53 protein-coding genes and 1 pseudogene (2 of these 54 running past the window's edge) are annotated in these 57671 nt (G+C 45.1%); 31 read left to right on the top strand and 23 right to left on the bottom strand.

Going from position 1 to position 57671, the window contains the following annotated elements; genetic code table 11:
• The 3 genes from HDC91_RS04450 to HDC91_RS04440 form a co-directional block, all read right to left on the bottom strand.
• Window positions 1-496 carry the 5' portion of a copper homeostasis protein CutC gene (locus tag HDC91_RS04450; RefSeq protein ID WP_183548789.1) on the bottom strand. Its footprint begins 269 nt before the window's first position, so 496 of the gene's 765 nt are visible here — the first part of the coding sequence; its start codon is at window positions 494-496; its stop codon lies off the left edge, out of view.
• Between the two features lie 85 nt (window positions 497-581).
• Complete coding sequence (locus HDC91_RS04445; RefSeq protein WP_183548787.1) at window positions 582-1601, bottom strand: N(4)-(beta-N-acetylglucosaminyl)-L-asparaginase; 1020 nt, start codon at window positions 1599-1601, stop codon at window positions 582-584.
• A 177-nt stretch (window positions 1602-1778) separates the two neighbouring features.
• The gene (locus tag HDC91_RS04440) at window positions 1779-2219 is read right to left on the bottom strand and encodes a DUF2007 domain-containing protein (RefSeq protein WP_183548785.1); all 441 of its coding nucleotides are present in this window, start codon (window positions 2217-2219) and stop codon (window positions 1779-1781) included.
• Between the two features lie 52 nt (window positions 2220-2271).
• On the opposite strand from HDC91_RS04440, the gene HDC91_RS04435 reads away from it, so the two are divergent.
• The 3 genes from HDC91_RS04435 to HDC91_RS04425 all read left to right on the top strand — a co-directional run bounded on the left by HDC91_RS04435 (window position 2272) and on the right by HDC91_RS04425 (window position 4360).
• Complete coding sequence (locus HDC91_RS04435) at window positions 2272-3228, top strand: YafY family protein (RefSeq protein ID WP_183548783.1); 957 nt, start codon at window positions 2272-2274, stop codon at window positions 3226-3228.
• A 207-nt stretch (window positions 3229-3435) separates the two neighbouring features.
• Window positions 3436-3861, top strand: a complete 426-nt coding sequence (locus HDC91_RS04430; RefSeq protein ID WP_183548781.1) for an SRPBCC family protein — start codon at window positions 3436-3438, stop codon at window positions 3859-3861.
• Between the two features lie 37 nt (window positions 3862-3898).
• Entirely contained in the window at window positions 3899-4360 is a 462-nt protein-coding gene (locus HDC91_RS04425) for a GyrI-like domain-containing protein (RefSeq protein WP_183548773.1), read from the top strand.
• Between the two features lie 154 nt (window positions 4361-4514).
• Here the strand turns inward: HDC91_RS04425 and HDC91_RS04420 are convergent, their stop codons facing one another.
• Both HDC91_RS04420 and HDC91_RS04415 read right to left on the bottom strand, forming a co-directional pair.
• Window positions 4515-5849 carry a dihydroorotase gene (locus tag HDC91_RS04420; RefSeq protein WP_183548771.1) on the bottom strand — a complete coding sequence of 445 codons (1335 nt, stop codon included), beginning with the start codon at window positions 5847-5849 and terminating at the stop codon, window positions 4515-4517.
• A gap of 141 nt (window positions 5850-5990) precedes the next feature.
• Entirely contained in the window at window positions 5991-6626 is a 636-nt protein-coding gene (locus HDC91_RS04415; protein ID WP_183548769.1) for a hypothetical protein, read from the bottom strand.
• 224 nt (window positions 6627-6850) lie between these two features.
• Here HDC91_RS04415 and HDC91_RS04410 point away from each other — a divergent pair, with 224 nt between their 5' ends.
• The 8 genes from HDC91_RS04410 to HDC91_RS04375 all read left to right on the top strand — a co-directional run bounded on the left by HDC91_RS04410 (window position 6851) and on the right by HDC91_RS04375 (window position 16236).
• On the top strand, window positions 6851-8215 hold the full coding sequence (locus HDC91_RS04410) for a DEAD/DEAH box helicase (protein WP_183548767.1): 1365 nt from the start codon (window positions 6851-6853) through the stop codon (window positions 8213-8215).
• Complete coding sequence (locus HDC91_RS04405) at window positions 8175-8486, top strand: hypothetical protein (protein ID WP_183548765.1); 312 nt, start codon at window positions 8175-8177, stop codon at window positions 8484-8486. Before HDC91_RS04410 ends, HDC91_RS04405 begins: the two co-directional genes overlap by 41 nt.
• 83 nt (window positions 8487-8569) lie before the next feature.
• Complete coding sequence (gene gldC / locus HDC91_RS04400; protein WP_162432014.1) at window positions 8570-8899, top strand: gliding motility protein GldC; 330 nt, start codon at window positions 8570-8572, stop codon at window positions 8897-8899.
• A 96-nt stretch (window positions 8900-8995) separates the two neighbouring features.
• Window positions 8996-9319 carry a hypothetical protein gene (locus HDC91_RS04395; protein ID WP_183548763.1) on the top strand — a complete coding sequence of 108 codons (324 nt, stop codon included), beginning with the start codon at window positions 8996-8998 and terminating at the stop codon, window positions 9317-9319.
• A gap of 92 nt (window positions 9320-9411) precedes the next feature.
• On the top strand, window positions 9412-12843 hold the full coding sequence (locus tag HDC91_RS04390) for a response regulator (RefSeq protein WP_183548761.1): 3432 nt from the start codon (window positions 9412-9414) through the stop codon (window positions 12841-12843).
• 3 nt (window positions 12844-12846) lie between these two features.
• The gene (locus tag HDC91_RS04385; protein ID WP_183548759.1) at window positions 12847-13683 is read left to right on the top strand and encodes a protein-glutamate O-methyltransferase CheR; all 837 of its coding nucleotides are present in this window, start codon (window positions 12847-12849) and stop codon (window positions 13681-13683) included.
• Window positions 13673-14260: a chemotaxis protein CheB gene (locus tag HDC91_RS04380; protein WP_183548757.1), complete on the top strand. Its 588-nt coding sequence runs from the start codon at window positions 13673-13675 to the stop codon at window positions 14258-14260. The genes HDC91_RS04385 and HDC91_RS04380 overlap by 11 nt, the downstream gene beginning before the upstream one ends.
• Window positions 14261-14289: 29 nt before the next feature.
• The gene (locus tag HDC91_RS04375) at window positions 14290-16236 is read left to right on the top strand and encodes a response regulator (RefSeq protein ID WP_183548755.1); all 1947 of its coding nucleotides are present in this window, start codon (window positions 14290-14292) and stop codon (window positions 16234-16236) included.
• On the opposite strand, the gene HDC91_RS04370 is transcribed toward HDC91_RS04375, so the two are convergent.
• Window positions 16220-16708 carry a methylated-DNA--[protein]-cysteine S-methyltransferase gene (locus tag HDC91_RS04370; protein WP_183548753.1) on the bottom strand — a complete coding sequence of 163 codons (489 nt, stop codon included), beginning with the start codon at window positions 16706-16708 and terminating at the stop codon, window positions 16220-16222. The two genes, HDC91_RS04375 and HDC91_RS04370, sit on opposite strands and share 17 nt — an antisense overlap.
• A 1-nt stretch (window position 16709) precedes the next feature.
• Window positions 16710-17516 carry an SDR family oxidoreductase gene (locus HDC91_RS04365; protein WP_183548751.1) on the bottom strand — a complete coding sequence of 269 codons (807 nt, stop codon included), beginning with the start codon at window positions 17514-17516 and terminating at the stop codon, window positions 16710-16712.
• A 143-nt stretch (window positions 17517-17659) separates the two neighbouring features.
• On the opposite strand from HDC91_RS04365, the gene HDC91_RS04360 reads away from it, so the two are divergent.
• From HDC91_RS04360 to HDC91_RS04325, 8 genes are all read left to right on the top strand, one after another.
• Entirely contained in the window at window positions 17660-18343 is a 684-nt protein-coding gene (locus HDC91_RS04360; RefSeq protein WP_183548749.1) for a heme exporter protein CcmB, read from the top strand.
• Window positions 18331-19563, top strand: a complete 1233-nt coding sequence (locus tag HDC91_RS04355) for a carboxypeptidase-like regulatory domain-containing protein (RefSeq protein ID WP_221262104.1) — start codon at window positions 18331-18333, stop codon at window positions 19561-19563. The genes HDC91_RS04360 and HDC91_RS04355 overlap by 13 nt, the downstream gene beginning before the upstream one ends.
• A 258-nt stretch (window positions 19564-19821) precedes the next feature.
• Window positions 19822-20517 carry a cytochrome c biogenesis protein gene (locus tag HDC91_RS04350; RefSeq protein ID WP_370576805.1) on the top strand — a complete coding sequence of 232 codons (696 nt, stop codon included), beginning with the start codon at window positions 19822-19824 and terminating at the stop codon, window positions 20515-20517.
• Between the two features lie 76 nt (window positions 20518-20593).
• Window positions 20594-20803, top strand: a complete 210-nt coding sequence (locus HDC91_RS04345) for a CcmD family protein (protein ID WP_183548745.1) — start codon at window positions 20594-20596, stop codon at window positions 20801-20803.
• Window positions 20804-20961: 158 nt separating this feature from the next.
• Window positions 20962-22398, top strand: a complete 1437-nt coding sequence (locus HDC91_RS04340; protein WP_183548743.1) for a Glu/Leu/Phe/Val dehydrogenase — start codon at window positions 20962-20964, stop codon at window positions 22396-22398.
• A gap of 126 nt (window positions 22399-22524) precedes the next feature.
• Window positions 22525-23247, top strand: a complete 723-nt coding sequence (locus HDC91_RS04335) for a hypothetical protein (protein ID WP_183548741.1) — start codon at window positions 22525-22527, stop codon at window positions 23245-23247.
• 99 nt (window positions 23248-23346) lie between these two features.
• On the top strand, window positions 23347-24987 hold the full coding sequence (locus HDC91_RS04330; protein WP_183548739.1) for a sensor histidine kinase KdpD: 1641 nt from the start codon (window positions 23347-23349) through the stop codon (window positions 24985-24987).
• Entirely contained in the window at window positions 24980-25669 is a 690-nt protein-coding gene (locus HDC91_RS04325) for a response regulator transcription factor (RefSeq protein ID WP_183548737.1), read from the top strand. Before HDC91_RS04330 ends, HDC91_RS04325 begins: the two co-directional genes overlap by 8 nt.
• Window positions 25670-25732: 63 nt before the next feature.
• Here HDC91_RS04325 and HDC91_RS04320 read toward each other — a convergent pair whose 3' ends face one another.
• The gene (locus tag HDC91_RS04320; protein ID WP_183548735.1) at window positions 25733-26371 is read right to left on the bottom strand and encodes an NAD(P)-dependent oxidoreductase; all 639 of its coding nucleotides are present in this window, start codon (window positions 26369-26371) and stop codon (window positions 25733-25735) included.
• A 311-nt stretch (window positions 26372-26682) separates the two neighbouring features.
• Here HDC91_RS04320 and HDC91_RS04315 point away from each other — a divergent pair, with 311 nt between their 5' ends.
• From HDC91_RS04315 to HDC91_RS04295, 8 genes and pseudogenes are all read left to right on the top strand, one after another.
• On the top strand, window positions 26683-27096 hold the full coding sequence (locus tag HDC91_RS04315) for a cytochrome c maturation protein CcmE (RefSeq protein WP_183548733.1): 414 nt from the start codon (window positions 26683-26685) through the stop codon (window positions 27094-27096).
• A gap of 10 nt (window positions 27097-27106) precedes the next feature.
• Window positions 27107-29620 carry a cytochrome c biogenesis protein CcsA gene (gene ccsA, locus HDC91_RS04310; RefSeq protein ID WP_183548731.1) on the top strand — a complete coding sequence of 838 codons (2514 nt, stop codon included), beginning with the start codon at window positions 27107-27109 and terminating at the stop codon, window positions 29618-29620.
• A gap of 156 nt (window positions 29621-29776) precedes the next feature.
• Entirely contained in the window at window positions 29777-29977 is a 201-nt protein-coding gene (locus tag HDC91_RS19955) for a phytanoyl-CoA dioxygenase family protein (RefSeq protein ID WP_255476660.1), read from the top strand.
• On the top strand, window positions 29956-30258 hold the full coding sequence (locus tag HDC91_RS19950; protein WP_255476659.1) for a hypothetical protein: 303 nt from the start codon (window positions 29956-29958) through the stop codon (window positions 30256-30258). The genes HDC91_RS19955 and HDC91_RS19950 overlap by 22 nt, the downstream gene beginning before the upstream one ends.
• Window positions 30259-30263: 5 nt before the next feature.
• Window positions 30264-30365, top strand: a pseudogene (locus HDC91_RS20145) (phytanoyl-CoA dioxygenase); the annotation flags it as partial.
• Window positions 30366-30515, top strand: coding sequence for a hypothetical protein (locus HDC91_RS19940; protein WP_255476658.1), 150 nt, complete (start codon window positions 30366-30368; stop codon window positions 30513-30515).
• Between the two features lie 228 nt (window positions 30516-30743).
• Window positions 30744-33353: a DNA mismatch repair protein MutS gene (gene mutS / locus HDC91_RS04300; protein WP_183548729.1), complete on the top strand. Its 2610-nt coding sequence runs from the start codon at window positions 30744-30746 to the stop codon at window positions 33351-33353.
• 188 nt (window positions 33354-33541) lie between these two features.
• A complete protein-coding gene (locus HDC91_RS04295) occupies window positions 33542-34150 on the top strand; it encodes a C40 family peptidase (protein WP_183548727.1) in 609 nt (202 codons plus the stop codon).
• On the opposite strand, the gene HDC91_RS04290 is transcribed toward HDC91_RS04295, so the two are convergent.
• Window positions 34151-34876, bottom strand: coding sequence for a TMEM175 family protein (locus HDC91_RS04290; RefSeq protein ID WP_183548725.1), 726 nt, complete (start codon window positions 34874-34876; stop codon window positions 34151-34153).
• Window positions 34877-34905: 29 nt separating this feature from the next.
• Here HDC91_RS04290 and HDC91_RS19935 point away from each other — a divergent pair, with 29 nt between their 5' ends.
• On the top strand, window positions 34906-35028 hold the full coding sequence (locus tag HDC91_RS19935) for a hypothetical protein (protein WP_255476657.1): 123 nt from the start codon (window positions 34906-34908) through the stop codon (window positions 35026-35028).
• Window position 35029: 1 nt separating this feature from the next.
• Here the strand turns inward: HDC91_RS19935 and HDC91_RS04285 are convergent, their stop codons facing one another.
• Both HDC91_RS04285 and HDC91_RS04280 read right to left on the bottom strand, forming a co-directional pair.
• Window positions 35030-36931 carry a DUF3857 domain-containing protein gene (locus tag HDC91_RS04285; RefSeq protein ID WP_183548723.1) on the bottom strand — a complete coding sequence of 634 codons (1902 nt, stop codon included), beginning with the start codon at window positions 36929-36931 and terminating at the stop codon, window positions 35030-35032.
• Window positions 36931-38901, bottom strand: coding sequence for a DUF3857 domain-containing protein (locus HDC91_RS04280; RefSeq protein WP_183548721.1), 1971 nt, complete (start codon window positions 38899-38901; stop codon window positions 36931-36933). The genes HDC91_RS04285 and HDC91_RS04280 overlap by 1 nt, the downstream gene beginning before the upstream one ends.
• 118 nt (window positions 38902-39019) lie before the next feature.
• On the opposite strand from HDC91_RS04280, the gene HDC91_RS04275 reads away from it, so the two are divergent.
• Window positions 39020-40051 (top strand): 3'-5' exonuclease, encoded by a 1032-nt coding sequence (locus HDC91_RS04275; protein ID WP_183548719.1) that lies wholly within the window; start codon window positions 39020-39022, stop codon window positions 40049-40051.
• Window positions 40052-40162: 111 nt separating this feature from the next.
• Here HDC91_RS04275 and queG read toward each other — a convergent pair whose 3' ends face one another.
• On the bottom strand, window positions 40163-41098 hold the full coding sequence (gene queG / locus HDC91_RS04270; protein ID WP_183548717.1) for a tRNA epoxyqueuosine(34) reductase QueG: 936 nt from the start codon (window positions 41096-41098) through the stop codon (window positions 40163-40165).
• A gap of 138 nt (window positions 41099-41236) precedes the next feature.
• On the opposite strand from queG, the gene HDC91_RS04265 reads away from it, so the two are divergent.
• On the top strand, window positions 41237-41629 hold the full coding sequence (locus HDC91_RS04265) for an STAS/SEC14 domain-containing protein (protein WP_183548716.1): 393 nt from the start codon (window positions 41237-41239) through the stop codon (window positions 41627-41629).
• A gap of 7 nt (window positions 41630-41636) precedes the next feature.
• On the top strand, window positions 41637-41909 hold the full coding sequence (locus HDC91_RS04260; RefSeq protein ID WP_183548715.1) for a hypothetical protein: 273 nt from the start codon (window positions 41637-41639) through the stop codon (window positions 41907-41909).
• A 136-nt stretch (window positions 41910-42045) separates the two neighbouring features.
• On the opposite strand, the gene HDC91_RS04255 is transcribed toward HDC91_RS04260, so the two are convergent.
• From HDC91_RS04255 to HDC91_RS04205, 11 genes are all read right to left on the bottom strand, one after another.
• Window positions 42046-42516: a nuclear transport factor 2 family protein gene (locus HDC91_RS04255; RefSeq protein WP_183548714.1), complete on the bottom strand. Its 471-nt coding sequence runs from the start codon at window positions 42514-42516 to the stop codon at window positions 42046-42048.
• 85 nt (window positions 42517-42601) lie between these two features.
• The gene (locus HDC91_RS04250) at window positions 42602-43513 is read right to left on the bottom strand and encodes a polysaccharide deacetylase family protein (protein ID WP_162432044.1); all 912 of its coding nucleotides are present in this window, start codon (window positions 43511-43513) and stop codon (window positions 42602-42604) included.
• A 124-nt stretch (window positions 43514-43637) separates the two neighbouring features.
• A complete protein-coding gene (locus HDC91_RS04245) occupies window positions 43638-44795 on the bottom strand; it encodes a Gfo/Idh/MocA family protein (RefSeq protein ID WP_183548713.1) in 1158 nt (385 codons plus the stop codon).
• Window positions 44785-47067: a GH92 family glycosyl hydrolase gene (locus HDC91_RS04240; RefSeq protein ID WP_183548712.1), complete on the bottom strand. Its 2283-nt coding sequence runs from the start codon at window positions 47065-47067 to the stop codon at window positions 44785-44787. Before HDC91_RS04240 ends, HDC91_RS04245 begins: the two co-directional genes overlap by 11 nt.
• A gap of 116 nt (window positions 47068-47183) precedes the next feature.
• Window positions 47184-48695 (bottom strand): RagB/SusD family nutrient uptake outer membrane protein, encoded by a 1512-nt coding sequence (locus HDC91_RS04235; RefSeq protein ID WP_183548711.1) that lies wholly within the window; start codon window positions 48693-48695, stop codon window positions 47184-47186.
• A gap of 72 nt (window positions 48696-48767) precedes the next feature.
• On the bottom strand, window positions 48768-52184 hold the full coding sequence (locus tag HDC91_RS04230) for a TonB-dependent receptor (protein WP_221262102.1): 3417 nt from the start codon (window positions 52182-52184) through the stop codon (window positions 48768-48770).
• A gap of 247 nt (window positions 52185-52431) precedes the next feature.
• Entirely contained in the window at window positions 52432-53616 is a 1185-nt protein-coding gene (locus HDC91_RS04225; protein ID WP_183548710.1) for a FecR family protein, read from the bottom strand.
• An 87-nt stretch (window positions 53617-53703) separates the two neighbouring features.
• Window positions 53704-54300, bottom strand: a complete 597-nt coding sequence (locus HDC91_RS04220; RefSeq protein ID WP_183548708.1) for an RNA polymerase sigma factor — start codon at window positions 54298-54300, stop codon at window positions 53704-53706.
• Window positions 54301-54462: 162 nt separating this feature from the next.
• Window positions 54463-55485, bottom strand: coding sequence for a Holliday junction branch migration DNA helicase RuvB (gene ruvB, locus HDC91_RS04215; RefSeq protein WP_162432050.1), 1023 nt, complete (start codon window positions 55483-55485; stop codon window positions 54463-54465).
• Between the two features lie 252 nt (window positions 55486-55737).
• Complete coding sequence (locus tag HDC91_RS04210; RefSeq protein ID WP_183548706.1) at window positions 55738-56469, bottom strand: polyprenol monophosphomannose synthase; 732 nt, start codon at window positions 56467-56469, stop codon at window positions 55738-55740.
• Between the two features lie 117 nt (window positions 56470-56586).
• A protein-coding gene (locus tag HDC91_RS04205) for an MFS transporter (protein WP_162432052.1) crosses the window boundary here: on the bottom strand, window positions 56587-57671 show its 3' portion. 409 nt of this gene lie beyond the right edge of the window; only the last 1085 of its 1494 coding nucleotides appear in the window; the start codon falls outside the window, past its right edge; the stop codon is at window positions 56587-56589.

The following is a 57671-nucleotide window of genomic DNA, read 5'->3' as shown; positions in this document are numbered from 1 at the left end:
CGCCTTCCATGGCGGTGCTTTTACCGCCCGATGTAAGGATCCGCTCGCAGCCCATTTCAATAATATCCTCAAGTGCCTGAAACTGATCGGCGCACATATCAAACGCGCGGTGAAAAGTGACGCCAAGCCCCCACTGCCTGGCCAGGCGCACCAGTTCTGTACAGCGTTCCTTATCTACCGATCCGTCTGCCCGTAGTATACCTATCACAATGCCGTCGCAACCGGCTTCAATGCAATTGCGTATATCGGCCTGCATCACCTCATACTCCAGGTCGGTGTACAGAAAATCGCCCCGCCGCGGTCGTATCAGCACGTAAAGTTTAATGTGCAGGTGTTTGCGGGCCAATAGTATCTGGCCGTACGATGGGGTAGTACCTCCCTCGGCCAGGTTTTCGCATAATTCAACCCTTACCGCACCGCCTTGCTGCGCGGCAATGGCCGATGTTACAGAATTTGAACAAACTTCGAGTATTACAGGGAGCTTTTCGCGGTTCATAATATCATAGCAGGGGTTACGGTACTAAGCCTTATTAAGCGTAAAAAAGTTACTTGGAATGAAAGGTGCGAGCCCGGTAAAGATACTACTTTTTATCCTTGTAAAAGCTTTTGCCCGGTATCAGCAGGTCTTGCTTATTGGCGTCGCATACGGCAAAGCTAAAACCTTCCTGTATAGCATACGCGCCGTACTCACCTTTTTTATTAATGGCCAAAAAGCCTACCTGTATCTCTTTGGCAGTTTCAGGCTTCTTTTTGATGATGCGGTTAACGGCCTCTTTACAAGCATCTTCGGGCGAGTAGCCCTGGCGCATTAATTCAACTACCAAAAAGCTGCCCACGTTGCGTATCACCTCTTCGCCTACGCCGGTTGATGTTGCGCCGCCCACCTCGTTATCTACAAATAGCCCTGCGCCTATAATGGGGCTATCGCCAACACGGCCATGCAGCTTAAAGGCCATACCGCTGGTAGTACAGGCACCGCTGATGTTGCCTTTGGCATCAATAGCAAGCATGCCAATGGTATCGTGGTTGTATTTGCCACCCGGGCGGTGCTGCTGGTTTTCGATGTTCAACACGGGCGAATATTTGGCTGTTTTAAGCCATTTCTTCCATTCTTTATATGATTCGGGGGTAAGCAGCTTTTCTTTTTTAAAGCCATGTTCAACGGCAAACTGTGTAGCGCCGTCGCCAACCAGCATTACATGCGGGGTTTTTTCCATCACCAGCCGGGCTACCGATATGGGGTGCGCGATGTTTTCTATAGCGGCCACTGATCCGCAATTGCCAAACTCATCCATAATGCAGGCATCCAGTGTAACATGTCCGTCGCGGTCGGGGTAACCGGCGCGTCCAACGGTATGGTTCTTCATGTCGGCTTCGGGTATGCGCACACCGGCTTCAACAGCATCTAACGCCCGCCCGCCTTTTGACAGCGTTTTCCATGCTTCCTTATTGGCTACGATGCCAAAATCCCAGGTAGAGATCACGATAGGGAACCGGCCGGCGGCCTTGCTTGCAAAAGGTTTTGCAGGCGCATATTTTGATATAGCTGTTAAAGAAGCAGTTACAGCGGTCAGCTGTAAAAATTTACGACGGTTATACATAGAGATAAATATAATGATAGGGTGTAAATATGTATGAATGTATCAGCTTTGATACAATTGGGGGCCTCACCTAAATCCTCTCTAAAAGAGAGGACTTGAAGATATTTATTATACCCTCTCCTTTGGAGAGGGCGGGGTGAGGCTTCCTTTGGAGAGGATTTAGGTGAGGCCTAAACCTCAGTCAAAGTCCCGCTGGCAGTTAAAGCAATGCCAGGTCTTACGCGCATAAAGCGGAAATGCTGAAAGTATCAAAAATAAGAATGCTGTTAACCAATGCGCCTTTCGTTCCGTAGCTGCACCGTAACGCACGTTGCTCGACCCGCAATAGGGGCATACAACCGGCGCATGTGTTTCCTCGTCTATCTCAAAGTGATCCTGCTCGTGCAGGTCGCCGGTTTGTGCTAAAATTTCGCGGCATTTTTCAAGGTCGCGCTCAAATATTTTGAGCTTGATACCCCCAACCGCGTTGCTGTATATTGGGTTAGCTGATATGATATTATCATCGGCAATAAAACAGGGGATGCCGTTATCTTCCAGTTTGGTACGCATAATATGCGCCAGCATGGGGTCGTAATATTGCTCAAGGGTGATGATCCTGTCGTCCGGTTCTTCGGTCATTATTAAAATAACATTTGCACTAAGATACTTTGTTTTTTGTTATTTTGGGGCAATGAACCGCATCGACCGTATATCTGCCATATTGATACAGCTGCAAACCCGCAGAGTTGTAAAAGCAAGCGATATAGCTGCAAGGTTTAACATCAGCCTGCGCACGGTTTACCGCGATGTGCGCTCGCTTGAAGAAGCAGGTGTGCCCATTATTGGCGAGGCGGGAGTAGGTTACTCATTGGTAGATGGTTACCGTTTGCCACCTATTATGTTTACCCGCGAAGAAGCCACGGCTTTTTTGACTGCCGAAAAATTTGTAGAGAAAATGACCGACGCCTCTACCGCGGCGCAGCACCGCTCGGCTATGTATAAGATACGGGCTATACTAAAAACATCTGAAAAGGACCTGCTGGAAAGTATGGACAGCAGCATTGAGGTGCTAAAAAGCCAGATACAGCGCCGGGTAAACAACAATAACCACATACAAACGATATTAAATGGCATTGCTGCAAAAAAAGTGCTCTGTATCGATTACATGGCCGGTTATACCCAAACCAAAACCAACCGCCACATAGAGCCTATTGGTATTTTTTACCTGGATAGCTACTGGCACCTGATAGCCTATTGCCGCATGCGTAACGATTACCGCGACTTCAGGCTGGACCGGATATTGGGCCTTACCGAAACCGACGAGGTATTTGAAGGCAACCACCCGACACTTAAAGATTACATAGCGCAAACCGCGTCAGAGCATAAGCTGGAAACGGTTATAATAAGGGTTGATGACGGCCTAACAAATTATATAAACGAGCAGCGCTATTACCATGGCTTTGTATCTGAAAAGCAGTTTGAGGGGTACCGCGAAATGACCTTCCTGACCATCTCTATACAAGGCTTTGCGCGTTGGTTTATGATGTTCGGAGATCACGCCGAGGTGTTAAGCCCCCCGGGTTTAAAAGATAAAATAGCGGAGATAGCGGAGGGTATCATAAAACGGAATACGCCTGTTGAGGTATAAATCGGTTCGTCATGCTGAATTTATTTCAGCATCTCTCAGGACAGGTGGATAATTGCATCTTTAAAGTTGCGAGTGTGATCCCAAAATAAATTCAGAATCACGTTTAGTCCTGCTGACATACAGTTGTCAATTCGCCCCCTTTATTTGTGTTAGCAAACTATAAGTGATATAGGCTGTTAATCACACTAAAATCAAAATAAAAACATCATGGATAAGCTATCGTTAACAACGACTGTTGATTTTAAGGCACCTGCTGCCGAGGTTTGGAAGGGGTTAACAGACCCTGAGATGGTTAAGCAATATTTTTTTGGCACTACGGTAAAATCTGACTGGAAAGCAGGCAGCCCTATTACTTTTAGCGGCGAATGGGAAGGCAAAACCTACCAGGACAAAGGCACCATAAAGGAAATCATCCCCGGTAAGTATATCTTATATAGTTATTGGAGCAGCATGAGCGGCACCGAGGATAAACCCGAAAACTACGCTAATGTAAGCTACGGTTTAGCGGAAAATGATGGTGTTACTACGCTTACCCTCACCCAGGATAATATAAAGGATGAAGCCTCGAAAGAGCATTCGGAAAAGAACTGGCAAATGGTATTAGGCGGTTTAAAAAAGATCTTAGAAAAATAACCGCCGCATAGGCTGCATTTATAAACAACTATATTTAATGGATAACGAAATAACGCACCTTCCTATGTTTTACGTGGCGGGCTTAGCCGTACGAACAATAAATAAAGACGGGCGGGCAAGCCGCGACATTGGGAGCCTTTGGCAAAAGTTTACCGATGGTAATATGGCCGAAAAGCTAAACGAAAGGGAGGGCAACGAACTGTATTGCGTTTACACCGATTACGAAAGCGATCATAACGATTATTATAACGCCATATTGGGCTGCAAGGTAAGTTCGATAGAATACCTTCCCGAAGGGTTTACCGGCAAGGCTATCCCGGCGGGCAAATACATGGTATTTACGCCGGCTGGCGAGTTCCCGGCCAACATTGGCGATACCTGGCAATACATCTGGCAATCGGGTATGGAGCGTACCTACACCGCCGACTTTGATGTTTACGATGTTACCGGCAAAGCGTTTGAGGATATTGAATCGAAAGTATACGTAGCGGTAGATTGATTATTACATGGTTAACACGATTTTTTATTAAATCATTGATAATCAAATGAGTATCTCAAAAAACGGCTTAATTGTGTTAACCATGTTAACCATGATTTGGGTTGTGAAGAAGTAGCCGGTATGCTTTTACCGGCCCCCAACAGCGTGGATAATTTTATCGCTCAAACCTCATCCGTTGCCCGCTTTGTTGGCTAACAAGCTTGCCTTCTTCATAAGCCAAATTGCCTGATACAATGGTGCTCACCACCCTTGCCTTAAAGGTGTTACCCTCAAACGGCGACCAGCCGCATTTATAAAGGATATTATCTTTGTTCACTTGCCACGGGTTGTTCAGGTTTACCAGCACCAGGTCGGCCCAGTAGCCTTCGCGTATAAAGCCACGCTTTTCTACCCGGAAGATGGTTGCCACATTGTGGGCCATTTTTTCGGCCACCTGCTCCAGGGTTATTTTGCCCTGATGATAAAGTTCAAGCATGGCCGGCAGGGCGTGCTGCACTAACGGGCCGCCGCTTGGCGCCTGCAGGTAAGGTTGCGCTTTTTCTTCCAGGGTGTGCGGTGCGTGGTCAGTTGCTATCACATCTATGCGGCCGTCCAGCACCGCTTTCAATATCCCATCTCTGTCCTCCGCGGTTTTAACGGCAGGGTTCCATTTAATAAAGTTGCCCTTTGTTTCGTAGTCGGCATCGGTAAACCATAAATGGTGGATGCAGGCTTCGGCGGTTATGCGCTTGTCGGCCAGTGGTATATCGTTACTGAACAAGTGGGTTTCTTTAGCGGTAGATATATGCAGGATATGCAGCCGGGTATTGTGTTTCTTAGCCAGTTCAACCGCCATTGACGACGACAGGTAGCAAGCCTCGGCGCTGCGTATTTTGGGGTGCAGCCTTACCGGTATGTTGTCGCCAAGTAGTTGCTTGTAATGCGCCAGGTTGCTTTTGATAGTACCCTCGTCCTCGCAATGGGTAGCTATCAGCATAGGCGACTGCGCAAACAGGTTTTCAAGCGTGTGTGGGTTATCTACCAGCATATTGCCCGTTGATGAACCCATAAAAACCTTAATACCGCAAACGTTACGGGCATCGGTACGTAAAACCTCGTCCAGGTTATCGTTTGAGGCACCCATAAAAAAGGAATAGTTTGCAGGCGAATTCCGGGCGGCTATATCGTACTTATCCTGCAGCAATTGTTGTGTTAAGGCGTTTGGCACCGTGTTGGGCATCTCCATAAAAGAGGTGATGCCACCTGCAACAGCCGCGCGCGATTCAGAATAGATGTCTCCTTTATGCGTAAGGCCCGGCTCGCGAAAGTGCACCTGGTCGTCAATACCGCCCGGCAACAAATGCAGGCCTTCGGCATTAATTTCTTTATCGGCCTTTACATCAATATTGCCGGCGATCTTTTCGATAAACCCGTTTTTAACAAATAGGTCGGCCTGGGTTTGCCTTCCTTCATTTACAATAGTAGCGCTTTTAATAAGGATACTTGCCATAGCAGTAAAGGTACTGTTTTCTATTTTATCCCGGGTCAAATCTGCAACTATGCCTGTCAAAAAATGGCTTTAAACTTGGTATGGTAAACCACCTGCGTTTTATTCTTAACCGCTGATAACGTTCTTTGGGAAGCAGAACGGCTATTTACCCCAGTAATAATTAATCCCGAAAACAAAATTATCGTTAAGGCTCGCGTTTACAAAACTTCCGTGGCTCAGGTAGTTGTATTGGTAACTGATATTACCAAACCCCATATTTAAACCAACTTTTGGCGTCGGGAAAAATACTACATTAGGCCCGGCAAAGGCTGCAAAGTGGCCATCGGTAAAGTTATTGGCTATATGCGATGAGCTTATCCCTGCCTGGGGATAAATGCCAAATTTATCGGTAAGCATGCAGTAGTAGCGTATGTTAAGGGCAAGGCCAATAACATCGGTATGATACTTACTGGTATAACTATAATTTTTGGTGGGGTCGGTATCCGAATAAAAATTTGATATTTCGGTACCCGATACCCTTGAATAGCCGGGCTGTACCCCAATAGCCCATTTATCGCCTAAAAATAAACCAAACTCGGGGCTGATGTTGAACCTGATGATGTTCTTATTAAAGTATTGTGTGGTGCCGCTGTCAAAATTCACATTTTGCACGGTGCCATCTTCGTCGTAACTAAAGGTGAAACTGCCGCCAATATATTTATGACCTTTGCCCGTTTGAGCGGAAGCAGTAAAAAAAATAAAGAGCGCGGTAATTGTGGTAAGTAAAAGTTTGTTCATGTGTTAAGTTAATTGTGAGCGAAGATAAGTTTTGAAAGCTATACGCGAAATACAATGCCGATGATACAAGCAAAGTACCGGTCAATAGGTAAGCTGATCTTACTGATCGCCCAGATAGCTATTGGCATGCGCGCTTCCGCTGAATACTTATATTCAAGCCCCCTGTTTGCGCGGCAGGGGGTAAGTTTAATGCCGACTAAAAACAAAACCTTATCTTTGCCGCTATGGCTGTACCTTTCGAAGATTTTAAATTTAACCGGCAAATATTAAATGCTATTGCCGATGCCGGTTATACCGGGGCTACGCCTATACAGCAAAAAGCTATTCCGCCGATTTTAAACGGGCAGGATGTAATGGGTATTGCACAAACCGGTACGGGTAAAACCGCGGCGTATGTATTGCCTATTTTAATGAAGCTTAAATATGCGCAAGGCGAAAACCCGCGCGCACTTATTGTATCGCCCACGCGTGAACTGGCTATGCAGATAGAAGAGAATATTAAGGCCTTTGCTGTAAATACCGATTTGCGTGTAGTGGTGCTTTATGGCGGCATTGGTCCTAAAACCCAGATAGAGAACATTAAAAAAGGGGTTGATATTATTGTGGCTACACCCGGGCGTTTCCTTGACGTTTATATAGCCGGGCACATTGTTACCAAAACCATTAATACCCTGGTGTTGGATGAAGCAGATAAAATGATGGATATGGGCTTTATGCCGCAAATAAATCGAATTTTGGAGGTGGTGCCTGTAAAACGGCAGAACTTGCTTTTTTCGGCTACCATGTCTGATAAGGTACAGCAGCTTTCGTACAATTTCCTGGAGTTTCCTACGATTATCGAAGTTACCCCACAGGCAACTACCGCCGAAACGGTTGACCAGCAACTATACCACGTACCCAACGTTAAAACTAAAATAAACCTGCTTAAAGCCTTGCTTGATAAAGAGGGCGACATTAAAAAGTTAATGATATTTTGCAAGACACGCACCGCTGCCGAGGATGTTTACAAATTTTTGCTGCGCAAGTTTGGCGAAGCAGAAGTAAAGGTACTGCATGCCAATAAGGGGCAAAATACACGCATTAACTCCATTAATTCGTTTAAAAACGATGAGGTGAAAATACTGGTGGCTACCGACGTGGCATCGCGCGGTATTGATGTAAGCGACGTTAGCCACGTTATAAACTTTGACGTGCCCGTAGTGATCGAAGATTATGTACACCGTATAGGCCGCACGGGCAGGGCGTATAACTCGGGCGTGGCTATTACATTTGCCGTACCCTCTGAAGAGTATTATATCAATAAGATCCAAAAGCTGATAAGGCAAACCATACCGGTGTATAATATGCCCGATGAGGTATTTGTTGAAGAAACGCCCTATGCCGAGCGGCAAGACCAGGCCCGCGAAATAGATATGCAAAAGCGGAAGGAAGATCCTGATTTTAAAGGCGCCTTTCACGAAAAAAAATCGCTTGCGCAGATCAAGAAATTCGAGGCCGCGAAAGCCAAAAAACAACCTAACAGTGCTAACAAGAAACCAGCTAAAACCTATGGCGGAGCAAAACGATCTGACAGAAAAAAACGCTACTAAGCCATCAAAGTTCAGGATAAGCCCCCTAAACTTTGCAACCGCTGCCTTTTTTATACTGGCTGGCTATATATTTATATACGGAGCCAAAATTACCGGCAGCCCCTACGAACATTGGAGCGGCACCATTGGCCTGATATTTATTCTTTTTGGCATAGTTGTGTCATTGCTGGATATAATTTTCCGTAATTTCTTTGCCGAAACCAAAAAACTATGGATTGTAGAGCTAAGCTTTATAACTTTGGTGCTGATCATATTTTTTATGGTTAAATAATTATTAGATGTGCAGTTTCAAATGTGCAGATATGCAGATGGGAAATCGCTAAATCATTAATTCAATAAATCACTAATTAAAAAATGAAAACCGCTGAAATAAAGCTTACCATACAACTCGACGATAACAACATTCCCGAAAACATTATGTGGGAGTCAACCGATTCTAAAAACAAAGAGGCTTTGCCTGTAAACGCAATGATGTTATCGCTTTGGGATAAAAGTTATCAAAATACGCTCAAAATCGACCTTTGGACAAAGGATATGCCCGTTGATGAGATGAAACGTTTTTTTTATGAAACCCTGCAAACCATGGGCGATACCTTTTTACGGGCAACCGGCGAAAAGAATATCGTAGAAGATCTGCGCGATTACTGTGCCCACTTTGCCGATAAAATGGAGATAAAAAAATAAGCTATGCGCCCTGCATCACTTTTGTTACTGTCAGGTTTTATAATGGTAATTGTGGCAACCTATTGCCCAATGCTGCGTCCGTTTCATTTATTTAACATGAATGTTTATAAGCTTAACCAGCCTTACGGCGTTTGCATTATGCTGGTTGGCGTTATAGGCATACTTTGCACCGTGCTTAATCAGGTTAAAATTGCCCGCGTGGTGGCGTGGGTAGCCCTGGTTTTGGTAACGCTTCTTTATATTGCGGCGTTGCTAAAGGTAAAAGCCAGCTTTAGCTTTATACCGTTTAAGGGCATAAACGGGTTCCTCACCAGGCAAATTGCATTTAAGTGGGGCTGGTATGTATTATTTGCCGGGCCTACAATAGCCGTAATAGGTGCTTTAAGTTCAAAAGAACGTACGTACAACGAAGGCAGATAACTGTTTACCTCCTAATTGTTTATTACTCAATATTATTTTGGGTGCAAATATTTTTAAACATATTTGCACCACATTAAACTACCTCATATCCTATGTTCAAGCTTAATTTTCGCAATCAGGTATTAGCTGGCTTTGCCATATCTATTCTGCTTGTATTAATTGTTGGCGTACTTTCCTTTAAAAGTATAAAGCAATTAGAGGACGATACCGTTTGGGTTAACCACACACAAAAGGTTATAAGAACCACCAATAATTTAATGCAATTGCTTATCGATGGCGAAACGGGCATGCGCGGCTATGGCGCCACCGCAAACAAAAGCTTTCTTGACCCATACAACGAGGCAGTACCGCGAATTACCGAAAGCCTGAACCAGTTGACCGAACTGGTGGCTGATAACCCATCGCAAATTAAAAGGGTCGATTCGCTTAAGACGATAGTAAACCGCCAGCTGGTTATCCTGAAAACAAATATCGAAACCCGCGAAACAAAGGGGCTTGATTATATGGTGGCCAATAAAATGTTCTTTAAAGGAAAAGGGAACATGGATAGTATCCGCGATATCAACAGCCGCGTAGTAGAAACTGAAAACAGCCTGCTGGCCGAGCGCAAGGCGGCATCTGACAAGGCTTCCAGGGAGGCGATAATTGTAATTGCAATTGGCAGTGGCATATTCCTGCTTATTGTCGTGATCATGTTCTTTTACATACAGGCAACTTTTGCACGCCAGAAAAAGGTAGAGGAAGAAGTGCGTATAGCCAATATCGAACTGGAAAAAGTACTTGCCGAAAACGAGGCCAAAAACTGGCTGTTAATAGGCAGCGGTAACATTAACGAGAAAATGCAGGGCCAGCAAAGCGAAAAAGAGCTGGCAAACAATATATTATCCGAAGTTTGCAAATATTCAAACGCCCTTACGGGCACCCTATATCTTCATAACGAGAACGAAGAACAACTTGATCTGTATGCCTCGTATGCTTTTAACGATCCGGCCGCTTTAAAACAATCCATCCGCATATCCGAGGGTTGGATAGGCCAGGCTGCCAGCGACGAAAAGGCCGCCATAGTTAAGGGTAAACTGAACGATAAACTGCTGTTAAGCTCATCAATATTAGAAGACGAGCTTGTAGAAACCTTTATAATACCTTTCTTTTTTGATAAAAAACTAAAAGGTGTTATCGAACTTGGTTTCCGTAACCAGGTGCCCGACCAGGTTAAAGAATACATATCGTTGATATCAAACGATATTGGTATAGCGGTAAACACGTCGCAGGCTCGTACCATTATGCACGATCTGTTTGAAGAAACCCAGCAGCAGGCCGAAGAACTGGAAGCACAGCAGGAAGAAATGCGGGTAACCAACGAAGAACTGATGAATAAAACAGAAATGTTGCAGGCATCAGAAGAAGAGCTGCGTGTGCAGCAGGAAGAGTTGCGAACCATTAACGCCGAACTGGAAGAAAAAGCAAGCCTGCTTGAAGAAAAGAACCAGGCCATTGAAGAGGCCCGCCAATCCATCAGCATTAAAGCGAACGAGTTGGAAACCACAGGCAGGTATAAATCAGAGTTTTTGGCTAATATGAGCCACGAACTGCGCACCCCGCTAAACAGTATTCTGGTGCTGGCCCGTATTCTCAAAGACAACAAACCGCACAACCTGTCCGAAGATCAGATCAAATACGCAAGCGTTATATTTAATGCCGGCAACGACCTGCTTACGCTGATCAACGACATCCTCGACTTGTCAAAAATTGAATCGGGTAAGCTGGATATGCAAAACGAAGATATCCGTGTGAGCGATATACTGGCCGATATGCAATCGCTTTTTGCCGAAGTTGCAAGCAACAAACACATCAATTATACCACCCAGCTATCAGATGTGCCGCAAACGATATATACTGATAAGGTAAGGGTAGAGCAGGTATTGAAAAACCTGCTGGCGAACGCGTTTAAGTTTACGCCCGAAGCTGGTACCATCACCATAAACGCTGTTGCAGGCCCCCGCGAAAACACCATTAGCTTTAAAATAAAAGACTCGGGCATAGGCATCCCGGCCGAAAAGCAGAAGCTGATCTTCGAGGCGTTTCAACAGGCCGACGGTTCAACAAGCCGCAAATACGGCGGTACCGGGTTAGGCCTGTCTATCAGTCGCGAACTGGCTTTACTGCTGGGCGGCACAATTACCCTTAGCAGCGAGCCGGGCAAGGGCAGCGAGTTTGTGCTTACCCTTCCGTTTAAGGCTAAAAATACCGAACCGCACGAAAACAGCGTGCCAACAGTTGAAACTTATCAGCCGACCACCTTCCTGGAAACGATAGTTAAAAAATCTTCTGACCCAGACCACGAGCCCTTTGTGATCATTGTTGAGGACGATAAAAACTTTGCCAACATCCTGCAGGATTACGCTCAGGAGCATGGATTTAAATCTACAGTGATAAGCGAAGGCACCAACGCTGTTGAAGCCATTAAGGAGCAGCAGCCTGACGCGGTTATCCTGGATATCATGCTGCCGGGCAAGGATGGCTGGCAGATATTGAAAGAGTTAAAGCACGATGAGGCGACTTTGCATATCCCTGTGCATTTAATGTCGGCCGGCGAAGCCGCGGCAAACCGTGTACGTAAAGAAGGCGCAATTAGCTTTTTGAAAAAGCCGGTAAGCACCGAAGCCCTTGATAAGCTGTTTGGTGATATTGTGGCCAACAGCGATACCCGTGTTACGCAAATATTGTTGGTAGAAGACCATAAGGCGCAAAGTCAGGCGCTTAAAGAGTTGATGCAGAGCCGCGGCATAACCGTAGATGCCGCGTTTGACGGCGAGTCGGCATTCCGGATGCTGCACCAGAACGAATACCAGTGCGTTATACTTGACCTTAACCTGCCTGATATATCCGGGCTCGACCTGTTAGACAAGATCAAGGAGGTTGATAAATTTGCTTCCCTGCCGGTTATCATCAATACGGCTATGGAACTTGATAAAACATCGGTAAACAGGCTGATGCAGTATGCCAACGCTATGGTGGTAAAAACCAGCAAATCATCAGACAGGCTGATAGACGAAGTAAACCTGTTTTTGAACAAGATAAGCGAATCGGGCATTCAGCCCGGAGCAAACCCGGGTAAAATTAAAACCACCACCAAAGGTAAAGAAACCATTAAAGGCAAGAAGGTACTTATTGTTGATGACGATATGCGCAACATCTTCGCCCTGAGCAGCGCCCTTGAAAGTTATGACCTTAACGTGGTGATTGCAAACGACGGTGAAGAGGCTATAGCTAAGCTGGAAGAGATAACCGATATTGATATTGTGCTGATGGATATCATGATGCCGAAAATGGACGGTTACGAAGCCACAAGACATATTCGTAAACAAAACAAATGGGCTAAGCTTCCTGTTATTGCGTTAACCGCAAAGGCCATGAAGGATGACCGTGAAAAATGCATAGCAGCCGGCGCTAACGATTATATTACTAAACCGGTTGATATGGATAGGCTGATATCCTTAATGCAGTTGTGGCTGGATAGCTAACATATGAAGGTACTGCCAACTAAAGACACCATAACAAGCGCGCAACTAAACGAACTTATAGATATTGTAAAAACTATCCATGGGTTTGATTTTAGTGATTATACCGAAGCCTCCTTTAAGCGAAGGCTTGCCCGCATCATGATGTTGAAAAAGCTGGAATTTTACGATCTTAAACATATACTGGTAAATAATCCCGAATTTTTTCAGGAATTTTTAGAAGAAATTACGGTAAATGTTACCGAAATGTTTCGCGATCCGGCGTTTTATAAGGCCTTAAAAACCCAGGTAGTACCATACCTGTCAACCTATCAGAATATAAAGATATGGAGTGCGGGATGTTCGTCGGGCGAAGAGGTTTACTCAATGGCAATTTTGCTTAACGAGGAAAAGCTGCTAAAAAAAACATTTATATACGGTACGGATATAAATGCCGGTGTACTTAACGAGGCCCGAAAAGGCATATACAGCCTGCGCAAATTGAAAAGTTATGCCGAAAACTATTTGTTTACAGGCCTTCCCGGCTCGTTGACCGACCATTTTACCATTATGTACGATGCCGCGGCCATCCACAGCGAACTGAAGCAAAACACGCTTTTCTCGGTCCACAACTTAATATCTGATACCGGTTTTAACGAATTTCAGATGATAAGCTGCCGCAACGTGTTTATTTATTTTGAAACCGAATTGCAATACAAGATACTCGACCTGTTTTACAAAAGCCTTTGTCCGCTGGGCTACCTTTGTTTAGGTAACAAGGAAACCATCCGTTCAGAGGTTTTTCGTAAAAAGTTCAAGGTCATCAACCAAAAAGAAAACATATACCAAAAAATTGGCTCTTGATGATGAAATAAGGAACCGTTGGGCGCAATCGCGCATACTGCTTTTAGGCGGTTCGGCGGGGTCATTTAAACTTTTGTTCCGGCTGGTAAAGTTGTTCCCAAAAAACCTGAACAAAACGGTAATTATCGTTATCCACAGAAAAAAAAATTTTTTTAGCGAAATTGAAAAACTGTTCGCAGAGAATAGCCGTATGTTGCTTCGGGAAATCAGCGACAAGGAGCCGGTAGAACGCAACGTAATTTATATTGCACCGCCTAATTATCATACACTGATGGAGAATGAAGGTTTTTTTAGCCTTGATGTATCTGATTCGGTGTGGTATTCAAAGCCATCTATCGATGTTACTTTTGAGAGTGTTGCCGATGTTCACGGAAGCCGTGTTACTGCCGTTTTATTGTCGGGCGCTAACCAGGATGGGGCAGCGGGTTTATTAAAATTACGCCGGAAGGGGGCATTAACAATAGCGCAACACCCCGACGACGCAGATATGATAGAAATGCCCCAGGCGGCCATTGATTTGGGTGCTGCCGAATACATTTTACGAACAACCGAGATTTTTGAACTGCTTGAGAAATAACATAACCCCTACAACTTTATTTCACCTTAATGACCCCTGTAAATATTCTTATTGTTGATGATAGGAAGGAAAATATAATAGCGCTTGAGGCCCTGCTTAACCGCCCGGATATACAATTATTCGCCACTACATCGCCAAACGACGCGCTTAAAATAGCATGGGAGAACCCCATTGACATAGCGCTTATTGACGTTCAGATGCCCGAAATGGATGGCTTTGAACTGGTACAAATGCTTAAGGCTAACCCCCGTACAAAAAATATACTCATTATTTTCGTTACCGCAATTTCCAAAGAATCAAAGTACGCCGTTAAAGGCTTTGGAGCAGGCGCTGTAGATTATTTGTATAAACCGCTCGATCCGTACATTACATATGCCAAGGTTGATGCCTTTATACAACTGGCGCGGTCGCAGAATGATATCCGGCAAAAGAACAACGAGCTTGAAGATTTTGCAATAGTAGTTAAAAACAGTGCTGATATTATATGTGCCGTTGATGCCGAAAATTTTAGGATAAAGTCTGTAAACCCGGCCGTTGAAACTATTTTGGGCCACAAGCAAGCTGCCGTTTTAGGTACCAGTATCATTGATCTGGCCATTGATACCGACCAGCCCGTGTTCAGGAAAAAACTGGGCGAAATTGTTAAGGACAACAAAAGTTTTGCAGTATCCGAACTTCAGTTCAATACCTTTGATAAGCATGTTATATGGGTAGAGTGCCGTGCTTCGTACCGTAATAAGACTATCTTTATCAACATTAGCAATATCTCGCCTCAAAAAAGTTATCAGTTACAGCTTATTAAATCAAAAGAAGCGGCCGAGTACGGTAAAAAAGTAAAAGAGACCTTTTTGGCTAACATGAGCCATGAGTTACGCACGCCGGTTAACGGTATAATTGGCTTAAGCAGCTTGCTGCGCAAAACACCCCTTAACAACCAGCAGAACAACTTGCTGGATATGCTCGAAACATCATCACGTTCATTATTGGGCGTTATTAACGATGTGCTTGATATAAGCAAGATGGAGGCAGGTAAACTCAACATCGTTCGTTCGCCAAATAACATTAAAGCCATCGTTAACTCGGTTGCGGGTTTATTAAAATTTAATGCGGATGAAAAAGATTTAGAGTTTATAACCGAAATAGACAACGACATACCCGAAACTTTAATGGTCGACTCGTTGCGGTTAAACCAGATATTGATGAATTTGCTAAGCAACGCTATAAAGTTTACTGATAGGGGATACGTTAAACTTAATGTATCCGTGCTGCAAAAATCAAACAATAAAGTGAAACTCAAGTTTAGTGTAGAGGATACCGGTATTGGTATACCGCCTGCACGATTGTCGAAGATATTCGAGTCGTTTGAACAGGCCGAAGACGATACCTCTAATAAATATGGAGGTACCGGTTTAGGCCTTGCTATTGTTAAGCGGCTGATCGAACTAAAAGGAGGCGAGCTTACAGTAAGCAGCAAACCCGGCACCGGCAGCATATTTAGTTTTGTAAATTGGTTTGCTATAGCAAACCACCCTCAGGTTCCTAAAATGGTTAAAACAAGCACTAAACTGGCCCCGTTTTTAAACACAAGTGTTTTGGTTGCAGAAGACAATTTGATAAACCAATTTATGGTGACCAAATTGCTAAAGGACTGGAATGTAAAGGTTGAGATTGTTGATACAGGCGATAAAGCTCTTGAAAAGTTAAAAGAAACGCGTTACGACCTGGTGCTGATGGATACGCATATGCCGGGGCTAAGCGGCTACCAAACTGCCCGGGCTATCCGTACGGAGTTTGAGGAGCCCATGCGCAGTATACCTATAATATCGCTATCCGCGTCGGCATTTGAGCACGAGCAGCTCGAAGCGATAGCTGCCGGCATGAATGATGTATTGTCGAAACCCTTTGAAGCACATGAGTTGCACGCCAAAATAGCAAAGGTTTTAAAAGACAAAAAGATGGCTAAAAGGGCAGTTTAATTTGGCCTTTGCCCATAACGCGCGCTTCGTGGTCTAACAGCCATTGCTTGCGCCATAAGCCGCCTGCATAACCTGTTAAGCTGCCGTTGCTGCCCACAACGCGGTGGCATGGCACAATTATCCACAAATTGTTTTTGCCGTTTGAAGCCGCAATGGCGCGTATGGCCAGCGGGTTGTTCATCAGGGTTGATTGCTGGCCGTAGGTAATGGTGCTGCCATACGGTATTTTTAACAACTGCTGCCAAACCTGTTGCTGAAAAGCCGAGCCAGGCTGGTTTAACGGCAGGTCAAATTCTTTCCGGTCGCCGGCGAAATACTCGTCTAATTGTTTTATAGCCTCTTTCAGCAACGGCGAATCAGTTCCGGTTTCTTGCAACCCCTCTTCATCGCGAATGGATACCTTGGTGATATATGTATCATCAGCAGTGATAAGGGCAATACCTACAGGGGTGCGGTGGTAAACCTGGTACATATTATTGCTGTGCTTTTGTAAGCGATTTTAAATACACCTTGCTCATTTTACCGCCTATAAATTTTGCCGGTAAAAAGTTCATGAATACGTTCCCGATGCGGTTTAGCAAGCCCGGCACATAGTTATATTTACGGGTAATTAACGCGTAGATCGCCTCTTTTGCAGCTTCGCTAACGGGCATCAGCCAGCCTTTAAGCTCGTTGAACTTGGTGTTGTCGGTCATCTCGGTAGCTATGCCGCCAGGCGCAAAAACCGTTATTGAGAAAGCAGGGTTGGTTAACTCGTTATGCAGTGCATTGCCAAACGCGGTTATAAACGCCTTGGTTGCCGAGTAAGCCGCCTGGTAGGGCACCGGGAAAAAACCTGCCATGCTCGATACCAGCATCAGCCCGCCTTCGGTGCCGGGTTTATCAAAATATTTTACAAGGCTGTTGGTCATGCGTACCACGCCTATTACGTTTGTTTTAAGGATGCTTTCAAAGTTATCCCAGGGTAGCTCCGTATGCCTGCCAAAGTAGGTTACGCCCGCGTTTAAAATGGCGGCGTAAAGGTTATTATCGGCAATGCTTTCAGCAATTACCCGGTCGGCCTGTTCGGGGATAGAAAGGTCGGCCACGATAACTTTTACTTTAATACCCGCGGCCTGTTCCAGTTCGGCCTTCAGCCGGTTCAGGTTATCGGCGCGGCGGGCGGCAATAATAAGGTTGGCTTTATGCACGTTTGCCAGCTGCCGGGCCATTTCCTGCCCAAGCCCGCTTGATGCGCCCGTTACCAATACCCATTTATTATTCAACTGCAGGTTTTTCATTTTGCTAAGTTATTCTTTTAGTCGGAAAGACCGAAAGTCGTAAGACAGGAGCCCGATCGTTAAAGATATTTTTCTTTCGGACATTCCGGTTTCCGGACTTTCTGACTTCACGGACTTTCGGACTTTTTACCTTTCTTTGCAGTATGAAACTGGCCGGGCAAACTATCGAACTTTTAAAGAAGGAGATCATCCTGGAATGGCGTTCAAAATACGCTTTTAACGGTATCCTGCTATATATCGTTTCTACCGTGTTTGTTTGTTATATTTCCTTTAACCTAAATCCCGGTTTTAAAGAAAGCACCGGCTACGCCATTGTGTGGAATATCCTCTTTTGGATAATTATGCTCTTTGCATCAGTAAACGCTATTGCCAAAAGCTTTTTGCAGGAAAGTAAGTCGCGCTTGCTGTATTACTATTCCATTGCCCACCCGCAAGCTATTATATTATCAAAAACCATTTACAACGCCTTACTCATGGCATTGTTAAGCATATTGGCCCTGCTGGTTTATATGCTGTTTTTCCCTAACACCGTAAACGATCTCCTGTTTTACTTTACAACCGTGATGCTGGGGAGTATAAGTTTTTCTACCGTGTTTACCATGCTATCGGGCATAGCATCAAAGGCGGGCAACAATGGTACGCTCATGGCCATACTAAGCTTCCCGGTTATTATACCGGTAATACTTTTGCTGGTAAAAGTAAGCAAAGCTGCCATGGATGGCATAGACCGCAGCCTCAGCCTGGGCAGCATTGGCGTGCTGGTGGCCATAAACGTTATTGTTATTGCCTCATCTTTAATATTGTTTCCATACCTGTGGCGCGACTGATGCTTTCGTTACCATTATATCGTTTAGCTGTTTGCCGGTGGTGTTTTTTACTGGTTTGTATTGGCTGGGGTTTTAGTGCCGGCGCGCAATCAATAATCAATGGCAAGGTGGTTAGTTCGGCATCAAACGAGGTTGTACCAAAGGCCAGCGTATTTCTAAACAACGCCACATTTGGCACCGCAACTAATGACGACGGTACGTTTACTTTAAGCGGCGTTAAGCCGGGGCAGTATGACCTCATCGTATCAACCCTTGGGTATGAAGAATACACGCAAAAAGTACAGGTGGGGCAGGGGCCCATAACCGTTAACATAGCGCTTACGCCAAAAGTAATGATGATGCGCGAGGTGGTAATTACCAGCAACGCCGACTGGAAAAAGAACTTTGAACAATTTAAAAAAGACTTTATAGGCGTAACGGATAATGCGAAATACTGCAAAGTGGAAAATCCCCGGGTGCTCAGCCTTTCGTATATCCGTAAAACACAAACGTTAGAAGCATCGAGTGATGAGTTTTTGGTGGTGAACAACGATGCGTTGGGATATAAAGTGAAATTTTTACTGAGGGATTTTAGCAGCAATAATATTACCCGCACTATAAATTACTCCGGCCGCGTGCTTTTTGAAGAGTTGCCGGGCACCGCAGCGCAAAAGCAAAAGTGGAAGACCAGGCGCGATGAAGCATACTATGGCTCGGCCCAGCACTTTTACCGGTCGCTGTATAAGAACCGCCTCTCGCAGGAAGGTTTTGTGATATACGATTTCAGCAGAACCCTTGACCCAAACCGGCCGCCCGAAGCGCTGATACAAAAAAAGCTGAAAGCGTTCAGGATGGTTAATCGCGACTCGACTATCTATTGGCTGGGGAAGGAGAACATGCCCAAATGGTACCAAGAGCACCTTACTAAACCACCTTTAACCGCTTACGCGGTTCTGCGCAAACCGCCGCAAGAAGGTTTGTTTGTATTAACGTTTCCCAATTACCTGTACGTTGTTTATACCAAAAAGCACGAAACCGAAGATTTCAAAGACCTTTACCGCCCGCTGGATATGGAAAATTTTGAAACCAGTGTTATCACCTTATTAGCCCCGATAGTGGTATTTGATATGAACGGAACAGTGGTGGCTGATAGTCCGCTTTATGAAGGCACATGGTCAAAGGCCAAGCTGGCTAATTTATTGCCGGTTGATTACGAGCCGTCGGACGGGGCAGGGAATTAGTGAATTTCTCAACCACGTCATTGCGAGGAACGAAGCAATCTCTTCACATGTTTAGCGGCGATGCAATAGTCGGGAGATTGCTTTGTTCCTCGCAATAACGCGTGGAAAGATGGGCGCAGTATCACACAAACCCAAAACCCTATCAATCTTTCAATTCAACATACCTGCGTAAATAACTTATTATAATTGATATGCATGCATAATGAAACATTGCTAATAATAGCGCAGTATGCTTAAATCAACCTATCTAATTATTACATTTGCTGCCATAATTTATATATGAAATTTATTTATCAAACCTGGTGGAAAGTATTAGCCGTTGCAGTGATCTTTTACACGCTTGTAGCCGGGTTTCTGCTGGGTGTGCCAAGGTTGCCCATCATGCACGAAACCATACGTAACACCTACTTCCACGTACCCATGTGGATAGCTATGTTCACGGTGTTCACTATATCCGTAATCTACAGTATAAAGTACCTGCAATCCGGCAAGGAAGAGCATGACATGATTGCGGTTGAATGCGCTAATACAGGGACCTTTTTCTTTGTATTAGGATTGATCACAGGCATGCTGTGGGCACGTTATACCTGGGGCGAGTACTGGAGTAACGACCCCAAGCAAAACAGCGCCGCTATTGCCTTTTTGCTGTATTGCGCATACCTGGTGCTGCGAAACTCGATAGACGAGGAGCAGAAACGTGCCAAAATATCGGCCATATACAACATTTTCGCTTTCCCGGTAATGGTGGTGCTCATTATGGTGCTGCCACGCCTAACCGACTCGTTGCATCCCGGCAACGGCGGTAATCCGGCATTTGGTAAGCTGGATATGGATAACCGTATGCGAATAGTGTTATACCCGGCATTTATTGCCTGGGCGCTTATAGCCGTATGGATAGCTACTATACGTTACCGCATCCGTTTAATTGAATATAAAAAGAACGCTATCAATTAATATTAAACCTCATGTGCGCCGCTCGAAAAGTAAACCTACACATGATCGCTTATCACCATTAAAATAAATTGCCCTGATGAAAAAACTTATTTCCGTACTACTGATGCTGCTTTGCTTTGTTGCCGTAAAAGCACAAAACGGAGCTTCTGTTGAAATGGCCGATAAAATGCGCAGCGAAGGCAAAATTTACGTGGTAATTGGCACCATAGTAATAGTATTTGCCGGGATAACTATTTACCTGTTTAGCATTGACAGGAGATTGAGAAAAATCGAGAAAGAAAAGTAAATCAAAAGCATGGCCTGTGTTGTTTAAACCTTGTTTTAGGGAGCATATAGCCACATGTGTAAGCGATACACTAACATTAAAAATTTGCATTATTGATAAAATTTATACCAAATTTGTGCACTTTTTTAAGGAATTAATTATTTATCCAATTCTAAATTATGAATATCAATAATCCGACTGCAAATCAGGATACGCACTTTTTTGGTGACGTATGTAAAAACTTTGATCATGCAGCGCAGTTTACCCAGCACGATGCCGGTTTGTTAGACCAGATCAAATCATGCAACAGTGTTTACCGTTTTCGTTTCCCTATACGCAAAGGCAATGGCTTTGAAGTGATAGATGCATGGCGTGTAGAGCACTCGCACCACCAGTCGCCAACCAAGGGCGGTATCCGCTACAGCGAAATGGTGAACGAGGATGAGGTTATGGCCCTTGCAGCCCTGATGACCTACAAATGCGCCATTGTAAACGTGCCATTTGGCGGTGCAAAAGGTGGTATTAAAATAAACCCTAAAAACTACACCGTTGGCGAGTTAGAGAATATTACCCGCCGTTATACCGTAGAGCTTATTAAAAAGAACTTTATTGGCCCCAGCATTGATGTACCTGCGCCTGACTATGGATCGGGCGAGCGCGAAATGAGCTGGATTGCCGATACCTATGCCACCATGAACCCCGGCCAGCTTGACGCTTTAGGCGCCGTAACCGGTAAACCCATCGCTTTGCATGGTATTGCGGGCCGCCGCGAGGCTACCGGCCGTGGTGTGGCCATTGCCATACGCGAGTGTGTAAGCGTTGGCGAGGATATGCAGAAGCTTGGCCTTACTGCAGGTTTATCAGGAAAAAAGATAATTGTACAGGGCTTAGGTAACGTGGGGTACTATTCTGCAAAGTTCTTGTCGGAGTTTGGTGCCATCATAGTAGGGCTTTGTGAGTTTGAAGGCGCTATTTATAACGAGGATGGCCTGGATGTAGAAGCTGTTTTTCAGCACCGCAAATCAACCGGCTCTATCTTAGGTTATGCAGGCGCCAAACAAGAGTTTAAAAACACCATGGACGGCCTGGAGCAGCCATGCGACATTTTAGTGCCTGCCGCCTTAGAGAACCAGATAACCGCCGAAAACATTGGCAGCATTAAGGCAAAGATCATTGCCGAAGGCGCAAACGGGCCGACCTCGCCCGAGGCTGAGGCTGCATTCTATAAAAACGGTGGTATGATCATCCCGGATATGTACGCCAACGCCGGCGGTGTTACCGTATCATACTTTGAGTGGTTAAAAAATCTTAGTCACGTTGCTTTTGGCCGCATGAACCGCAGGTTTGAAGAAAACTCGAACCTTAACCTGGTAAACATGGTTGAAGGCATTACCGGTACATCATTAACACCTATTCAACGTTCAACCATCATTAAGGGTGCGTCGGAACTTGAACTGGTGAACTCCGGTTTAGAGGATACCATGATCCGTTCATACCACGAGATACGCGAGATATACAAAAACAACCCCAAGGTTGAAACTCTGCGTAACGCGGCAATGGTGGGCGCTATCAACAAAATAGCGGTATCGTACCAAAACCTTGGTGTGTGGCCGTAAATAGAGATTAGAGAAAGGAGATTAGAGATTAGTTTCCGTTTCGATCATAAAAAAAGAGCGCTCAAAAGCGCTCTTTTTTTATGGCTGCCAGGGATTAATATTATATTCAAGCCAAATTATAGCCGTATGCCTAAACTTCTTTTAATGGTTTTTATAACGTTGGTGGTTACCGGCAAGCCGAAGGGAGCGGCACCGCAATACCGGGCCAAACCTAAAGCGATTGAACACAACGCTTTCATCAAAACTGCACTGGCGCCCTCGGTTGCTGATACAGTATTAGATGTTATCAAGGCCGTTGTCGACGGCCGGCAATACACTATCCGCAGGACTGTGCAAGCCGGCTTAATATTGCTTAATTCAAAAGAAGAGATCATTTTCCGCGACTCGGCATACATAAGCGACGCGAAATTTAAAGATTTTAATAACGATGGCTATAAAGATATCTGGATAGTAAGACCGGGCAACGTTCCAGGCTTAAGAGGGTTATTGCTGTATAACAAAACCTCCAAAACCTTTATTGAGGTAACCGACTTTGACCGTTTCCCTGCGCCGGAAGCAATAAAGGGTACCCGCTATTATTACTCGTACCATCGCAGTGGCTGTGCCGATATGAACTGGACGAGCGACCTGTTCTACCTCAAGAACTACAAGCCTGTTAAAATTGGCACCATAAACGGTTTCGAATGTGCCGACAGCGAAATAAAAAATGGAATATATATTTACAGGGTTATTGGCGGAAAGAACATTAAAGTGAAGCAAATGAATATCACCGTTATCAATAACCATACAAACTATAAATGGGGTTTTGTAAAAGATTACTGGCACCAAAACTACAAGCTGTTTTTGTAACCTTTCCCAAACCAATCTTATTTTATGTTAACGAATGTTAACAGATACGCCTGATTGCTTTTTGGCACACTACTTTTATTCCGATCAACCCAAACAGCAATGAAAACCAAACTTAAAATTGTATTTCTTTTAGCCGCCGTTGCCTTAGCAGGTGTTATTTTATTCCAGGCATATTGGAGCTTTAATGCCTTTAAATTAAACAAACAACGTTTTGACGATGATATAGACGTGGTGATGCAGCGCGCGCTTGACAGCTGTAGAAAAGACTATTTCGATTCTGTACGCGTGGTAATGGTAAGGCGCCTTTCAGATCCCGGTACACATATTAAAATAGATACCATCATGGGGCGCGATACAGCCCACGTGGCCCTACAGATAGCCATAAAAAATAAATACACCGGTTTAGGAGAACCTTACAGCACCACCGTACCGGTATACGATTATTACAGGCAGAAAATAAACCATAAAGCCACCGTGCCTGAAGTTTTAACGGAAATGTCGTTTTACGTACCGCATTTAAGGGATGAGCTCTTGCTTTTATTAGGGATGGAGGATGCTATGAAAAGCAATACGGGTAACCAGGGCTTGCACAACGGAATTTTTGAACTACCTGAAAATTACCGGAGTGCTGATAGTATAAAGCTATACGAGTATTACAGCAGAGAACTGGATAAGTTACACCCGCGCGCCGAATTTGAACTGCATTTCTCTGACAAGCCGATAGCGGCCACTGTAACCAGTGTGCCAAAGCCGTTTTCGATGCTGTGGCACTCTTCACCACAGCCTGTTGCTGTAACTGCCGCTCAGACAAATCATGCTAACGAGCTTATGTACAGCGAAACTGAACAATACGCCTACAAGTATCACGGCTTTTTATTTCTGCAGCATAATGAAAAGAACACCTTGTATGTACGCGCTGTGTTTGACCGTGCACAGGTAGGAGTTTTAAAAGAAATGATATTGCCCTTGTTACTTTCGGGTTTACTCATATTATTTACCATATTCTGTTTTTACTATATCATCCGCACCATGGTAAGGCAAAAAAAATTAACGGGGCTAAAGGACGACTTCATCAACAACATGACCCACGAACTGAAAACGCCTATAGCTACTATAACCGTTGCAATTGAGGGACTGCAAAAGTACAATGCCTTAAGCGACCCGGAAAAGACGCAGCGTTACCTGCAAACCTCGCGCAACGAGCTTGCCCGCCTTAATGACCTGGTAAGTAAAGTACTGAACGTGGCGGCATTTGAAAGCAAGCAAATAAACCTGCATAAGGAGCAGGTACAGATTGACCGGTTGATGGATGACGTGATCTTGTCAGAAAAGTTAAAAGCGGGTAAAAAGGTCGACATCAGTTATAATAACCCGGAAGGAATCATTACTATCGTAGCTGACAGGACGCATCTTCGGAATGTAATGACCAATATTGTTGATAACGCCATTAAATACAGCGACGAGCCTGCCGAAGTTAAAATAAACCTGTCGAGCCATAACGGTAACGCGGTGTTTTCTATAAAAGATAACGGTATTGGCATACCGGCCGCGCACGTCCGTCATATATTTGATAAGTTTCACCGGGTGCCGGCCGGTAATGTACATAATGTAAAAGGTACCGGTTTAGGTTTAAACTACGTAAAATACATTATACACGCGCATGGCGGCAGCATTAGGGTAAAAAGTCAGCATGGAGCGGGCAGCGAATTCATTATAACCCTACCTTTAAAAAATGGATAAGATTTGTGTATTATTAGCGGAAGACGAACTATCCCTGGCGCATATTGTACGCGAAAGCCTGGAAGAGAGCGGTTTTGAGGTTATATTATGTGCTAACGGCGAGCAGGCCCTTCAAAAATACCGCGACAAAAAACCCGACATCCTGGCGCTTGATGTGATGATGCCTAAAGTTGACGGCTTTGAAGTTGCACGAAGGATACGCCAAGCAGATAAACTGACACCGATCATTTTCCTTACCGCACGCTCGCAGCCGAAAGACGTGGTAACAGGTTTTGAAAGCGGCGCAAATGATTATTTGAAAAAACCATTCAGTGTAGAGGAATTGATTGTTAGGATAAGGGTATTACTAAGCACCAACCGCCTGCTGGATAAGCCAAAAGCGCTGAAGGAAATTTACAGGATAAGCGATTTGTTTTTTAATCCCCAAAAAAATACACTGCAGCAAGGTATAAACACATGGCAAATTACCGCCCGCGAGAGCGAGATACTGCACATGTTATGCAAATACCAGCACCAGGTAATCCCGCGTAAGACATTATTGGATGCCATATGGGGCGACGATAGTTTCTTTAACGCACGCAGCCTGGATGTGTTTATTACTAAATTGCGCCGCCATCTGCAAGCCGACCCCAATATTCAGCTCATGAACATTCGCGGGGTGGGGTATAAGTTGGTATGGTAAAGGGGGACGTATAAACGCGCCCCCTTTCAAAACCATTGCGTATTACAGTTATTTTAACAATAGCTATACATCCGCAATAAAAGGTGCCTGTTTTATATATTCTCCGTTTTTAAGGGCCTTTATCATGAACAAGGCCAGGCTGGTAGCGCTGATGCTACTGCCCTGGCAATCAACCAGGCTAACAGTTATGGCCCTTGAATCGTCGGTTTGATCTATCAACGGCAGGCGTATCATCGTCCAGTCGGTCTTACTGTCCGCCAGCAGCTGGTATTCTACCTGCCTGTCTTTTGTAGTGGCCGGATAATTCTCGTACATCCAATTGGTGCCAAATTGGGTTTGGGCGCTTTTATGGTCATTTGGTGTGTCTACATTTAAACCGGCAATGGTGATATACCTGCTGATGTTAACGGTGTGCATCGCTTTCAGAATATTCCGGGCGGCATCGCTAAAAATGGAGGGTTCGCCAACCGGCTGACTTAAGCAGCTTAGCACTGCATCACATCCCGTTAAAAGGGTGTAAATAGCGTTATAATCTCTCGCGTCGCCTTTAATAACTTCAATATGCGGGCTTTCCAAGCTTAAAATTTCGGGCTTACGATGCAGTAATTTTATCCGGAAGTTTTTTAGCAATAATTGTTTAACCAGGTATCTGCCTGCTTTGCCTGTGCCGCCTATAACGGCAAGTGTATGTATAGATCTCATTAAAATCTCTGTTATGTAAATATAAAATAATACGTTTTAAGCTCATGTCGCCGGGGTATGGAAACATGAGGGCGCAACAGGCGTGATGCCTTATGCTGATATTGGATATTTACAAAGAGATTTAATACGGTAAATATAATGAAAGAACTTTAAGGATGATAGTATAATTACTAATCGCAAGAGTTTACACCACCCCATACTGTTAGTAGGTTATCAATAATAATTCTAAATAACATATATGGCTTGTAATAAACATATTTAACTTTGCGTTTTGTACTTTTGTAAACCGTTTTACAGGAAAATACCAATTAATGAAAAAAAGTTCGATCATAGGTATCATTGTTATTGCTATAGCCATTGCGGTAATTATCAGTACCTATTCAAATACAAGTACTTATGGCTCATTCCACGATGCTAAAACAACCAAAAGCGAATTGCACGTGGTTGGGCATCTGAATAAGTCAAAAGAGCTGTTTTATGATGCTACCAGGGACGCCAATTATTTTTCCTTCTACATGAAGGACAATAAAGGCGAAGAATGCAAGGTAGTTTTCACCGGCACCAAACCTCAGGACTTTGAACGCTCGGAGCAGATAGTACTTACCGGCCAAATGAAGGGAAATGAGTTTCACGCTTCAAAAATTTTGATGAAATGCCCTTCTAAATACACCGATGACAAACTGAATGCTACCGAGGTAAGCGCCAAAAAAAGCGCCAACTTATAATTAGATTTTAATGGATACAGTTTTTAAAGGCGAACACCTGCTACCAGGTGATTTAGGCCAGTTTTTTATTGTTCTTGCATTTGGTTCCGCGCTTTTTTCCTTTATCTGTTATTTTTTTGCCTCGCAGCAAAATACTGCCGAAACTGATAACTCGTGGCAGCGTTTGGGCCGTATAGGCTATTGGCTGAACAGCGTAGCCATACTGGGCATGGGTGTTTGCCTGTTCTATATCCTTTACAATCATTATTTCGAATACCATTACGCCTGGTCATATACCTCGCGCGAACTGCCTACTTATTACCTTATATCGGGTTTTTGGAACGGGCAGGAGGGCGGCTTTTTGCTGTGGATGTTTTGGGAAGCTGTTTTGGGTAATATCCTGATATGGAAAGCCAAATCATGGGAAAAACCGGTAATGACAACCCTCGCGATATCACAGGTAGTGTTGGGCACCATGGTGCTGGGGCTGCAAATAGGCAGCGCACATATAGGCAGCTCGCCTTTCATGCTGCTGCGAAACTCGGGTATGGAAGCGCCTATCTTCCAGAACCCCAATTATCTTGACTTTATAAAGGACGGCAAGGGCATGAACCCTTCGCTGCAAAACTACTGGATGATCATCCATCCTCCAACCCTGTTTTTGGGTTCGGCATCGTTGGTTGTGCCGTTTGCCTACGCGGTGGCCGGCTTATGGAAAAGACGGTATAAAGAGTGGGTACAGCCTGCCATACCATACGCGCTGTTTGCCTGTATGGTGCTGGGTACAGGTATTGTAATGGGCTCGTTCTGGGCCTACGAATCGCTGAATTTTGGTGGTTTTTGGGCATGGGACCCTGTAGAGAACGCCTCTATCTTCCCGTGGCTGATATTGGTTGGGGCGCTGCATGTATTAATAGTTTATAAAAATACGGGTCACTCATATTTTACGGCCACTTTTTTAACCATGGTGGCATTTGTACTGGTTTGGTACTCATCGTTCCTGGCCCGCAGTGGGGTACTGGGCGAGTCATCCGTACACGCGTTTACCGATCTGGGCCTGTTTTGGCAGCTGGTAGTGGGTATCTTGATATTTTTGGCAATCACCGTTTATCTGCTAGTAACCCGCTGGAAAGAACTGCCGATAACCAAAACGGATGAGGAAACCTACTCGCGCGAGTTCTGGATGTTTGTAGGGGCTATTTTCCTGGCCCTGTCTTGTTTCCACCTTATTATTGTGACCTCGGTACCCGTATGGAACCTGATGTTCGGCACCAAACTGGCGCCGCCTACCGATCCGGTTAAACACTACAACGTTATACAGGCCTCATTTGCGGTGGTGATAGCTTTATTAAGCGGCTTTACCCAGTTTTTGAAATACAAAAAAACAGATGTTACCCGTTTTTTTATCACCACGCTGATATACCTTGTTTTCGCGGCCTTGGTTACCGCTCTGATAGTTTACGCAACGGGCGTTTATAAACTGCATTTTGTGTTTATACTGGTAATGCTGTGCTCAGTATACACACTGGTTAGCAATGCCAAAATACTGGCCGACTCATTTAAGGGCAAGTATAAACTGGCCGGCTCTGCCGTGGCGCATATTGGTTTCGGGTTATTATTGGTTGGCGCGCTAATATCGGCAGGTACAAAAAAGATCGTATCTGAAAACCTTACCGGCGAGCAATACAGTGCCGACTTTGCGAAGGAAGAAAACCCGAAAGATAATATACTGCTTTACAAGAACGAACCTATAAAAATGGGCGAGTACATGGTAACGTTTAAAGGCGATACCATTGAAGGGGCCAGCCATTTCTTCAATATCGATTACCAGCGGATAAAAGATGGTAAGGTAACCGAAAGTTTTACCCTAAGGCCAAACGTTATACAGGCGCAAGGGGGTATGTCGTCAACGCCGGATACCAAGCATTACCTTTTCCATGACCTGTACACGCATATTACCATGACCAATGTAATAAGCACAGCCCCTAAAGAGGAAGAGGCATCGCACGGTGAGGAAGGCGACGACAAGAATTACGACGCCCCGGTGGCGCATGAAATTGCCATTGGCGATACCATGACCTACCGCGATGGTAAAATTGTGCTGAAGGGCTTAAACAAGAATGTTAAGCTGCAAAATATCCCTATTACAGATAAGGATATTGCTGTTGGCGCGCAGCTTGAAGTAATTACCCACGGTAAAACCTACCAAACAGAGCCTGTGTATCTTATAAAAGGCCGCAGCGTGTTTGATTTTGGTAAGAAGATAGAAGATGCCGGTTTAAAGCTGCGCTTTACTAAAATCATACCGGGCAAAACCCTTGCTGAGGGTAAGGTAGAAATAACCGTTTACCAGCAGCCCGAAAGCAAAAAGAAATTCATTGTGATGAAGGCTATCGAGTTCCCGTATATTAACTTCCTATGGGCCGGTACCATTATCATGATCATCGGGTTTTTCATGTCTATATTGAGAAGGAACAAAGAGGTTAAGCCGGAGTTAGCAAAAGCCACTGCACCATCAAAGACTGTATCGCGGAAAGCAAAGTGATCTTCCGCCCCGGAATTTTTACCAGAGCCATAAAGTGAAAACTTTGTGGCTTTTTGATTTATAAAAAGACGCGAAGTATCAAGTACACCGTAGAGACGCGATACTTCGCGTCTTTAATCCAGAAAATATGTTTATCTTTTTCTTTCCTTTGTGCTAATGGAGTCGATTAGTTTTCACAAAAATAATATCTCAGACAATGGCTTTACAGTTATAGAGTCTGTATATAATGCAGAAGAAATTACAGCTATCCTCGCCGAAATAGGCAGAGCAAATACTGATAAGAGCACGTTCCGTAAAACCAATGACCTGTTTGCTATAAGGCAGTTTTTAAAGAAGTGCCTGCCGTTGGCACAATAATTTTTAATGAGAAGCTAAAAGCGATCATCGGGGAACTGTTTGGAACTCACTATTTAGCCGTTAAATCCATCTATTTTGACAAACCCGAAAGGTCTAACTGGTTTGTAGCCTGGCATCAGGACCTGACCATATCAGTTGATAAAAAAGCCGGCCTGCCCGGCTATGGCCCATGGACTGTTAAACAAAATCAGTTTGCAGTACAACCACCGCTCAATATCCTGGAAAACAATTTTACTATCCGTATTCATCTGGACGATACAGACGAAGGTAACGGTGCTTAAAGGTTATTCCGGGCTCGCACCTTAAAGGTGTTTACCGCCCGGAAACGATCGACTGGAATAGCGAAACTGAACAAACTTGCAATGTGAAGGCAGGCGGTATTATGATCATGCGACCTTTACTGCTGCATGCATCTAACCGTACTACCAACAATAAACCCCGTAAAGTTATTCATATCGAGTTTAGCAATGCCAAGCTACCGGATGAGATAGAATGGTCTGAGAGGCAGAATATATTAATGGCTTATTCAGGTATTTAACTAACCGCAGGCTGGTTAAATACCGGTTTTGCCAAATGCTGGTTTTGCAGGCGAAGTGGGGTAAGGTTGATAGCACTCATACTTTGGTAAATTAGGGATTAATCCGTTTAATGCAAAGTACCGTTCAGCGTAATGATTACATGCTATCCACAATGCCCTAACTTTTCCACAATCCCGGTATTACACGTGTAATCGGTTAAATTAGCAGATTAATTAATAACGCAAACCTTGGCTAAGAGCGATACCAAAGAAACCCCATTAATGCAGCAATATAATGCCATAAAGGCTAAGTACCCCGGTGCTTTGCTGCTGTTTAGGGTGGGCGATTTTTACGAAACCTTTGGGCAGGATGCAGTAAAAGCTTCGGGGATTTTGGGCATTGTGCTTACCCGCAGGGCCAATGGCTCGGCATCGCATATCGAGCTGGCAGGTTTTCCGCACCATTCGCTTGATACTTATTTATCTAAACTGGTGCGTGCCGGTCAGCGTGTGGCCATCTGCGACCAGCTGGAAGACCCAAAATCAGTAAAGGGTATAGTTAAGCGGGGCGTTACTGAACTGGTTACACCAGGCGTAGCGGTAAGCGACAACATACTGCAGCAAAAAAGCAATAATTACCTGGCATCGCTGTATTTCGAAAAGAACAGCATAGGCATTGCGCTGATAGATATATCCACCGGTGAGTTTTTAACCGCACAAGGGAACAGCAACTATATTGATAAGCTGCTGCAAAGCTATGCGCCCAGCGAGGTAATATTCCCCAAAAGCCGGCAGCACGATTTCAGGGATACCTACGGCGACCGCTTTTATACCTACACCCTTGACGAGTGGCCTTACAGCGGCGATTACGCGCACGAAACGCTGCTAAAGCATTTCGGAGTAAAGTCGTTAAAAGGTTTCGGTATTGATAAACTGAATTTGGGCATTGTGGCCGCCGGTGTGGCGCTGCATTACCTTAACGAGACCGAACACCGCAACCTGCAGCATATATCGGCCATAGGCCGGATAGAAGAGGACAGGTACCTGTGGCTCGACAGGTTCAGTATCCGCAACCTGGAACTGGTGGGGTCAAATAACGAGAACGCCCTGACGCTTGTTGATGTGCTCGATCATACCTGTTCGCCCATGGGCGCACGGATGCTGCGCAGGTGGATAGTGATGCCCTTAAAAGAAATTAAACCCATACAGGACCGCCTGGGCGTTGTAGAATATTTAATAGCGCAGGAAGAGCTGCGGGAAACGCTGCAAAACCATATTCGGCAGATAGGTGACCTGGAAAGGTTGATATCAAAGATTGGTTTGCAAAAAGCAAATCCCCGCGAGGTTTGCCAGTTAAAAAAAGCTTTGACTGCCATCGAAAGCATAAAAAAACTGACTGAAGCATCGGCCAGCGAGCCTATGAGGGCCATTGGGGAACAGCTTAACCCTTGCGCGTCTATCTGTGAGCGCATTGCCCGCGAACTGCACCCCGAGCCGCCGGTAATGATGGTAAAAGGCTCGGTGATGAATGATGGGATAAACGAGGAACTTGACAGGCTGCGTAAGATAGCCTTTGGTGGAAAGGGTTACTTGTTGGAGATACAAAAACGCGAGGCCGAAGCAACGGGCATCCCATCGCTGAAGGTATCGTTCAATAACGTATTTGGCTACTATCTGGAGGTAACGCACAGCCATCGGGATAAAGTACCTGCCGACTGGATACGCAAGCAAACCCTGGTGAATGCCGAACGTTACATTACCCCCGAACTAAAGGAATACGAAGAGCAGATACTTGGCGCTGAAGAAAAGATACTGGTACTGGAAACCAAGTTGTATAACGACCTGCTGTACGCCCTTGCAGAATATATAAAACCAATACAATTAAACGCGATACTGATAGCCCGCCTGGATGTGTTGCTGAACTTCGCCACCATATCCATCAAAAACTACTATGTTAAGCCCGATGTGAACGATAGCCGCGTATTGGATATAAAAGGCGGCCGCCACCCGGTGATAGAAAAAAACCTGCCACTGGGCGAGGAGTACATCACCAACGACGTTTACCTGGATTCGGACTCGCAGCAGATCATCATTATTACGGGTCCAAACATGGCGGGTAAGTCGGCCTTATTGAGGCAAACCGGCCTTATAGTACTTATGGCGCAAATGGGGTGCTACGTGCCCGCCAAGGCCGCCTCAATTGGTTTGGTGGATAAGATATTTACACGCGTGGGCGCATCGGATAACTTATCCTCGGGCGAATCGACCTTTATGGTGGAGATGAACGAAACCGCCAGCATTTTGAATAATCTTAGCGACCGAAGCCTGATACTTTTAGACGAAATAGGCCGGGGCACATCAACTTACGATGGTATCTCTATCGCGTGGTCAATAGGCGAGTACCTGCATAACCATCCAACAGCGAAAGCTAAAACACTTTTCGCGACCCATTACCACGAGTTGAACGAGCTGAGCAATAGTTTCAGTCGCATAAAAAATTACAATGTATCGGTTAAGGAAGTGGGCCAGCAGATCATCTTTCTGCGCAAACTGGTACCCGGCGGCAGCGAGCATAGCTTTGGGATACACGTTGCTAAACTTGCGGGAATGCCGCAAAAGGTTTTAAGCCGCGCTAACGAGATATTAAAGAAACTGGAAAACGAGCGCACCGGCGGCGAACACATTAAAGAGAGTATCCGCAAGGTGCAGAAGCAAGCCGTACAAATGCAAATGTTCTCGATAGATGATCCAGTGCTGGTGAAGATCCGCGACACCTTGAATAACCTTGATGTGAATACCCTTACGCCCGTTGAAGCCCTGATGAAGCTGGACGAGATACAGCGGGTGATAAAGGGATAGCAGGTGTGCTATCCTAATCCTGTCATTGCGAGGTACGAAGCAATCTCTTAAAGCTAATCGTTTATGCAAGGTGTAAAATTGTCCTAAAGAGATTGCCACGCTATTGCCCGCAATGACGATATGGAAATTGTTGAAATGTTTAAAACATCTGCTTGTAACGTTTACACGTTAGCGAATATCTTTAGCTTATGATAATACCCCGCCATTTGCGTTTATTGTTGTTTTTTGCCGCCGCAATACTGCTGTCTGCCTGCCACTCTAAAAAATTAACGGTAAGGAACAATGCAGATCTGGAGCAAAACGGTGTGCCTGTTGTAAAACGCGGACCGTATGTAATGGTGAAGCCCGACAAAGAGATCGCTGAAAAGTATGCCGGTTTAATGGGCGTAAAACGTAACGAGATCCAAAACGGCCGCCTTTACAGCTTTATTGATGAATGGTACGGTACTCCTTACCGGCTTGGCGGCCTGGATAAGGATGGGATCGATTGCTCGGGGCTGGTACTGTTGCTTCAGCTGCAGGTGTATGATCAGCCAATGCCGCGCACCTGCGCCATGCAGGTAAATACCATTAAGCGTAAATATGAGGACGAGCTAAAAGAGGGGGACCTGGTGTTTTTTGATTTTGACGGAAAGCAGTTCAGCCATGTAGGGGTATACCTGCAAAATGGTTATTTTGTGCATGCCAGTACACGAAAGGGCGTCATGATCGCACGCCTGCATGATAACGGCATCTACAAATTTTTCTCGCGCGGCGGTTCAATCGCCGAACCGGTTTATACATCGCAGGGTAATTGATTATTCGGTATCGGCAGGTTTGGCTTTGCGCGAACGGAATAACCTTGCCAGCATTGGTCCGTCGGTGTTTTGCTTTGGATAAAACTTTTTGCGTACCAGGCTCACAACGGCCGCCCAAATAATAAAACCCACGGTATAGGCATTAGGCCCATAATGGTTTGCGGTGATTACAGCAACGTAAAGTAACAATACAGGGATAGCTATAAAATTAAAGCGCTGGGCCTTCCATTCCAGGTTTCTTTCAATTTCTGCCGGCCTTATGCAAAGCGTTTTTGCATTGCGTATAAGGTACCAAATTAAAAGGGTTTGCGTCATAGAAGCAAGCATTACAATGCCAATATAAATAAACAAGCCTTCAAAATTTTTAGGGCTGATGGTTTCGGTCATCAATGATACGCCAAATGGGAAGAGTGATATAAAAAACAAAAAGATCAGGTTAAAAACGATGAGTTGTTTGGTGTAGTCTTTTAAGTAGCTGAATATCCTTAAATGCTTCGTCCAGAAAACAGCCACCAGGAAAAACGCTGATATGTAGCCGGCAAACTTTGGCAGCAGCTCTATAAATGCTTCGCGTACCTTTTCATGGCTTTGGTGGCGCAGGCCTTCCGGCAGTTTTATCTCTATCACCATTATGGTGATGATGATAGCAAAAACAGCATCGCTAAATAAAACAACACGCTCCAGCTGAAACTCTTTTTTAATTTCCTCTTCCTCTTTAATATCCATTGCTTAAATATATTGTATAATTTTGCGCTATGGCGAAGCAAAATAACGACTATTCTTTCTGGACTAAATATAAACGTTTTGCCGGTACCGAAATAATGCTTTATTTGATCATGATAGCAGGCATTATATTGGGTATCATTATATTCAGTTAATTTAAATTTTAATCAGCGTAACGTTATAAGCGTCGGCATCAGCAATACGCTGATAAAAATCGACCAGGGACTCATAGGTATCTTTGCTGTAAGTACCATCAACAAGCTCTACACGGCGCTTATAAATGATATTGCCGTTATTTACAACCGCTGTCATCGTAAAACTACCGAAGGGCTGTTTAATATTTATATTAAGCGGTTGCATATCCGGGCGATAACCGGCTGGCAGGTGATACGTTATCTCATCCTCATCAATGTATCCACGGTTAATGTAAACCGGGTTTACACGGTTGCGCACATCGCGTATAGTACCGTATTTGTTAACCGGGTTTAAGGCGAAGTAAAGCTTATCGTTATCTGCCGAAGCAAAGTCGCGTGCGCTTAGCTTAACGGTTTCCGTAGCTACCGGCATCTGTAACTTATCCTGTTTAATATCGCATTTTTCGATATTAAGGTTGCTGATGCGCGCATACATCTTCTGTAATACCTTTTTCTGTTCACCAAACGGCTCGTTAACCAACTCATCGGGGTTAGTGTATTGTGTACCTTGGTAAACAGTTACCATGTTACCGTTCAAAGCGCCGGTTGTATCGATATTAAAAGCTGCTTTACGGCTTTGCAGGTTATCTTTCGACGCGTACCTGGGAGTATGCAGCAGTTTGCCGCCTTCGGGCGTGCAGGCCAGCACCGTACGGTCGTCCGTAAAGTCTCCCAGAAAGCCGAAGGGGATCTTTTGACTGGTACATTCTAAAAACGTAGTATCGTTTTTTAAAGGCAGGCACAATATTACGTGGTTACCCTGGCTCATGCCTGCAAAATCGTTAAGCATGCTTATTTTAGTATCGTCGCCGTTCACCACGCAATACCACGAATCGATACCCGCCGCTTTCAACAACGCCTGTGTATAATTTACCAGTGCCTTGCAGTCGCCGTAGCTAAATTTGTCTACATCGGCGGCCTGCATGGGCTGATACCCGCCAATACCCACCTGAACACTTATATACCGCGTTTTACCCTGCATGTACGCATATATTTTTTTTGCCTTTTGTTTAATGTCGGTGATGCCGGCAGTAAGTATTTTTACCTGTTCAATAGTTTCGGGCGGCAGGGTTTGCCTGTTAGCCAGTAATTTCTCGTAATTCCAGCGGCCAAGTTCGTTCCAGTTGGTGAACGATCCGGTTATACCGGCGTAAACAAAATTCTTAGGCGCTATTTTTACGGTGCTTAAATAAGTTTCGCTGACAGGGCTAAACGGCTCGCTCCTTACGGCCTTTAAATTATTTACCTGCCAGGTATATGTTTTAAGACCATCTTTGCTGCTTGTGGTAACCTTTACGGGCATGTTTATCTCCTTATACCTGATATCAAAGTCAGGAGGGCAGGCAAAGGTGTACGAACTTTTTTGTACTGCAAGGCCGGTATTAGGGTTAGGCTGCCAATCGTTAATGTTTAGGGTTTGTTTCGACCGGATCTCATACTCGTATTCAATTGTATAAGGGTACGAGCCTATAGAAGGTATAAAATGTTTCACCCGCGAATCCTCAAACAACGACATGTCGCTGGCTGCGTTTTCATCTTCAAAATTCTTTTCAGAGAATTTGCCCGTGGGCTTTCCAAACTCATTATAGGTTGTGCCCTTAATGCTTTTTATAAGGTTAGTTTTATTATACCATACCACAATGTGCGCCAAATCGTCGCCGTTCTGGTTTAATACGGTTATGGCTTTTTTAATATGATAATAAGTACTGTTATCCTTCACCTCGGTGTATACACTTTGATCCCGTACCACGGCGCTCGCATAAGGCAGCAGGTCTTTAGCTATCAGGCTTACATCGTAATTAACCTGCGCATGGGTAAGTGTGGCCGCACCCAATAACATCACTAACACTAAAACTCTTCTCATTACTTTTTACTGAAAACGATCTCGGCCTTTTCTGAAGCTATGATTTTATTATATAGTTCTTTTAAATAAGGATATTCCTCGGGCGCGTAAATAGATTTGTTGAACTGTATTACATTGGAGTAACTGAAAGTGTTATCCTTACCGCTAAATTCGGTCATGAATTTACCACCCTCGTTTGGTAAGCTTACAGCTATATTTTGCGTGGCGCTTTCAACAGCATACCCCTCGGGCAGGTGCATGGTTAATATATACCTGCTGTTTGATGGCATGCCCCAGTCTACCGGGTAAGTGCGGTCTTCTAATTTAAACGGATTGGTTACGTAGCGGTCAAAAATGATGGGGTTAAAGGATAGCCTGTTATGATTAATATTATCAAAAACGTCGATCTCTACCTCGTATTGCTCGCCAAGCGGCTTATCAAGGCTATCCAGATTGGTTATATTCGATTTTAGTATCTTTAACTTAACCAGTTTTTCGTCCAGGTTCTCAATGTACTCTTCAACCGAATTGTATTTCTTAATATCTTTCCGTTTTTCATAAGCCTGGTAACCGCTGGAGTAGGTGCTTATCGTGCCCCGCAGTTTACCATTAGGCTGCAGGGTAAGGTCCAGGCTGCTTGTGTAGGCCTTTTTTTGACTGGCAACAAGGTCTATCCAGTACGATGGTTTATCAAGGCTCATTACCCTGCCCTGATCGTTAAGGCATTTTAGCGGCAGCATGCCAAATGGCAGTAAAGGGTCGGTTGCATCAAGCAGGTAGTCAACGTTATCGATAGTGGTTTTGGCTATTACATAATTAAACTCACTCTCTACAGGATACAGCCGGTTTACCACGCCGTTGGCGCGTGTAGATAACAATACCGCGTCGGTTTTTATACCGGCAGAATTTAGGGCTGCTACCAATGCGATATTGATATCGCCCGAATTGCCGGTATGCGTATCAAGCGATTTGCGTACGCCGTCACTGCCCGTCGAATAGATCTCGTTCCATTTAATGTTTTTTTGTATATAGCTGTAAACCGCCAGTGCTTTTTCCATGTCGGTAGTTTTACCGGCAATAACAGGGGCTATGTAGGGCTTTAACAGGTCTTTTTTTATCTGCGAGCCAAAGTAATCGGCGTGTTTAAGGCCATAGTCAATATCTTTCCAATCTTTGGTTACCCTCTTTTTAACACCCGTGTATGGGTTTGTATACTCCTGCAAGCTAAAGTAGATGGCCGACAGGAAGTTTTTTGGCGACGTCATGTAATCTTCCTCGGTAAAAGCCGGGATATCCGCCATCCCAAAGGTCAGAAAAGAACAATCGCACTTTGCGCCGCGGCTGCTGAAACACTCCTTTTCTACGTCGGCTTTATTTTTTGTAAGCGCAAGGCTACCCCGTATCAGGGCGTTGTATGTCCAAAACGCTGGGATATGCGCCTGATATTCCGAATATTTTTTGGGGATATCATCCTGGAACTGCCACGAGGGGAACCTGTAAAACCCATCCACCATTTTGGTGTAAGAGTATTCTATAACGCACCCGCTGCGCAGGTTGGGTAAAGCAAACTTTATCTCTTTCCAGTACTTGTTTTGTGTGGTAGGGTAAATTTTTGAATTATCAAGATCACTGGTTTTTATCGCGCCGCTTTCTTCCATGTAAGTGGTGCGGCCCTTGATATCGGTAACGGCATCATGAATGTCATCAAAATCATAAAAAGGGATGCTTACCGTGCCTTTATCAAAACCTTTACTGTCTAATATCTTGATCTTTACGTGGTAGGTAAAAGCTATCTTTAAATCGTCGTCGCCGGTGATATCTAACCGGCTGGAACCAAACTCCTGTATCACATAGGCATGGGCCGAAGTATCGTTCTTGTAATTAGTTGCCCTCATTTCTTCGAGGGTGAATTGACCGTAAGGAAAATCCTGTGCGTTTGCCAGGGTAGTAAGTGAGATGAGTACCAGTAGGTTAAGTAAAAATTTATTCATTTAGTTTAGGTGTTATACTATAAACCTGAAAGTAAAAAATAAAAACCACATTTTGCTACAAAATAGTGTGCTGATAATTTTAAGAGAATTACCACCTTTGTGCTACTGATAAGTAAGCATGAAATTACAATTAAAGCGGCCTCTTGCCTTTTTTGACCTGGAAACTACCGGTACCAATATTGGCGCCGACCGCATAGTGGAGATATCTGTTATTAAGCTTAACCCTGATGGCAGCGAACATGTAAAAACCTGGCGCATCCATCCGGGTATACCTATACCTTTGGAGTCATCGTTGGTACACGGTATTTACGACGAGCACGTGAAGGACGAAAAGCGTTTTCATGACCTGGGGCAGGAAATTGCCGATTTTATCCACGACAGCGATCTTGCAGGCTATAATTCCAACAAGTTTGATATCCCGATGCTGATGGAGGAGTTTTTACGCGCGGGTGTGCAGTTTGACCTTGATCAGCGCCATTTTGTAGATGTGCAGAACATTTTTCACCAAATGGAGCAGCGCACCTTAAAAGCTGCCTACCAGTTTTATTGTAATAAGCAAATTGTTAACGCGCATTCGGCCGAGGCCGACACCCGCGCTACCATGGAAGTTTTGCTGGCGCAGATAGAGCGCTACGAGAATATAGAGTGGGAAGATAAAAAGGGTAATAAAAGCATCCCGGTGATAGGCGATGTAGAGGCATTACATAAGTTTACCAACCTTAGCCGCCCGGTTGACTTTGCCGGTCGCATGGTTTATAACGAACAAGGCGAAGAAGTGATAAACTTTGGCAAGCACAAAGGCAAAAGGGTGGAAGATGTATTTGACGTTGAACCAAGCTATTACTCGTGGATGATGCAGGGCGATTTCCCGCTATACACCAAACGTAAACTTGAAGAGATATACAAGCGCTGGAACGCCAGGAAGGCGGCCGAACGGCAGCAGGCAAGGCCCGCGCAGCAGGCCAGGCCGCAACAGCAAGCAACGGGGGCAAACCAGCAGGTACAGACCCCAAGGCCGGCGTTTCAGAATAACAGCCCTAAAAGCAGCCCGCAAATAAATAACCAGCCGTATAAAAAGAAAGAAGAACCTGCCAGGCCCGTTGATGATGATATGCTGGCACAGTTAGCCAATAAATTTAAGAAGGGGTAAGCGCTTCCGAGCGTCATTGCGAGGTACGAAGCAATCTCTTTAGCAAATCGCCCTTGCAGGGTGTATAACTGCACTAAAGAGATTGCTTCGTACCTCGCAATGACGGTGCTGTTATGTTTTTTTTAAAAACTGGATATTTCTTCTCAAACCCTCAAATTTGGTGCGCTTCACCGCCGAATTTTTAAATACCTTTTGAAAAACATCGGTCGTTATCTCTTCCCAATCCTGCTTTTTAAGGCCGTGCAGTTCAGGGTGCGGGTCAAATGCGGGTTCGTTGTGCAGTACCGAAAACCGGTTCCAGGGGCATACATCCTGGCATATATCGCAGCCAAACATCCAGTTATCCATTTTGCCCTTAAACTCCTGCGGTATCTCGTTCTTCAGTTCAATGGTCAGGTACGATATACAGCGGCTGCCGTCAACCACGTAGGGGGCAACAATGGCATCGGTAGGGCATGCATCAATGCAGCGGGTGCAGGTGCCGCAATGGTCGGCAGTAGGCTCAATATCGTACTCTAGCTCAATATCTACTATCAGCTCTGCTAAAAAGAAGAATGAGCCGGCCTGTTTGCTTATCAGGTTGGTATTTTTCCCAACCCACCCTAAACCCGCCTTTTTAGCCCATGCTTTATCAAGTACCGGTGCCGAATCTACAAACGCGCGGCCGCCTACCGCGCCAATTTTTTGATTTATTATTGCTAATAATTGCTTTAGTTTATCCTTTATAACCGTATGGTAATCAGCGCCGTAAGCATACTTTGATATTTTGGGAGCCAGTGGGTCGTGTTGTACAGCGTCGGTATAATAGTTAAGCCTTAACGAAATAACAGATCTTGCACCATCTACCAGTAAACGTGGGTCAAGGCGCTTATCAAAATAGTTTTCCATGTAGCGCATTTCGCCGTGCATGCCCTTGTTAAGCCATGTTTCCAGTCGTGGCGCCTCCTCTTCCAAAAATTCAGCCCTGGCTATACCGCAAAACAAAAAGCCGAGGTTTTTAGCTTCGGTTTTTATCAGTTGCGAGTATGCCGACAGTTTTTGCTGCATTTTGCAAAGATACAATATACCGGTGTTTTCAGGCCGCTTACCACCGCACAGCCGACGAAATAAATTAAAGTATGCAATAAAAAAGTTTCTTTTAAACAATGGTATGGCTTTTGGTATAGTTTACAAAACAGAAACATTATGCTGCAATTTATTAACGACCTGGAACCTCATGTAGTAGGCATACACGCCACAGGCGAGGTGACCAAAGAAGATATTGAAAATGTATTGATGCCGCGTATTGACGAACTTGTAGCGCGGCAGGGCGAAATAAACTACCTGCTGGTGCTGGATACCGATGTGCAGAACTGGACGATGGGCGCGTGGTGGAACGATATTAAGGTGGGACTGAAAAACTTTACAAAGTGGAACAAAATAGCGGTGGTTAGCGACCAGAAAGGCGTACAGTGGGTTACAGATGCGTTCCGTTTTTTTGTGCCGGGTAACTCAAAAGGCTTTTCGCTGGCCCAGCTTGACCAGGCTGTACAATGGATAAACGCGAAAGAAGAAGAAACTATTGAACAAACAAAATAAACATACTATGGAAAACAATACAGGAGGTTTTGAAAGAGCCAATGAGCAAGGTCAGAATCACGATACAAAGGGCAATATAGATAATTTACACAACCAGAACGTACGCGCCAATACCGACAGTGACGAACTGGATAAAGGGGGTGAACCAAACGTTCAGGATAAACCTGATGATACACGCGTGAAAACGGTTGTGCCCGATAATGATAACGGCGGCCCGGGCCCGTCTACCGAAGAAAATTCTTCTAACAAAGGGCAGGGCCCTTCGGGTGAAAATTTATAAAAATAAAGGGCTTAATATAAACCATCATTGCGAGGTAGGAAGCAATCTCCAGACTTTGTATTGCCACATAGGATGTGAAGAGATTGCTTCGTACCTCGCAATGACGTAATATTATAGCCATGCTCGCAAATATGTCCTACCTGTTATGATACAGCCTCGAATTTGAATAAGTAGCCTCGCCCGTGATCTTATCACCCTTGATCCTGAAGATGCTGCAGTTTCGCAGATCGTAACGGATAGGGCTGCCTGCTTTTTCTTTCAGGCCGATCACGTCGTATTCAACTACCACCGTCGAATCGTTATTGATTATATTATCCACTAGGTATTTAGCATCAGGCGATACGTAGAATAGCTGGTGGAATATTTGGTCGGCACCTTGTTTGCCCATGTTTTCGCCGTCCCAGTCGCTTGTGGTTATTTTGGCTTTATCGTCATACTGTGCAACCAGGCTTTTCAGATCATGGTCATTCAGGTACCTGAAATGCTCGTCAATAACTTGTTTTGAAATATCGCTTTGGCCAACTGCGGGTTTATCGGGCTTATTATTGCAAGCTGTAAACGCAATTGCCAGTAACGCAGCAAGGATAGGGCGCAGGGTAATTGTCATGTATTAAAAGTAGCAAGATATATTAAATTATAAAACCCTCTTATGTGGTACCAAAGAGGGTTTTATTTTTATTGAAAGTCAGCCGTTAAAAGCTATTCCTAATACTGTTGCTTAACGTTTTTGCGCTCCAGTAACCGCTGTCTAATATGCGGCGCACAGTTAATAACGGGTAATCCGGATCGCGCTTATCAGCCAGTTGGAACGCCATTTTAAAGCCCCTTTTATCAAGCTCAGGTAAAACCGGTTTCTTCCATATACCAAAAGGGTAGGCAAAGTATTGGATTTTTTTACCGGTAATTTCTTCCAGTTTTTTTGTCGGTTTGTCAATCTGGGTAACCCAGTCGTCAACCGGGCGGTTGGTTATCTTACCGTTTAAGCCCTTTATCACCAAATTAGAGTTATGCGAGTATTTGTCTACACGGTGGTGGTCCCAGGTGTGGCTCGAAATTACGTGCCCCTCGTCAGAAAGTTTCTTGATCATCTCCGCAGTCATGTAATGCGGCCGACCTATTGATACCGTCATCACAAAGAAAACGCCCTTAAAGCCATATTTTTTCATTTCGGGCGCGGCAATGGTAAACTGGTCAACGTCGGTATCATCAAACGTTAGCATAATTGGCTTTTTAGGCAGCGGTGCCCCGGTAACCAGGTAGTTATACAATTGGTCGGGCAATATGGTATGGTAGCCGCTATCGGCCAGCATTTTCATATGCTCTTTAAATGCCGCTATCTGAACGATATAATCCTTAGCGTTTTTTGAGTCGGTTGCCTTCCAGTCGCGTATTTGGTGATAACATAGTATAGGCACCTGTTTGCGGGCTAAAACTGCGGCTTTATCAACAGGGCCGGTTGCCAGCTTAGCCACCGGCGTCGCGGTTTCTTCGGTGGTGGTTTTGGCGCTGTCGGCAGCGGTTTTTTCTGTAGATGATGGTTTTGACTGGCACGATACCATGCCCATGATACAAAGTGGCAGCAACGCCGAAAATTGCTTTAACATATATGGATGATGATTTATATGCCGCTAAAATAATACAATTATGCAGCGATGTATTAACTGTTAATAAATATTATTTCGATATCGAATTGCGCCCCAATGTAAGTATCCAAGGGTGCTAAACAGATCACAGCACTATTCGTTTGCCTTCGGCGATTGACCGCTTGGCGGCATCCAGTATCTGCATTACTATCATATTATACTTTAGCGATGACCTGTCTGTAATCCCTTTCAGCCGGTTTTTTACAACAACCTGGAGATAGGGGATAGGATGATCATTAGGTGTAAGCAAAGGGGCCGCGACGCTTTTAACCGCCGGCAAGTTATTTAAGCGGGTAATAACGGTATCTTTATCTAACGCGTGCATATAGCCCTCGTCGCCGAACACCTCAAGGTCTTTGATGGAGAACGGCCAGTTCCACGATGCCTCAATGATACCTGTGGCCGTTGGGTACTCCACAATTATCGTAGCGTCATCATCCACCTTGGGGTAAGTTTTTAGTTTAAAATGACGCGCAACGGCTGTTACCGCTACCGGTTTTTGCCCGTTCATTAGCCAGGTCATCAGGTCGGCACCGTAACAGCCAAAGTCGTTTAGCGCGCCGGCGCCGTTCATTTCGGGGTCGGTGAGCCAGTTGGTAAAATCTTTGCTGCAGCCAATCTCTTTGGGCCCCTGATGCCCATCGTGCACAACCATTTTCCTGATCTGGCCTATACTATCCTGCGCCACCATATCATATACGTGCTGGTACGATGGGTACCAGGTGGTTTCATAGTTGGTAAGCAGCTTTATGTAATATTTTAAGGCTAAAAATTCCATGCGGTTAGCTTGTGCCAGGGTAGCGGCCAGCGGTTTTTCAACCATTACAGAGATGCCCAGGGGGGCGCAAACCTCTACAATATCGATGTGCTTTGCTACGGGGTTATAGCCCAGTACCACATCGGGCTTTTTGGTTGTAACCATCTTTTTCAGGTCATCAAAAAAGATAGAATCGGGTAGATTGTATTGTTTCTGGTACCGTGCGCGGAGCTGCTTGTCGCCCTCGGCAATACCTACAATAAGTACCTTACCGTTTCGATAATCGCCCAGTATATTGTGCACATGATCGTGCGACAGCCCTGCTATCGCCAGCTTCTGGGTGCTCAGTAACACCGGCTGCACCGGCGCAAGCGGCAATGTTTTTACAACCGATGTAGTTTGCCCCACTGCGGCTTGGAAAAACGCGCACGATATAAATAACGCGCAGAATATTAACCTCGCGGTTTTTATGATGCTATTTCTCATTTGATAACGAATATGGTGCGTCTGCCGCGTTGTTACCCCTCACCATATTGGGTACGGCCGACATGTTAAAATTAAGCGTTTGGCCTTGTTGCAAAGCCGAATGACTAAGCCAGTTATGGGTGTATGGCCTGCCATTAACGGTAAGGGCTTTTACAAAACGGTTTTGCGCGCTGTTGTTTGCCGCGTTTATGGTAACCACCTTACCGTTTTCTAAGGTAAGGGTTATCTTTTTAAACAGGGGTGCACCTAATACATATTGGTCGCTGGCAGGGGTTACCGGGTAAAAGCCCATTGCCGAAAACACGTACCAGGCCGATGTTTGGCCGTTATCCTCATCGCCGCAATAGCCGTCGGGGGCAGAGTGATACATTTTGTTCATTACGTCGCGCACGTGCAGCTGGGTTTTCCAGGGCTGGCCCGCGTAATTGTACAGGTAGGTCATGTGCTGGATGGGCTGGTTACCGTGCGCATACTGGCCCATGCCGGCTATCTGCATTTCGCGGATCTCGTGGATAACCTCGCCGTAGTAGCTATCGTCAAATATTGGGGGCAATGTCCATATCGAATCCAATTTGGTTACGAATTTTTCCTTGCCGCCCATCAGGTCTATCAATCCCTGCACATCATGAAAAACGCTCCAGGTGTAGTGCCAGCTGTTGCCTTCGGTAAAAGCATCGCCCCATTTAAAAGGGTTAAACGGACTTTGAAATTTACCATCCTTGTTCTTACCGCGCATGAGGCCTGTTTGTGGGTCAAAAAGGTTTTTGTAGTTCATGCTGCGCTTGCGGTATATCTCTGTTTCGGATGCCGGGCGGCCCAGCGCTTTGCCTAATTTGTAAATAGCAAAATCGTCGTAAGCATACTCCAGGGTACGGGCGGCATTTTCATTTATTTTAACATCATAAGGCACATAACCTAAACTATTGTAATAGTCTACACCGTCGCGGCCTGTAGCTGCGGGGCCATCATTATTGGCGCCATGTAGCAAAGCCTGGTATAAAGTGCCGATATCATACCCCCGGCCACCTTTTAAGTACGCTTCGGACACTACCGATGCCGAGTTGTTGCCTACCATTACATTGGCATAGCCGGGGCTGCTCCACTCGGGCAGCCAGCCACCCTCCTTATAATCGTTTATCAGGCCCTGCTGCATCTCTTTGTTAATAGAAGGGTAAACCAGGTTCAGGAATGGATATAATGCCCTGAAGGTATCCCAAAAGCCGGTACCGGCAAATTTGTAGCCAGGTAATATTTGTCCGTTTTGGGCGCTGTAATGCATTATCTGCCCTTTGCCGTTTATCTCGTACATTTTATTTGGGAAGAACAGCATGCGGTAAAGGCACGAGTAAAATGTTTTTACCTGCTCCACCGAGCCGCCTTCAACTGCCAGGCGACTTAGGGTTTTATTCCAAACGGTTTTTGCCTTTTGTTTAGTTATGTCGAAATTGTCGTTGCCTATTTCCCTGTTCAAGCTGATCTCGGCCTGCTCGATACTGATGAACGAAGATGCTACGCGCAGGTGTACCTTTTCGCCCTTAGTGGTTTTAAAGCCGATAACGGCGCTCGCATGTTTAGCAGTAAGTTCAAGGCCATCGTTCAAAGTGCTGTCGCTGTAAACCTGCGCAAGGGTTATGGGCTTATCTACGTAGATAACAAAATAGTTTTTGAAGTTTTTAAGCGGGCCGCGTGCGTATTTGCTCGAGTACCCCACTATCTTTTTTTCGCCGGGGATAACTTTAATGTACGATCCGCGGTCAAAAGCATCTATCACGATAAAAGAGCTGTCTGTTTTTGGATACGTGAACCTGAACTGGGCGGCGCGCTCGGTAGGAGCTATCTCGGTGGTAACATCGTGGTCGGCCAGATAAACGCTGTAATAATAAGGCTTAGCAATTTCAGCTTTGTGCGAGAACCAGCTTTGACGCTGGTTTTGCGATACCTTTATTTTGCCTGTAAAAGGCATAATAGCAAACTGCCCGTAATCGTTCATCCACGGCGATGGCTGGTGCGTTTGTTTAAAGCCGTTTATTTTATAGGCGTCGTAGGTGTATTGCCAGCCGTCGCCCATTTTGCCGGTTTGAGGTGTCCAAAAGTTCATGCCCCACGGTACAGCAATAGCCGGGTAGGTATTGCCGTTGCTCAGGTCGTATTTAGATTGTGTGCCCATTAACGGGTTTATCCATTCTACCGGTTCGGTCACTTTGGTAACCTGTTGGGCAAATGTAGCAGCGGTAAATAGTATGGAAATTAAAAAAAGGAGCCTTTTTTTCATGGGAAGCGTTAATAGTTATGGTGTAATCGGCCGTAAATATAAAAGACTGGCAGGTATTGCCAGTCTTTTATATTGTAAAATTATTGCCACGCTGGGTTTTTCATTAAACAGTTTAATTAAAAACCAGGGTTATTTGGTAACAATAAAGGGTTTACATCAGTTTCCTGTTTCGGTATCGGGAACAGCAATTGTTTTTCGGTAAAGGTGGATCCGAAAACGGTTTTATGACCTACAAAATTGTCCCAATTGCCGGTAACATCGTTGTGTACCTTGCGGGTACGAAGCATATCAAACCACATTTTGTTTTCAAAGCAAAGCTCAAAATAGCGTTGCAGCCACACTTCCTTCTCAAACTCATCCTGCGATAATGCCCCGATAGGCGCAAGGTCGGCCCGGTCGCGTATCTCGTTCACATATTTGATCGCGTTTGAATTTGGAGCGCCTTCGGCACGGTTAGATGCCTCGGCGTACATTAACATCACATCGGCCAGGCGATAGAGGGTGAAGTTAAGATCGGATTTTGTGGTGTTGCGCACCGCGTTTACATCAAACCATTTATAAATGTAGTGGTTTTTAAAGTTCACCGTTTCGGCAGGCGTTTTATAGCTGGCGTAGTTGGTAAAAAAGAATTGCTTTTCCTGTACCCGCTTATCACCAGCCGGGAACGAGGCGATGAACTGGTCTGTTGGGTAAACCGAACCATACTCGTCAGAATATGCAGATATGCCCGAATAGTTGGGAATGGTAAGCGGGGTAAGCGGGTTTGTTTTTGGGATGGCTGCCGCATACTGTATCTGGAAAATGAACTCCCTGCTGTTTTTGTTAGCCGGAACGATCATATCTGTATACTCGGGGAATAGGGTATAACCTCCGTTCTGGATCACGTCGAGCGAGCGTTTGGCCGACTCGGCGTAATATTGTTCGCCGCCGTTAATGGCAGCGCCGGCATAGGTTAAATATACATCGGCCAGGATGGATTTTACCGCGCCCATTGATACTTTGCCGGTGGCATCTTTCCAGGGGAGGGTTGATTTTTCGGCCTCCAGCAAATCCGGTATTATAATTTCGTCATAAATTTGCTTGGCAGGCACACGCGGTATTTGCAGGTTCAGGTCCTTTGGCGGTTCGGTTACTTTGGGCACCGCGCCAAACATGCGCACCAGGTAAAAGTAGTACAGGGCGCGCAGGGTGCGGGCCTCGGCTACCATATTGGTCTTCTCGGCATCGCTTAAACCCGCGGCGTTAATGGTTGGTATCTTTTGGATAGCCAGGTTAGTTGCGCCAACGCCCAAATACAGTTGCTGCCACCAGGTATCTATATAAAACGATGTATTGTCATATATCAGGGTTTGAAAATTCACAAAACCCGTTTGCCCAAGGTCGCTGTTTGCCTTACCGGTCATAAACTCCATCAAATTCCAGGTGTTGCCGCCGTATGACGAGGGCTGGCCATTAAGGAAACCCGACAGGTTTTGATACGACCCGTTGGCGAGCGCCCTGGCAACTTTCGCGCTCGATAAGTTGGCATCGGGTGTTAAAAAGCCCTCGGGTTTTTCTTCCAGGAATTTTTTGCACGAGCATGTAAGTAATAAACATGCCACTATCAATATATTTTTTAATGTTTTCATTTTAATACGGTTTTGTATGATATGATTCAATCCTTTACTACTGTTGCTATGCGTTTTAATCATATAATAAGTTTAAAATCCTACCTGCACACCAAGGTTCCAAATACGGGGGCGGGGATTCGCAAAAAAGTCGATGTTTTGCGAAAGCGCCGAGTTGTTGCCGTAAGTTTGATTGAATGTGTCAACCTCCGGATCGTAGCCGGTGTATTTGGTTATCACAAACAGGTTTTGAACGCTGGTATAAATGCGTAAGCGCGTCATGCCTAAATTTTTAAGCGTTGACGTAGGGAAATTGTAACCTAAAACAAAGTTTTGCCCGCGGATGAACGAGCCATCTTCAACCCACCAGGTATCAAAGTGCGAATCCTGCGCGTATTTATAATTACGCACCTGCGATATCATGGTGTTTTGGTTTGTAGGTGTCCACCCGTTTAATACGGTGGCTAAACTGTTTGAAATGGTTTGCCTGTCTTCGGCCGAATGCTTAAAGTTAGCCGCGGTGTTTACGCCTTGTACAAAACGGATATCAAACGAAAAATCCCAGTTTTTGTATTGCATGCTGCTGTTAATATCCCCGGTCCATTTTGGTGTAGAACGGCCGATGATACTGTAGTAATTGCTGCCATCCGCGTTATAGATATATTTACGGTCTCCGGGTTTTAAGCCGTGCTTGGCCGCTTCGGCAACATCAGCAGGCGAATCGCTGTAAGTGCCAAGCCTGGTCATTCCGTAAAATGATCCTATTGGTGCGCCAACCCGTATCACATAGTTTTGCCCTAAAAAGTTAGGCCCCGGAAAAATATCGGCATTACCGTCGTTAAGTTTGGTTACCTCATTTTTATTACTTGCAAATAATAAGTTGGTCGACCATCTAAAATTATCAGTTTTGATATTTTCGGTGTTTAAGCTTAGCTCTATACCCGTGTTACGCATCGAGCCAACATTTTTATAAACGTTAGCGGTGGTAAAACCGGCTGTCCATGGTATAGGGGTTTGCAATAAAATATCGCTGGTGTTTTTGATATAAAAATCCGCGGTAAAGTTCACCCTGTCGCCAAATAAACCTAATTCTAAGCCGGCATCAAACATTTTGGTCCTTTCCCATTTCAGGTCGGGGTTGCCAAGGTAGCCCGGCAATAACGTTATTACCGATGCACCATCTAAGGCGGTTTGGTTGGTAGATAATTGCGCGAGTGAACGGTAATTACCAATTTCCTGGTTACCTGTGATACCGTAGCTGGTCCGTACCTTTAAGTTTGATATCGACTTACTGTCCTTCAGGAAGTTCTCCTGCGATACGCGCCATGCCACACCCGCCGAAGGGAAGAAGGAGTATTTGTTTTTACTGCTGAACCTTGAGGAACCATCGTAGCGGCCGGTTGCTGTAAACAGGTACTTTTCATCGATATTATAGCTGATACGGCCATAGTATGAGTTTAACGCGCCCGGCTGGTAACCACCGGGTGAGTTGGGCTGATTGTCTGATTCGGAAGCGCTTTTAACTGATCCGGCACCTAAGTTATTATACTGGAAATAATCATCTATGAAGTTCTGCGTTTCGGCACGTACCCTTTCGTACACGTCGTCGCTGAAAGATATACCTAACAATGCGGTCAGTTTTTGACGGTCGTTGATCTTTTTATTCCAGGTAAGGTAGTTTTCTGATTGCCAGTAATAGTTTGTATTGGCATTGATATTAGCTACACCACCCTGGTCGGCAGATAAATGCTGCAGGGAAAGCGACGAGTAAAAGTTGTTTTTTTGGCTGCGCAGATCGTACCCCAGGTCTGTTTTAAATTCCAGTTCATCAGATATCTTAAACAGCATGTATACGTTACCCACCACTTGCTGGGTATTGTTAATAGTATAGCGCTCGTTAGCTATCTGTATAGGGTTTGGCGCCCCTTCAAGGCCTGCTATATCAAAATTTCCGGCCCAGGTGCCATCCGGATATTTGATCGGCACGATGGGTACTTCTTCTGTTACGGCGCGCGGTACATTCAAACTACCGTTGCCATCAGTTACCACACGCTGCCTGCTGGCTATGGCATTTATGCTGCCGCCTATTTTTAACCAGTCCTTAACATCATTGTCCATCGTCATTTTAACCGAGTAACGCTTGAAGTTTGATGTAGGAGTTAAGCCATTTTGGTTAAGATACCCTAATGACAAGCTGTAAACTGATTTTTCGCTGCCGCCCTGTATGATCAATTGATGGCTTTGCGAAAAGGCCGGTTTATAGGTTTCTTTTTCCCAGTTGGTATTGTAAAGGGGTTTGTCATTGGCATCAAACAATAGCGGGAAATTAGCATGGTTTAAAGCCTTTGGCGGGGTTTGTACTGTTCCGGTAGGGTCAAACTTAGCCCCGTTGGCAAACGCCTGGTTATAAATGTCGACAAATTGCTGCGAGTTAAGCGTTGGCACATGCCGGTACAGGTCGCTTATGTTGGCATTTGCCTCGTAGCTAATGGTAGCCGGGCCTTTTCGGCCGCGTTTGGTGGTTACCATAATTACACCGTTAGCGCCGCGCACACCATAAATAGCGGTTGATGACGCGTCTTTTAACACCTCGAGCGATGCAACATCATTAGGGTTGATAGAGTTGGGGTCCACCCCAACAACGCCGTCGACAACATACAAAGGGTCGAGGTTAGAGTTGATAGAGCCGATACCCCTGATGCGTACCTTTGCGGCCGCGCCGGGCGCATTGCTGTTAACACTTACATCAACACCCGCAACCTTGCCCTGCAATGCCTGCGATAGGTTTGGCACCGGCTTATCTAACAGCTGCTCGGCCTTCACGGTTGTTACAGCCCCGGTAAGGTCCGATTTTTTTGCGGTACCGTAACCAATTACCACAACTTCATTCAGGTCTTTGGCCTGCTCGGTCAATACCACATCAATGGTTTGCTGGTTATTAATAGGCACTTCTTTTGATGTATACCCAATAAAGCTAAACACCAGCACGCCAGAACCATCCGGAACGGTCAGCTTATACTTGCCGTTAACATCAGTTGATGTGCCGATGATGGTGCCTTTTAACTTTACGTTCACACCCGGCAGGGGGCCTTTGGCATCGCTTACTGTACCCTGTATATCAATAGCTTTAATTTCTATCGGGGTATTATTAGCGTCCTTCTTTTTTACTACAATGGTTTCCTCAAAAATTTTGTAAGTAAGGGGCTGGTCTTTAAATGCCTGGGTAAGGGCCTGGTCAACGGTAACCTTGTCTACGTTGATATTGATACCGCCGGCTTTTGATACATCCTGCTTATCATACATAAAATGATAGCCGGTTTGTTTCTCTATCAGGCGAAGAACTTTTTCAACAGAGGCATTCTTTTGCCGCAACGATACAGTTTGACTGAACGTTTTTGCGGTTACATTGGTAAGGGCTGCAATTATTAAAATGGCAGTTAGTTTCATAACCAATATTATTTTGGAGAGTTTAGACCATGCCAAAGGCATGGCCTTAGAATTAAAATTCATAAGTTTGTTGTGTTTGGGTTAAACATTAAGTTTCAATTCGTCAGTTGCAATTATTATGGGGCCCAGGCATTTAGCCGGGAAAGTGGGTCGAAACACTTCCCGGCTTTTTTATATGCCGGTCTTAACGCTTATGGATAAGAATGGGGCCGCCAATTGCGCTTAGCTTGCGGGGTGTATTTCTTTCATCATAAGTTGTTTTTTGTAGGGTGAATAATTGATATATATGTATTGTTTTTTGGCTGTTTTACTATAACACTATAATTTTCTTTCCTTCAATTTTCAGGTCGATACCTGTGTATTTCAAAATCTCTAATAGTACCGAGGCCTTTACATTGCGCGATAAACGGCCTGTAAAAACTTTATCGGGCACTTTGCCGGCATAGGTAACATCTACATCGTACCAGCGGGCGGCCTGGCGCAATATGGCATCTATACGTACCTCCCTGAATTGAAAGATCCCATCTTTCCAGGCGGTCTCATCGTCTACGTCAACATCGTCAATCACTTTATTTTGGCCCGATGCTTTAATTTGCGCCTGCTGGCCGGGTTTTAACCGCGCGCTGAACCCACCGCTGGTAATGTTCACCGCTCCCTCAAGCAGGGTGGTTTTCATTACATTTTCGTCGTCGTAGGCCATTACATTAAAATGGGTGCCTAATACTTCAATTTGGGCGCGGTTTGTTTTTACCCTGAAAGGCATGGACGCGTTTTTTGTAACCTCGAAGTAAGCCTCGCCGGTAATTGCAACCTGCCTGGCTGCACCGGTAAAACGGGTAGGGAAGGTGAGCGATGAGGCAGAGTTTAACCAAACCCTGGTGCCATCGGGCAAATCAACCTGGTATTGCCCGCCGCGCGGTGTGGTAATGGTATTTATTGATGGCGCAATATTGGCACCTGCAAGTGCCGATACATTGTATATCAACCGGCCATCGGCAGCTTTTTTGATGAATGTATTGCCCTGTTTGGCCACGGTGCCATTTTCGGCGTTGTCTAAAATAATCGTTTTACCATCGGCAAGGGTTAGCGTGGCCCTATTACCGCCCGGCTGGGCATCGTGAAGCACGCGGTTTGTTTTGGTGAAATGTTGCGCAACCTTTTGTTGCCTTTTTAACTTATGAAACCCGATGCCGACAAAAAATAACACAATAGCGGCGGTTGCTATCTTAGCCCATAATATAATGTTGCTGCGCTTTGCACCGTTGTTTGTACCGGCCTTTAAAATATTGCTGAGGATAATGTCTGTTTTATCAGCGCTGAACACCGGCGCATCGGGCCTCAGATCGTCCCAGGCCTGGCGGATAAGCAGGGAGAGTTCCTCATCGCTTGCGCCTGCGTTGATGGCCGCAAACAGTTCGTCGCGCTCTTGCGGCGTGGCCGATTTGCTGTAATAGCGATCAAAAAGGTACCTCAACCTTAGCCTAGATGTTTTCATTAAATGTTGTTCAATAACTGGTAGTGTAGAAAAGCCGGGGAACTTTATTGTAAAGACACCAGGGGCACATAAAAAGGGGGTATACCTTTATATTTTTTTTAAAAAAAGTGTAGCCGCCAGTATAATTATGGCCGAAATATCAATATTGGACTGCACAAAGCTGGTGATGGAGTGGGTGGCCCCCTGCAAATATTTTTTCACTGTTTCGCGCGACAGGCCCATCTGGTGCGCTATCTCATCGTACTTTAAGCGGCCGTGCCGGCTTAGTAAATATACTTTTTGCTGCTGCGGCGGTAAGTGGTCAATGGCCTCGTCCAATAAACTGTAATAATTGTCCTGCCCCGAATTATCTTCGCTGGCAAGGGCCAAAGCATTGTCTTCCATTGTTTTTTGGCGGATACGCTCTTTAGCCAACCTTCGCAGGCAGTTTAACGCATGATTTTTGGAGACGACAAATAAATAAGCTTTAAAATTTTGAACCGACGATAGCGTTTCGCGGTTCATCCAGATCTTTAAAAAAACGTCCTGCACCACTTCCTCGGCCATTTCAACCGAATCGGTTATGCGGTAGATATGCGTACCCAAAAGCTGGTGATGGATGTTAAACAATTCGCTAAACGCGTGTTCGTCTCCACGGGCAACCCTCAAGAGCAACTCTTTTTCACAAGGTAACAAGTCGGACATAGGTGATGATTGGAGCAGGCAAGTAATAAAAAAAATACTAAAACTGCAACCAAATAATGTTTTAATGTTAAAAAAGTATCATCAGGAGCAATAAAAACTCCTTGCGATTATCTAATCATTAAACACTTAACCTCTGCAAAAAATAAATAACCTTTGTATAAGTCAGAATAAAGAGGGATTTGCTCCGGGTCTTATCTTGCCCAGGTGCCGGTATGCGCTCTCGGTAGCCTCGCGGCCCCTTGCGGTCCGCATCAAAAATCCTTCCTGGATCAGGAACGGCTCGTAAACCTCTTCAATGGTCCCTTCCTCTTCACCAACCGCGGTGGCAATGGTTTTGAGGCCAACGGGCCCCCCTTTAAATTTATCGATGATGGTCGACAGTATCTTATTGTCCATTTCGTCCAGCCCGTGCTCGTCAACATTCAGGGCGTTAAGGGCATATTGCGCAATATCGGTATCAATGCTGCCGTTACCTTTTATTTGTGCAAAATCGCGGGTACGGCGTAAAAGGGCGTTGGCAATACGCGGGGTGCCGCGGCTGCGGCGGGCAATTTCATAAGCGCCTTCATCGCTTATGGGCGAGCGTAATATGGATGCTGACCGCAGCACAATTGTAGTGAGGAGTTTCGCGTCGTAATACTCTAAACGGCTGTTAATGCCAAACCTGGCACGTAATGGCGCTGTTAATAAACCCGACCGGGTGGTAGCGCCAACAAGCGTGAAAGGGTTAAGCGAAATTTGCACCGAGCGGGCGTTAGGGCCGCTCTCCAGCATAATATCTATCTTAAAATCCTCCATAGCCGAGTACAAGTATTCTTCTACCAGCGGGCTTAAGCGGTGTATCTCGTCAATAAAAAGGATGTCGCCTGTTTCCAGGCCGGTAAGCAGGCCGGCAAGATCGCCCGGTTTATCCAGCACCGGGCCCGATGTGATCTTGATACCCACGCCCATCTCATTAGCGATGATATGGGATAGGGTGGTTTTGCCCAAGCCCGGAGGGCCATGCAGCAGTACATGGTCAAGCGCTTCGCCGCGCTGGCGGGCGGCCTGTACAAAAACGCGCAGGTTTGCCAGTATTTTATGCTGACCGGTAAAATCCTCAAATGCCTGCGGGCGTAAAACTTTTTCGATGTCACGCTCAGCAGGAGAGAGGCGTTCGCTATCCGGATCGAGGTTTTCGTTCATTGCCAACGAAATTAGTAATTTTTAGGCGAAAGGTAAAAGCAGAAAGGTTTTAAAACAGCATGTACTTTGTATAAAATTTAATTATATAAATGGTGGCGCTGTTGTGTCAGTAGCCGTTTTTATAAGTGCCTGGTTATGAAGTGTTCACGAGCGTTCACGGTGTTCACGTGTGGCGAACGTGAACACTTTGCAGGTTAAAGCACTTTAGCCGTGCGTTTATAAAACTGTGCAGGCAAGGTGCCTGGCGTATTATCACCCTTCGGGATATTTCCTGAAAATGCTGTTGATCTTCATTTGTATAACCCCAAAAAAAGCTTCCTTGAATATGCCCGATGACATTTTAGATGTACCCGCCGTACGATCGGTAAAGATGATGGGTACTTCGGTTACCTTAAAACCATGTTTGATAGTGGTGTATTTCATTTCTATCTGGAACGCGTACCCCACAAATTTGATCTTATCAAGATTAAGGGTTTGCAGCACTTTACGCTTGTAGCACATAAAGCCGGCGGTGGCGTCCTGTATATCAATGCCGGTTATAAAGCGCACATAAACCGATGCAAAAAAACTCATTAATACACGGCTCATGGGCCAGTTAACCACGTTAACACCCTTTATGTAGCGCGACCCGATAGCCGCGTCGGCACCATTAATACAGGCCTGGCGCAGCCGCAGCAAGTCGTCGGGGTTGTGCGAAAAATCGGCATCCATTTCAAATATAAAATCGTAATGATGCGCTATGGCCCATTTAAACCCATGGATATAGGCGGTACCCAAACCTTGTTTGCCGGTTCGTTCTTCTATAAAAAGTGTATCGGCATACTCCTGCTGCAATTGTTTTACAATGCTTGCGGTACCATCCGGCGAGCCGTCGTCAATGATCAGAACATGGAAGTCGTGCGGGAGGGAAAACACCTTGCGGATCATCCGTTCGATGTTTTCCTTCTCGTTATAAGTAGGAATGATGACAATGCTATCGGGCACGTAGAGCTTTTTGTTTGTTTTTAATGAACGCCGCTAAAATAATTTAATTTTATACCGCATTAAAATAAAAAGCAGGAAAGTGGTTCACTTTCCTGCTTTTTATAAGTAGTATGTTTGTTACAGGCGTTCTGTTTCAGCAGCTACCTCGTTAATACCGACCGGGTCGGTAATGTAATTTCGTTCTTTAAGGCGCGGAGATATAATTAAAAAGGCCACTATGAAAACGCATATAAACGCTACGAAAAACCATTCGTAATTGGCGCCCTTAAGAGCTGTGGCCCACCAGCCGCCATTTTCAATAAGGCCGTTAACAACAGCGGTGATCAGGTTACCAAACGATACCACCAGGAACCAGATACCCGTCATGGTGCTCTTCATTGATTTTGGCGAGTGGGTATAAGCGTACTCCAAACCGGTAATTGATACCAATACCTCGGCTGCTGAAAGTATCATAAACGCCAGCACCTGCCACCAGATAGACGGCGAACCCCCATGATCCAGGCTGGTGTGTATAACACCTATTACCACAAACGATAACGCGGTTAGCACCAGGCCGGTCCCCAGCCTGCGCAGAGGGGTGGTTTTTAGTCCCTTTTTGTCCAGCCACGGATATACCACGTAATTGAAAAACGGGATAAACAGGAGCAAGAATACTGTGTTAAAGGTTGATAGCTGGCCCGGATATATGGTGAATTTAGTAAAACCAAGGTTGATCACACGGTCCATTTTTTCGGCGTAAAGTGTCCATTCAGATAAGCATTGGTCCCAAACAGCCCAAAAGGCCAGCGCGAAAAAGAAAACTGCCATAACGCGGTAAACTGCCTTTACGCCTTCAACGCGTTCTGGATCATAAGGGCCTTTGGCAACATCAAGCATAGACTGCCCCGGTTTGCGCTGGCTTAAATGTGTTAACGCATACCAGGTAATAAAAACCAGGTTATTGCGGTTAACTCCCTGTGGCGGAACCTTTACATATTTTTTACGGCCCGAAAAGAATATGATAGTAGCCAGTGCCATCAGCAGCCCGGGGATACCAAAAGCCCATTTTGGCCCAAAGTGCTCATACGTCCAGGGGATGGCAACGGTTGATATCATAGAGCCGGCGTTGATACTGAAGTAAAACCAGCCGTAAACTTTTGAAAGCAAGTCCTGGTTGGTGGCGTCAAACTGATCGCCCACGTTGGCCGATACGCACGATTTGA

The organism is Mucilaginibacter sp. AK015, assembly GCF_014200785.1.
Taxonomy (GTDB): Bacteria; Bacteroidota; Bacteroidia; order Sphingobacteriales; family Sphingobacteriaceae; genus Mucilaginibacter.
This window is presented reverse-complemented; position numbering and strand designations above follow the sequence as displayed.

Coding starts and splice junctions, on each gene's coding strand:
- HDC91_RS04445 (WP_183548787.1), bottom strand. CDS start 1,601: ATGTATAACCGTCGTAAATTTTTACAGCTGACCGCTGTAACTGCTTCT.
- HDC91_RS04440 (WP_183548785.1), bottom strand. CDS start 2,219: ATGACCGAAGAACCGGACGACAGGATCATCACCCTTGAGCAATATTAC.
- HDC91_RS04435 (WP_183548783.1), top strand. CDS start 2,272: ATGAACCGCATCGACCGTATATCTGCCATATTGATACAGCTGCAAACC.
- HDC91_RS04430 (WP_183548781.1), top strand. CDS start 3,436: ATGGATAAGCTATCGTTAACAACGACTGTTGATTTTAAGGCACCTGCT.
- HDC91_RS04425 (WP_183548773.1), top strand. CDS start 3,899: ATGGATAACGAAATAACGCACCTTCCTATGTTTTACGTGGCGGGCTTA.
- HDC91_RS04420 (WP_183548771.1), bottom strand. CDS start 5,849: ATGGCAAGTATCCTTATTAAAAGCGCTACTATTGTAAATGAAGGAAGG.
- HDC91_RS04415 (WP_183548769.1), bottom strand. CDS start 6,626: ATGAACAAACTTTTACTTACCACAATTACCGCGCTCTTTATTTTTTTT.
- HDC91_RS04410 (WP_183548767.1), top strand. CDS start 6,851: ATGGCTGTACCTTTCGAAGATTTTAAATTTAACCGGCAAATATTAAAT.
- HDC91_RS04405 (WP_183548765.1), top strand. CDS start 8,175: ATGGCGGAGCAAAACGATCTGACAGAAAAAAACGCTACTAAGCCATCA.
- gldC (WP_162432014.1), top strand. CDS start 8,570: ATGAAAACCGCTGAAATAAAGCTTACCATACAACTCGACGATAACAAC.
- HDC91_RS04395 (WP_183548763.1), top strand. CDS start 8,996: ATGAATGTTTATAAGCTTAACCAGCCTTACGGCGTTTGCATTATGCTG.
- HDC91_RS04390 (WP_183548761.1), top strand. CDS start 9,412: ATGTTCAAGCTTAATTTTCGCAATCAGGTATTAGCTGGCTTTGCCATA.
- HDC91_RS04385 (WP_183548759.1), top strand. CDS start 12,847: ATGAAGGTACTGCCAACTAAAGACACCATAACAAGCGCGCAACTAAAC.
- HDC91_RS04375 (WP_183548755.1), top strand. CDS start 14,290: ATGACCCCTGTAAATATTCTTATTGTTGATGATAGGAAGGAAAATATA.
- HDC91_RS04370 (WP_183548753.1), bottom strand. CDS start 16,708: ATGTACCAGGTTTACCACCGCACCCCTGTAGGTATTGCCCTTATCACT.
- HDC91_RS04365 (WP_183548751.1), bottom strand. CDS start 17,516: ATGAAAAACCTGCAGTTGAATAATAAATGGGTATTGGTAACGGGCGCA.
- HDC91_RS04360 (WP_183548749.1), top strand. CDS start 17,660: ATGAAACTGGCCGGGCAAACTATCGAACTTTTAAAGAAGGAGATCATC.
- HDC91_RS04345 (WP_183548745.1), top strand. CDS start 20,594: ATGAAAAAACTTATTTCCGTACTACTGATGCTGCTTTGCTTTGTTGCC.
- HDC91_RS04340 (WP_183548743.1), top strand. CDS start 20,962: ATGAATATCAATAATCCGACTGCAAATCAGGATACGCACTTTTTTGGT.
- HDC91_RS04335 (WP_183548741.1), top strand. CDS start 22,525: ATGCCTAAACTTCTTTTAATGGTTTTTATAACGTTGGTGGTTACCGGC.
- HDC91_RS04330 (WP_183548739.1), top strand. CDS start 23,347: ATGAAAACCAAACTTAAAATTGTATTTCTTTTAGCCGCCGTTGCCTTA.
- HDC91_RS04325 (WP_183548737.1), top strand. CDS start 24,980: ATGGATAAGATTTGTGTATTATTAGCGGAAGACGAACTATCCCTGGCG.
- HDC91_RS04320 (WP_183548735.1), bottom strand. CDS start 26,371: ATGAGATCTATACATACACTTGCCGTTATAGGCGGCACAGGCAAAGCA.
- HDC91_RS04315 (WP_183548733.1), top strand. CDS start 26,683: ATGAAAAAAAGTTCGATCATAGGTATCATTGTTATTGCTATAGCCATT.
- ccsA (WP_183548731.1), top strand. CDS start 27,107: ATGGATACAGTTTTTAAAGGCGAACACCTGCTACCAGGTGATTTAGGC.
- HDC91_RS19955 (WP_255476660.1), top strand. CDS start 29,777: ATGGAGTCGATTAGTTTTCACAAAAATAATATCTCAGACAATGGCTTT.
- HDC91_RS19940 (WP_255476658.1), top strand. CDS start 30,366: ATGCGACCTTTACTGCTGCATGCATCTAACCGTACTACCAACAATAAA.
- HDC91_RS04295 (WP_183548727.1), top strand. CDS start 33,542: ATGATAATACCCCGCCATTTGCGTTTATTGTTGTTTTTTGCCGCCGCA.
- HDC91_RS04290 (WP_183548725.1), bottom strand. CDS start 34,876: ATGGATATTAAAGAGGAAGAGGAAATTAAAAAAGAGTTTCAGCTGGAG.
- HDC91_RS19935 (WP_255476657.1), top strand. CDS start 34,906: ATGGCGAAGCAAAATAACGACTATTCTTTCTGGACTAAATATAAACGT.
- HDC91_RS04285 (WP_183548723.1), bottom strand. CDS start 36,931: ATGAGAAGAGTTTTAGTGTTAGTGATGTTATTGGGTGCGGCCACACTT.
- HDC91_RS04280 (WP_183548721.1), bottom strand. CDS start 38,901: ATGAATAAATTTTTACTTAACCTACTGGTACTCATCTCACTTACTACC.
- HDC91_RS04275 (WP_183548719.1), top strand. CDS start 39,020: ATGAAATTACAATTAAAGCGGCCTCTTGCCTTTTTTGACCTGGAAACT.
- queG (WP_183548717.1), bottom strand. CDS start 41,098: ATGCAGCAAAAACTGTCGGCATACTCGCAACTGATAAAAACCGAAGCT.
- HDC91_RS04265 (WP_183548716.1), top strand. CDS start 41,237: ATGCTGCAATTTATTAACGACCTGGAACCTCATGTAGTAGGCATACAC.
- HDC91_RS04260 (WP_183548715.1), top strand. CDS start 41,637: ATGGAAAACAATACAGGAGGTTTTGAAAGAGCCAATGAGCAAGGTCAG.
- HDC91_RS04255 (WP_183548714.1), bottom strand. CDS start 42,516: ATGACAATTACCCTGCGCCCTATCCTTGCTGCGTTACTGGCAATTGCG.
- HDC91_RS04250 (WP_162432044.1), bottom strand. CDS start 43,513: ATGTTAAAGCAATTTTCGGCGTTGCTGCCACTTTGTATCATGGGCATG.
- HDC91_RS04245 (WP_183548713.1), bottom strand. CDS start 44,795: ATGAGAAATAGCATCATAAAAACCGCGAGGTTAATATTCTGCGCGTTA.
- HDC91_RS04240 (WP_183548712.1), bottom strand. CDS start 47,067: ATGAAAAAAAGGCTCCTTTTTTTAATTTCCATACTATTTACCGCTGCT.
- HDC91_RS04235 (WP_183548711.1), bottom strand. CDS start 48,695: ATGAAAACATTAAAAAATATATTGATAGTGGCATGTTTATTACTTACA.
- HDC91_RS04230 (WP_221262102.1), bottom strand. CDS start 52,184: ATGAATTTTAATTCTAAGGCCATGCCTTTGGCATGGTCTAAACTCTCC.
- HDC91_RS04225 (WP_183548710.1), bottom strand. CDS start 53,616: ATGAAAACATCTAGGCTAAGGTTGAGGTACCTTTTTGATCGCTATTAC.
- HDC91_RS04220 (WP_183548708.1), bottom strand. CDS start 54,300: ATGTCCGACTTGTTACCTTGTGAAAAAGAGTTGCTCTTGAGGGTTGCC.
- ruvB (WP_162432050.1), bottom strand. CDS start 55,485: ATGAACGAAAACCTCGATCCGGATAGCGAACGCCTCTCTCCTGCTGAG.